The organism is Acinetobacter sp. 243_ASPC (assembly GCF_001054715.1).
Taxonomy (GTDB): Bacteria; Pseudomonadota; Gammaproteobacteria; order Pseudomonadales; family Moraxellaceae; genus Acinetobacter; species Acinetobacter soli.
Window position 1 is genome coordinate 45,484 of the sequence record NZ_JVOR01000088.1, and the last position, 45,620, is coordinate 91,103.

A 45,620-nucleotide genomic window follows, 5' to 3' on the forward strand; every position below is an offset into this window, starting at 1 on the left:
CCCGCCGTGAGTGCAGATGCTCCATCCATACGCTTCATGAGCAACAGTGCACCGGCATCATCGACAATAGCAATACTGACCTTAAACTGATGCTCTTGTGCATACTTGATTGCGGCATCGACCAGAATTTCGGCATCATCCAGTGTCAGGTAATGTTTCGTTTTCATCAGATTTACTCCAATAAAAAAGCCCGAAACCGGGCTTTTTAGATACATCAATTATTTCATTTCGGCAAAAGTTTCTCTGGCAGCCTGAAGCGTAAATTCGATATCTTCATCGCTATGCGCAGCAGAGATAAAGCCAGCCTCAAAAGCAGACGGCGCCAAATTTACACCACGCTCAAGCATACCGTGGAAAAATTGTTTGAATGCACCAATGTCGCAAGCCAGCATCGAATCGAAACTGGTGATATCTTCTTGATCTGTAAAATACAAACCAAACATACCACCGGCTTGCTGGGTTTTAAACGGAATGCCTGCCTCATCTGCCGCTGCCTGTAAACCACTTAACAGTTTCTCAAGCTTTTTAAACAGATTATTGTAAAAATCTGGCTGACGAAGATGCTTAAACATGGCAATTCCGGCACGCATGGCCAATGGATTACCAGACAAGGTACCCGCTTGGTACACACCACCAAGTGGTGCAATACATTCCATGATTTCACGCTTTCCGCCAAAAGCACCCACAGGCAAACCTGCACCGATGATTTTACCCAAAGTGGTTAAATCCGGTTTAACATTGTATGCAGCTTGGGCACCACCCAACGAAACACGAAAGCCCGTCATGACTTCATCGATAATAAATACTGCGCCATATTGATCGCAGACATCACGAATCGCCTGTAAGAAACCCTCAATTGGTGTCACCAGATTCATGTTACCAGCAACAGGCTCAACAATCACTCCAGCAATTTCATGGCCAAACTTAGCAAAACATTCTTTTAAGGCCTCAATATTATTATACGGAAGCGTTAGGGTATGCTTTGCAAAATCGACTGGCACACCTTTTGAGGTCGGTTCACCTTCACCGAGTGTGAGTAAACCAGAACCCGCCTTAACCAACAATGAATCGGAATGACCGTGGTAACAGCCTTCAAATTTAACAATCTTGTCACGCCCGGTGTAACCACGTGCCAGACGGATTGCCGTCATGGTCGCTTCTGTACCCGAGTTGGTCATACGAACCATCTCAATCGACGGCATGATATCGCAAATAATATCGGCTAAAGTAGTCTCATGTACAGTTGGTGCACCAAAGCTCAAACCATCTAATGCCGCAGTTTGTACGGCTTGAATAATATCTGGATGCGCGTGACCCAAGATCATTGGCCCCCACGAACCCACATAATCGACATAACGATTGTCGTCTTCATCCCAAAGATATGCACCTTGTGCTTTTTTAATAAACACAGGCGTTCCGCCAACGCCATTAAACGCACGAACTGGCGAGTTGACTCCACCTGGAATATGTTTACTGGCTTGCTCAAACAATTGCACTTGCTTTGGAGATAAACGCATGAATACTCTCGATGATTAATAAAATTTGACTATGAATTTACAGCAGATGACGGCGCTGCAAATAAAGCAGCCCATGCTTGAATACGCGCTGGAATATCCTGAACGGGTCGACCTAATATATCACTAATCACCGCACACAGGTCAGCCCCCTGCTCAATCACCACCTGCGCATTTTCAACCGTTAAGCCGCCAATGGCACAAATTGGCACATCAAACTGCTGGCGTGCCTGCCGAATCACTTCAATACCGACATTGCCGGCTTCAGGCTTGGTTGAGGTGGCGTAGATCGCACCGAATGCCACATAGGTTGCACCATCTTGAATGGCTTTTTCTGCAAGCGCCAAGGAGTTCAGACAAGTACGACCAATAATCACGCCTTGCGATAATTTCTGTGTAGCATCTGAAATTTCACCATCAGATTGCCCCAGATGTACGCCCAGACCATAGCGAACCGCCAGATCAAGATCATCGTTAATCACAAACGGTACATGATATGCTTCGCACAAGACTTTAATTTGTTCTACTTCAAAATATTGATCGGTTTTGGCAACCTTTTTTCGGCGGTATTGCAAAATAGCGATATGACCAGTCGATAATGCAATTTCCAGTTTATCCAATAACAACTCAAGCGGATCATCATTGGTAATAAGGTATAAACCGCGCATGAACTTCGTTCTCAACTGTACTGACCTGTAAAGTATAGCAAATTTGCTTTCATTGATTTTTTTTATACGTGTATTTTCGTAATAAAAAACCCCGAATGATTCGGGGTTTTTTTAAAGCCGTGATGACTTAGAAGCGGTAACCTAGACCAAGATAAGTCACAATCGGGTTAATTTCGATTTTGCTTGAACCTTGAACCAAAGTTGCGTTCGATGCATTGTTGACGATATCGAGATTTGCATGCGTGCTGAGGTGTACATAGCTGACAGAAGCCGTTGCAAACCAGTTAGGCGTAATATTGTAATCTGCGCCAACGAAAGCGACTGGTGCAACTGTGTCGTCAATATTTACACTGCGAATGCTACCACCAAGAAGCGCAATTTTAGCATTAACTTCAGGATTTAATTTAAAATCACGGAAGCTGGCATACATAAAGCCCGCACCCACATATGGACGGAACTTATTGTTGATATCGCCAAATGTGTATTTACCTGTCAATACTGGACTATAAACTTTTACATCACCGACTTTGCTAAAGCTCTCGAGGTCTAAACGATCACCCAACAGTTTCCCTTTACCTTGAATATCTACTTTAGGCGGCACACCCAAGATCAAACCAACGGTTACGTTGTCATTTACCAAATAATCAAGTTTGAATTCTGCTGTATCCGCATTGTCTAACTCAAAACCAGCACCGCTTGTAAAACCTGATGGAATTAATGGAAAGTTACTATTCGACTGGACACCTTGCTTAGTGCCTTGTGGCATAATGTGCGCCCAACCTGCCGAAACAGCATATGATTTACCATCTGAGGTTGCTGCGTGTGCGCCAAAACTTGTAACAATCAATGCAAGTGGTAAAAGTGCTGTTGTAAATTTTTTCATCAAAAAATGTCCTATTTTATTGAATCTAAAGGCCAAGGCATCCCAGCCCTACAGATAATCTTGATATTAGAAGAAATACATGAAAGATCAACTAGAAAACTCAAAATTTCGTAACTGCGTAGTCGTTTAATTCATCAAAAAATCTGTACAACACTTTTAACTGGGAATTTTGTCATGATCACGGTGTTTTAAGCTCAATTGCCCTCTGAGTACATCGGCAAACATTTTCCAGTCTGAAATAAAGCTATACAGTGGCTGTTTAAAGCTCGCCGGTTTATTCTTTTCAAATATAAAATGCCCGACCCATGCGCAGGCATAGCCTGAGAGCAAACCATAAAGTGCATAGCGCGGCTTGCGCTGACGAATCGCTTTAGCAAAGAAATACAATCCGATTGAACTCCCTGCCACATGCAGGCGTCGGCTAACCATATGACGGTGCTCGGTGAGATAAAAACGATAAAATTCGGAATAATTACGAATGGGAAAGTTGGGTTGCTGAGTCGTAGCTGGCGTGTGCATCTTCACTGGCGCATTCATGAGTAGTGTCCTGAGTTTTTTATTCAAGATACGCCTTTTCAAAACAAAAATGTAGAAAATCGGATGAAATTTATGCTGTTTTACGCCAACAGTGTAGTGCTAAGCGTGGCAGATCTAAGGTGAAAAGATACGAGCGAATTCAATACAAACATCAAGCGTAGATGGCCACGTTAATGCTATGCTTCATTTAAAGACATGATGAGAATGAACAAGGCGTTGGAGGTGTATCATGATTGAAGTCGAGTTAAAATTTCAGCTTCCAGAAAATAAGAAAAAAAGTGTTTTACAAGCCTTAAAGGCCAAGACCGCAGAGAAAATTCGGCTACAAGCGAAATACTACGATACTCCTGATCGTTTATTGGCACAGCAGCATGTAGCTTTAAGATTGCGCTTGGAAGGTCAGGAATGGGTACAAACCTTTAAAGCATCAGGTAAAACACATCTTGAACGCATTGAATGTGAAGTCAAAATAGGCAAGTCGAATGCTGAGCCAGAAATTGACCTAAGTTTGTTTCAAGCCTATCCAGAGGTGATGCAACGACTTCAAGCTGCACTGGGCGATCAGGCGAAAACGCTTTGCATGCAATTTAAAACAGATGTTCAGCGCACCTACCGCGTGGTTGAGGTTGATGGTACGCATATTGAAATTTGTCTGGATGATGGCGAAGTTTCGACACCAGAGCGAGCTGAAAAAATCTGTGAAGTCGAATTCGAACTTAAATCTGGCTCTGCCGAAACGTTGATCTTGTTTACACAAGAGTGGGTGAAAAAATATAAACTTTGGCTCGATGTGAGAAGCAAAGCTGAACGCGGCAATCTGCTCGCGACCAATCAGAAAACCTCGCCAGCCACCAAAGCGAAGGCACTGGTTTTAGATAAAAAAATGTCAAACGATATGGCACTGCGCCTAATGATTGGCAATGCACTGGCACAATTGCTCCCCAATGCTGCATTTATTGCTGAAGGTATCGCAGCACATGAACACATTCATCAGGCACGAGTCGCCATTCGTCGAATGCGAAGTGCCTTAAAAACATTTGGTCGCTGGTCGAGCGATGTAGATACCAGTTGGGAAGCTGCTCTTGGCGATCTTCAGCGCGAACTGGGTGTATCACGTGATCAAGATGTCCTTCGTGATGAGATTTTGCCAAAACTGGTTGAATCGGGTGCACCCTTTAAGAGCCTTCCGAAAGAAAAATACGGTCAGCTCAAGGCGTATCAAACATTTGAAAAACCTGAACATGTGTGTTTATTGCTACAATTGCTGGCGTTTAGTATTCATAATGACAAATCAAGCAAGAAGAAAAATCTGAAAAAGCAAGCATCAGATACACTCGATCGCTTACTCAAGAAAATTATTCAAGATGCCTCAAAGTTTGCTTCATTGAAAACCGAACAACGCCACCGCCTACGCAAGCGAGCCAAACGATTACGTTACAGCATTGAATTTGTTTCAGGTCTTTATAAGAGCAAAAGAGTTAGCCAGTACTTGAGTCAGCTGCAAAGCATTCAGGAAATTCTGGGGGATTATAATGATATGCATATGACTGAAACTTACTTTGAAGCGCTGACTACTGAGGACCCCACCTACTGGTTTGCTGTAGGCTGGAGCCGCGGACAACAATCTCAACTGATTAAAGACGCAAGTGAACAACTCGAGCGCTTTCGTCAGCAACCATCTTTTTGGAAGACCAAATAGAGCCAGATTGTTGAGCAAAACCTAACGATACTTTCCAAAAATTTTCCAGACACCATTGTCCGCAATGGGGTCTGAATAACTGTCATTGCGCTGTTTACGCGGCTTGTCTCTTGCATCGATCAGTTTAAAGTGCGGCTCTACACCGAGTACAATGCCATTCATATAAAATCGGGTTCGGGTATAGTCGCTTTGCGCGTGCTGAAACACATAGGTTCTAAGATCGATAAATTCTCGATGTGCCACCAATGCCGCAGTATCATCACTATTGATCCACTCCTGCATCGCCAGCACCTGATCCAGTTCAAAATGACCGCACTTTTGTTGCAAACTCGCTACACCACGAAAAGTTTTTGATTCTTTGGCACGGGTTTTATTGATCCGGATGCGATCTACATGAAAATAAAATAGCGGCAAATTCAAATGACTCGGTAAATGAATCGCATCGATTGTTTCATCTTCCATAAACGGCTGAAATAAACTTTGTGCACGCTCAATAAGTTCTTGCCAATGCTGATAATAACGCTCAACATCGGCTTGTAAGCCATAATAAATGGGTAAGCCGTCTACCACCTCAAGCGACTGAGGTGGCCAGATATGCTGACGTAACAGATGAATATCCTGTTTGAGATTTTGAACCGCTATAGCATCTTGCATTAATCATCTCGTGCTCTGCTTAGGCTATTTAAGACTATGACAAAGGTTTAGTTTCTGCAAGGGTTTCACGTATAATGTTTGCCTCATTTGTGTTGGAAAAAACCATGTCTCAAAAGATTAATGCCGCTGATATCACCGAAGAAGAGGCTTTAAATGCCGTATTTTTTGAGCGTGCGGATGAGTTCATTAAACTTGCCAATGAGTTCTGCCGCCCTAAAAAAGGTGAAAAGCCAGACCCTGCTGAGCTACGTGGCCAAGTCAGTGCCGCAATGTTATTTGCGACTGCGCGTTTTAATACTTGGGTTGCCGCAAATAACTTTAAAGATGGCGAAGAAATGCGTCAGGCCAAAGAGCAAATCATGACGTATCTGATGCAACAATTCCAAATGATGCTTGAAGATAACTTTGACGAATATTGTGAGCAGTTCGAAAATTACTTACGTTTTAGAAAAAATGAAGAGTTTCACGCACACAAACACAATCATTAAAAAAAGCCCCAGATGGGGCTTTTTTAATACCGTTTAAATTAAGAGCGTTTAACTGACTGTGCTTGGCCGTACTGGTCGGCCATCACTTCAACCAAATGATCGAGCTGGAAGTATTTTTTAATCACACGATCTACATCTGCTTTGGTGATAGTGGCATACTCTTGATCACGTTTCAGGCGATCTTTTAAGGTCTTTTTATATTCCAATTGCCCATTGAGCATTCGATGAATATTACGCTCATCCTCAAGTGAAGTGACGCGTTTTTTCATGATATTGGCTTTTGCTGCCGCAACTTCCTGATCTGTTACACCCTTTTGAATCATTTCTTGCAACACTTCATGAATTAGCGATGAAAGCTGATCGGCCTTGCCCGCTGTGTAGTTTGCGCTAATGCTCAATACGCCATTGTTCAGGTCTGGATCGAGATCCACATCACTTCCAAAGCCATATACCAAGGCATTTTTTTCACGTAAAGCAACGGCCAAGCGCGATGAAATTTGTGAATCACCCAATATCTGCGCTAAAACCAGCATTGCAGGTGCATCGGGGTGCTCTGTGCCCACAGGGAATGTTAACAGTGCTTGGTAGTTACCAAATTCACGTTGCTCAGAGAGAGCATGCACTTTTTGCGCTGGATAAGCCGTGTATTCAGACATCAGTTTTTTATAAGGCTCTTGGTTATTCCAGTTTGCAAAATTCTGATTTAGCGTCTGTTTCATGCGCACTGGATCGAAATCTCCAGTGACTGAAATACGTGCGTGATTCATAGCAAAAAAGCGATCATAAAGTGCTTTTACTTGTGCTTGAGTGGCTTTTGAAATTTCTGTTTTAGCCAATTCAGGTTCGAAATGGTAGCGTAAATCTCCAGGTTGATAGGTTTCAACCAAGCGCGCCATAGTGAGCGCAGCAACCGTTTCAGGCTCGGTATAAGGACGGTCAAGACTGGCCAAACTTTGCGATTTAATCAGATCAAATTGTGATTGTTCAAACGACGGCTTTTTCATCATTTCAATTATAAATTGAAAGAAATCATTAAATTGATCTTTATTGGCCTGAATATTAATCACCATACCATTATCCGACATGGCGGCTGACGCACTACCACCAGCCTCAATCGATTTGTCTGCTACTTGCTGCAAGTTGTATTGTTCAGAACCACGTAGCAATAAGTAAGACGTTAGATCAAGTATTGCACTTTTTCCAAAAAGAGATTGTTCTGTACCAAAATCGACCGACAATGTCGCGTAGGTTCGATCATCTCGGGTTTCAGTCGGAAACAGTGCGTACTGCATGCCGTTGCTGAGTTGACCCCGTACAATTTTCTTTTCGTTGCTTTCAATTTCTTGTTTTGAGCGCTGAGTAAACTGCTGAATTTCACGCTGATATTCTGAAATATCTTTGAGCGGTTCAGGTGCCTCGGTTTGCTGATCAAGCGTTTTTTTCACGCTTGAAGCGGCTTGCTGCGCCATCGCTTTTTTCTGGCTTTCAGGCGTAGGTTTGATGTCTCCCACCACACGATGTGAGGCTGTAAAAAACTCACGATATATCTGATTGACCGTGGTGGTATCCAGTTTTTTTACATCATCGACATCTCGGTAGTAGCGCCCCCAATCACCTCGCGTAGAAGCAATGTAGTCACTTAAACGCGACCCAAGTGCAATCGGATCTTTTTGAATCAGATCGATCTGGGTCTGCATCAGTTGCTTGACACGCTTGAGCTCAATATCATCAAATGGCTTAAACTGCTCCACTTGCTTGGCCAATGCCGACTCAACGGTCGTGGCATTTTGCGAAGGTGAATACACAGCACCTAAAAAGACCAAATTAAAATTTTGATCAAGCCATGTTGCAGCTTCCACATTGGTTGCGGTGCCCGTTTCGACAATACTTTTATAAAGACTGCCACTTGGCTGCATGGTATACAAAAGTGGTGCAAGGGCTAATGCAGGTTGTAATTTAGGCTCACTCTTGTTGCTATAAATATTATATTTAGCCAGATCACTGCCCTTCTCGACTAAAAATTGTCGCGGCTGGATTTTCGCTGGATCTAATGCTGGTACCTGAACAGGTGCGGGTACAGCCCGAGACGGTATTTGAGCAAAGTTTTTGTCGATGGTCTGAAGAATTGAAGATTTGTCAAACTTTCCCGAAATAACCATGACAGCATTATTCGGTGCATACCATGTACGATAGAACTGCTCAAGTTCCTGCATATTGATGGATTTTAATTCAGGTAAATCTCCAATCGGCAAACGGCCCAGATACCGATTGCCGTAAAATGCCTTAAACATCTGATCAATCAACACTGCAAAAGGTTGATCTAAACGCACTTCACGTTCGCGCTTTACAATTTCAATCTCGGAGGGAACATACTTGTCTTGCAGCACCAGTTTGTTCATACGCTGCGATTCCAAGTACAACACCTGATCCAGCGCCTGCTGATCTGCACGTACAATGTTGGTGTAACGTGTAGTGTAATACTCCGTACTCGCATTGGTAGAGAGCGTATACTGATCCAGACGGCGCTGAAAGGCTTCACCTTGGACATCTTGGGTGCCTTTAAATGCCAAATGCTCTAGCAGATGTGCCATCCCCCCTTTTCCTTTAGGATCATTCAACGAACCCGTTAAGTAAATGGTGTTGATAAATACTTTATTTGCTTTTTCGTTAGGTGCCAAAACAACACGTAAGCCGTTATCAAGTTTATATTCTTCAATATTGTGTTGTGACTTCACTAAAACAGCTTGAGACCAACTGAGGGTACTAAAACCCAGTAAAACAAAAGAAAAACTAAGCTGTTTAAAGCGCGTTAACATAATTGTTCCAAAAATATCGTAATAAGAATCATTAAAAATCGACTCTATACTAAAAAATGTCCCGCGCTATTCATAGTGATTTTTTGAAACAAAAGCCAGTGTATGGTTTAGTCATCGTGGAGCTTTAAATTAAGATGACGATACAAACCACAATTGCCTGAAAACAAATAGGCCAATAAGCAGGTAATCACGGCGTACTCGGCAATCGCAACACCAAAAAGCTCAATGGCTAAGATAATTGAAGTCAAGGGTGCTTTACTCGCCCCTGCAAATAAACTCACTAGCCCCAGCCCCGCCAAGAGCGAGATAGGTAGCGGTAAAAACTGCCCTAAAGCATTGCCCAATGTTGTGCCCACAAAAAACAACGGCGTGATTTCGCCACCTTTAAAACCAGAGCCCAAGGTGGTCGCGGTGAAAATCAGCTTGCCAATAAAATCGGTGACAGGCAACTCATGATAAAACGAAGCAATCATGCTATGCACGCCTAAACCGTTAAAGGTTTGCTGACCGACCATGAGCGTCATCAACATGATGAGAATTCCCCCCACCATGGGTCGAAATGGCATGAAGGTAATATGACGATTCAAACGCTGACTGACAAAATGAATCGAGGCAATAAAGATACGTGCAATAATGCCAAAAACCACACCTGCAACAATCAGGCTAATGATCACTTCGCTGGTGAGTTTTGGAAAACTCGCCACCACATAATACTGATGCGGGTGCACAATATGAAAAAACTCGGGCACCTGCGATGCAATCACTGCCGACACAAAACATGGAAAAACTGCCGAATATCGCAGTTTTCCAAGTGCGGTAATTTCAAGCCCATAAATGGCACCTGCCAATGGCAAGCCAAAAATTGCGGCAAAGCCAGAGCCAATACTGGCAATCAGAAAGATCTTTCGATTGTCATGTGGTACTTTAAAGACTTGGGTAAGATGATCGGTTAGTGCACCGGAAAGCTGAACAGCAGGCGCCTCACGCCCCGCCGATCCACCAAAAATCTGAGTGAGAATCGCACTGACAAATATCAGTGGACTCATGCGTTTTGGAATAAAGGCTTTAGGCTGATGAATTTCATCGATGAGCAAGTGTGTGCCCTTTTCGATGGGCGTACCATAGTAATAAAACAGATAGCCCAACATCAGGCCAATAAAGGGTAAAAAATAAATCAACCACGGATAAACACCGCGAACTTTATTGGCCAGATCAAAACACGCAAAAATCAGACTCGACGAAACCCCAGAGATGACCCCGATCAGGATCGAAACCACAATCCAATACCCGGTATATTGAATAATTTCACGATATTCCGACGATGGAAAAATTTTCATATCTCTCAGTGTGCAAGCCGATTTAAATACGCATAGTGAATGCTCAGGTTCTGGACAAAAGTGTAACATCTTTTGTAGCTTTCACGCTTAATCTGAACTTAAATGCAGGCGAAAACTTGTAAAGTGAAACGCTTAAGTGTGCTGAGCATCGTCGAGTGTAATGTCACTTTGCATGTACAGTACTGCGTATCCAGAAATTTCAATGCGCTGGTCATCTAAAATTCGGCAATACAATGTCCCACCACGTGTCGATGCCTGATAAGCAACCAATTCCTGTTTCCCCAGACGCTCGGCCCAAAGCGGCGCTACGGCGGTGTGAATCGAACCGGTGACCGGATCTTCATCTATTCCAATGGCTGGAGCAAAGTAGCGTGATACACAATCGTATTGCTGTGTATCTGGTGCAGTGATGAGTAAATCCAGTGCGGCATCAGACGCCGTAATGGCCGTTCTGATTTTCCCAAGCGTTTTTAACTTCGAAAAATCTGGCACTTCATCGAGTACATCTTACACGCTTTCATATTCCACAATATAAGCCTGTGCATTTTGATACACAGCCTTAAAAGGCTTTTGAAGCGCTTCATCTAAGATAGCCGGGTAATCGTCAAGTTTCTGCGCTGGTCGAACAGGAAAATTCATTTGAATCTTGCCATCTTGTGCTTGCGACACGATAAAAATGCCTAAATCTTTTACGTGAAACTGGAGCGTTTTGGCTGTGGTGTAATCTTTAAATAATACAAAAGCACTGGCCAGCGTGGCATGCCCACAAAATGCAACTTCGCTGATTGGAGAAAACCAACGAATTTCAAAATTCTGATGATCCAAAAATTTTACAAAAGCAGTTTCAGACAAATTGTTTTCAAGTGCGATAGATTGCATGAGGCTGTCTGAAAGCCAGTCTTCTCGAATAATGACCGCAGCAGGATTTCCTTTAAAAAGATGCTGTGTAAATGCATCGACTTGGTACATTTTCATGAATATCGTCTCTTGTTCGTTTTAGTCTATTTTCGCAATTAGGAAGAAAAATAACAGATACAGTATTTTAAAAAAAACCAGCACAGAAAAAAGCTCTAGAACAATCTAGAGCTTTTTGAATTGAATTTAAGACTGATCGAGCATGACATCATCACGATCAAATACATCTTTATCGGTCTGTTTTAAAATCTGACTGGTCACCATGCCGGCTGTCATTGAACCATTTACATTTAAGGCAGTACGCCCCATATCGATCAGCGGTTCAATCGAAACCAGCAGTGCCACCAGTGTTACAGGCAAGCCCATCGCTGGTAGTACAATTAAGGCAGCAAACGTTGCACCACCACCCACACCCGCCACTCCAATTGAACTGAGCGTGACTATACCCACCAAGGTTGCAATCCAAACTGGATCGAGCGTGTTAATGCCAACCGTTGGCGCCACCATAACTGCCAACATGGCTGGATACAAACCGGCACAACCATTTTGACCAATTGTGGCACCAAAAGAAGCAGAAAAACTTGCAATTGACTCTGGAACCCCCAAACGACGTGTCTGGGCTTCGATATTGAGCGGAATACTTGCAGCACTGGAACGGCTGGTAAAGGCAAAGGTTAAAACAGGTGCAACTTTCTTAAAGAATTTTGCTGGGGAAACACCCACAAACAATAACAAGATGGCATGCACCACAAACATGATGCCCAGCCCAAGATAAGAAGCAATTAAGAAACTACCTAAATTGAGGATATCCGCAATGTTCGAACTGGCAACGACTTTGGTGATTAAGGCAAATACACCATAAGGTGTTAGCATCATGACCAAACGTACCAGTTTCATCACCCATGATTGTAAGATCTGAATTGCATGCAAAACACGTTCGCCTTTGGCTTGGTCATCGCGAATTAAATGAATAGCCGCAATACCCAAGAAGACTGCAAAAATCACCACACTAATAATAGAGGTCGGATTTGCACCCGTCAGCTCTGCAAATGGATTACTCGGAATAAAAGACAGTACCATTTGTGGCACAGTCAAATCGGTCAGTTTGCCCACATAATCGGTTTGAATTGCACTTAAGCGAGCCGTTTCGGCTGCACCCTGAACCAATCCTTGCGCAGACAAGCCAAATAAATTGGTGACCCCAACACCCACCAGTGCTGCAATCAAGGTTGTAAACAGCAAGGTTCCAATACTATAAAAACTAATCTTGCCCAGTGCAGATGCTTCATGCAACTTGGTGACTGCACCTAAAATTGAAACAAATACCAGCGGCATTACCACCATTTGCAGCAATTTTACATAACCATTGCCCACAATATTGAACCAGCTAATCGAATCTTTAAGAATGACATTTCCACCGCCATAGATCAGATGCAAACCCAGACCGAATACGACACCCAGCAGCAAACCTGCCAGTACTTTTTTTGCCAAACTCCAGTTGGTTTTTCTGGTTTGTGCAAGCAGCAGCAAAGCGGCGATAAAAACAAGAATATTGACGATTAGAGGCCAATTCATTCCTCTACTCCTAATTTAATTTAAAACGTTTAACTTCAACTATTTGACCATAGCGTGAATCTACCACGCCAGTTTTTTTATTCAATCAAAGCCGCATAGTATGGAGAATATTTTCAATTATCTGATATAAATTATTATGTTATCTATATAATTTTTATTTAGATATTTAAACTCTACCCTGTTTAATTCTTCATCGAGATTATATTACGGATTGATCTTAAGACGTATACTATGTGGTTTTTTTACCCAATTCCATCTGTAAATCTTTAATGTTATGGCATCGATGTGGTTGCTAGATAGCAATTGCGTCAGGCACACGCTATAATCTTGGTCATGAAGCAAAACACCTACGCGCCAAGGATTGATCGCCTTATCATCCATGTATTGGTTTTGAGCTCACTACATCGGTTGGTTACTCTATGTCAGTTGAATCATCTAATACCCCGCAAAGGTTGAAGCCAGCGAACGGTCTCGATTAATATTTAAGCAAATCTAGGGTTATACGCAAATCATCAGTCGCGTATGCTCAACTCGATTTGTATTCTCCTCTGCCACAGGTCATACAAAAAGATCGACATGGGGCTGAGTTATTTAGATCACTCCCTTAAACGATGTCATGAAGCCATGGGCTGAGTGCTTAAATCATCCGCATCGAGCGATCCAGTTTAAGTCTCCCTCACCTTTTTCACATCAAAAGATTTAAGCAGTAAATTTTATGAAAATAGTTGTATTTAACAAACCATATGATGTGTTGTCGCAGTTTCGAGAAGACAGTAAGCATCCGACCGTATCAAGTTTTATCAATGATCCAGATTTACGAATTGCAGGACGTCTAGACCTCGATTCCGAAGGTCTGATGTTTTTGACCGATCATGGTGGTTTAAACCAATACATTACTCATCCAAACAATAAAAAGTACAAAACTTATTTGGTTCAGGTAGATGGTGATATTACCGAAGAAGCACTCGAACAGCTGCGCAAGGGTGTTGAACTAGCCGATGGCATGACCCTTCCGGCGAAAGCCATTAAAGTCTCTGAGCCTGAATGGCTCTGGGAACGTCACCCGCCAGTACGTTATCGTGCCAGTATTCCGACCTCTTGGGTAGAAATCCAGATTTGTGAAGGCCGCAACCGACAGGTTCGTCGCATGACCTCAACAGTAGGCTTCCCGACACTACGCCTCATTCGAACCAAAATTGGCTCAATTGATCTTGAGCGCTTGGGGCTACAACCGGGTGAGCAAAAGGAAATTGAACCGTTACTTTATCCAGACTTTAAAGATGTCCCTGAAGACAAGCCATTTCGCTCACGTTCTTATGTGAAAAAGCCGGGTGGCACAGGAGGCAAGCCGCTGCATCAAAAAAATAAAGAAGGCGACAAAAAAGATCCTGCGAAAAAGAAATCAGGCACCACTCGTATTTGGCAAATGGACGAAAGTGAAAAGCCACGTCGTAAGACCAACGGCACCACAAGACCCAACACCAAGAGTCGTGGCCGCCGAGCGCGTTAATCTGCTAAAAAAACAGGATGCTTCGGCATCCTTTTTTTATGATGTTACATTTTTTACTACACGAATTTATGCCGAATCGATACCATAACCATTTGAATATTGAGATCAATCAGATGATAAAAAAGCTGCTTCCTCTCATTGGACTTGGTTTTTCGGGATTTGTTTTTGCACAAAACCCATTAAGTGTGCATGTATTAAATTTAGATACCGGTCTACCATCGGCACACGTGAATGTAGTGCTAGAAGCACAGCAAAATGACAAATGGGTCGAAATCAACTCAGGCTCGACCGACGATAACGGTCGGATCGAGGCACTTTATCCGGAAAATAAAACCCTCGATAAAGGCGTGTATCGGGTCACCTTCAAAACAGGTGAATGGTTTCGCCAAAAAAATCAGCGTAGCTTTTTTCCAGAGGTGCCCGTGGTCTTTGTCATCGATGGTTCTTTGCCACATTATCACATTCCACTGTTAATCAGCCCTTACGGTTACTCGACGTATCGGGGTAACTGAGTACAAGAAAAGCAATCTTTTTAAAATTTGAACAGATAAAAAAACCGATGCCTAGGCATCGGTTTTTTTAGTTTTTAAGTGTTTTAAGCCACTGTTGAAAGCGCAGAATTAAAGGTCTCGCTTGGACGCATTAATGCATTCACTTTAGCTGGATCAATCGCGTAATAGCCACCAATATCTACTGACTTGCCTTGTACTTCTGAAAGCTCAGCCACGATTTTGTCTTCGTTTTCACTTAATAGTTTTGCAAGTGGTTCGAACTTGGCTTTGAGTTCAGCATCTTCGTCTTGTGCAGCAAGTGCTTGTGCCCAGTATAAAGATAAGTAGAAATGACTGCCACGGTTATCAATTTCACCTGTGCGGCGCGATGGAGACTTGCCGTTATCGAGTAATTTACCCGTTGCTTGGTCAAGTGTCTTGGCAAGAAGTTTAGCGCGCGCATTGTCTTCTTTAATGCCCAACTCTTCGAGTGAAACTGCCAACGCCAAGAACTCACCCAGTGAATCCCAACGCAAGTGGTTTTCTTCTACCAACTGCTGTACGTGTTTCGGTGCAGAACCACCAGCACCTGTTTCGTACATGCCACCACCGGCCATTAACGGCACAATTGAAAGCATTTTTGCAGAAGTACCCAATTCCATAATCGGGAACAAATCGGTGAGATAGTCACGCAAGATGTTACCAGTGACCGAAATAGTATCTAAACCGCGAACAACGCGCTCAAGCGTATAACGCATTGCACGCACTTGCGACATGATTTGGATATCCAAACCTTCTGTGTCGTGTTCTTTCAAATACTTTTGAACTTTTTTGATCAGCTCATTTTCGTGTGGACGGTACGGGTCGAGCCAGAAAATCGCAGGCATGCCTGAGTTGCGTGCACGTGTAACAGCAAGTTTTACCCAGTCACGAATCGGTTCATCTTTTACCTGACACATACGCCAGATATCGCCTTCTTCAACGTTTTGCGTCAACAATACTTCACCCGTATCAAGATCGGTAATGTTGGCAATACCCGCTTCAGGGATTTCAAAAGTTTTATCGTGCGAACCGTATTCTTCAGCTTTTTGAGCCATCAAACCAACGTTAGGAACTGTTCCCATGGTTTTCGGATCAAAATTACCATGCCATTTACAGAAATTAATCATTTCTTGGTAAATACGCGCAAATGTTGATTCAGGCATAACGGCTTTCGCATCGTATTGCTTGCCATCGGCACCCCACATTTTACCGCCTGCACGAATCATGGCTGGCATAGATGCATCGACAATGATGTCGTTTGGAGAATGGAAGTTGGTGATGCCTTTTGCAGAATCCACCATTGCCAATGCTGGACGGTGTTCTTGACATGCATGAAGATCTTCAATGATTTCTTCACGTAACGAGGTTGGCAATGTTTCGATTTTTTCGTAAAGACCTGCCATGCCGTTATTGACATTAATGCCAAGCTCATCGAACAGCTTGCCATGTTTTTCAAAAGCGTCTTTGTAGTAAATTTTCACACAGTGACCAAACACGATTGGGTGAGACACCTTCATCATGGTTGCTTTTACGTGTAAAGAGAACAAGATGCCTGCTTCGCGGCAATCATCGAGCTGCTTTTCATAGAAATCGCACAGCGCTTTTTTGCTCATAAACATTGAGTCGATGATTTCACCGTCTTTCAACGCTACTTTTGGTTTGAGTACAATCGTTTCGCCACGATTGGTGATCAACTCCATTTTAACGTTGCGCGCACGGTCAAGTGTCATCGATTTTTCGCCATGGTAGAAGTCACCTTCTTCCATATGCGAAACATGAGTTTGCGACCATTGCTTCCACTCACTCATTGAGTGTGGATGTTTTTTCGCATAATTTTTTACAGCTGCAGGTGCACGGCGGTCTGAGTTACCTTCACGAAGTACAGGATTTACTGCTGAACCTAAGCATTTGCCATAGCGTGCCTTGATTTCTTTTTCTTCTTCAGTTGTTGGATTCTCAGGATAGTTTGGAATCGCAAAACCTTTAGATTGAAGCTCTTTAATACATGCAGTGAGCTGTGCTACAGAGGCACTGATGTTTGGCAATTTGATGATATTGGTGTCTGGATCTTGAGTTAAACGACCCAACTCAGCCAAGTTGTTTGGAACTTTTTGCTCATCACTTAAATAATCAGAGAATTCTGCAAGAACGCGAGAAGCTACAGAAATATCACTTTTTGCAATTTCTATGCCTGCAGGCTTAGTAAAAGTCTCAATGATCGGCAGCAGTGAGTAAGTCGCTAATAGCGGCGCCTCGTCGGTCAGTGTGTAAATGATTGTTGACTTTCCACCAGCCATATATATCTCCTGCTTTGGATTGAGTTTTTTTAGGAGCGATGATCAAGATTCACTCCCTGAAACCGATTAGCTTAAATAAAAACCCTGAGAGTATCCGCTGTCACGACTGTTCAGTCAACGTCATATCTAGTGATATCCACATTTCGAAAAAAAATAGTGTTCGACTATCAGATTTTGGATCGGTTCAATTGCACATATTGAGAAATTTAACTGTTTGAAACTCTTATTTTTCATATTTTTTACGGGCTGTTGTCATGATATGCATATGCTCGCAACAAAAAACACACCCAAATAAAAACCAGTGATTGTCACCAGTTTTTATTTGTTTATCTTTTATAAGCTTATGGCGCAGTGAATTTTAACCATTTATCCAGTTTATTTTGATCTTCAACAGTTAACTGAACTTCCTGTAGTTCAAGCGCATCGGCACTTATTGTAAAAGTCATAAGCTCATCTCGACGAAACGCATGTACAACATATTCACCCGATGCCTTGGCATAACGTGCCAATAGCTTTTCAGTCGCTTTTAAACCATCAATCGCAACAATCACATCTTGCGCAGAAAGGCCTGCTTTGGCTGCACTAGCACTACGGTTCACCTGTTGTACCAACACACCTTCTGGTTTGTCAGCCAACTTCATACCAAATGGTAATTGTTTGTCGCGCTGAATGCTGTAGTTCAGACCAAATTCTGGTAAAAGCTGATCGAGTGGCAATTCATCTGTGGTATTGATTAAATGATTAATCTGCTCAAGCCAGTTATCACCAGTTAATTGTTCACACAATTCAAAAATGGTCCGCTCATTCACCTGAACACCATTTTGTGTATTGGCATACATTCTTTGTAGCAGTGCATCGAGGTTCGATCCACGTAAGCGCAGGCCTAAATCGAGACAAAGTGCAACCAAGCAGCCCTTGTTGTAATAGCTGGTACCGGCATTGTTGGAGTTTTCATCTGGACGATAAAACTTGATCCATGCATCAAAACTTGACTCTGCCACAGTCTGAACAAATCTTCCCGGATTTTGTAAATAGCGGTCGATCTGTGCTTTGAGTAATTTTAAATACGATGCCTGTGAAATGACGCCACTTCTGAGCAGGACCAAATCATCGTAATACGATGTAAAGCCTTCAAAAATCCAGAGCAACGACGTATAACCTTCCTGATGCAAATTATACTGGGCAAAAGTTTCTGGTCGGATAAATTTGACCAGCCACGAATGAAAATACTCATGACTGCACAAGCCCAAAAAGCGCTGGTAATCTTCAGACGGTTCTTCTGCTTCATTCGACTGTGGCAAATCGGTACGCGGAATAATTAAACTGGTACTGTTACAGTGCTCAAGACCACCATAACTATTGCCAGTGGCCATAGTCATAAAGGTGTAATCTTTAAAAGGTGCCGAGCCAAAAATTGCAATTTCAGTCTGACAGATTTTCTCTAAATCTGCTTTTAGGCGCTCGACATTGGTATTGTGTTGACCAGAAATCACCATTTTATGCTGAATTCCTGCTGCTTCAAATTCAAAGCGTGTCTGTTCAGCCAATTCAAACGGACTATCGATTAACTGATCATAATTTTCGGCTTTGAGTGTAAAGCGCCCTCTCACCAAGCTTTTTGCAGGTAAACCCGTAGCCAACTGAAAGTGTTTGAGCTCATCTGGAAGAAAAAGCTCAACTTCACATGGTTTTTCTTCTTGATTAGAAAGCCCCATACACACACAAGCTGGATTGACGTATAAACGGGTCTGATCAACATAGGCCCCACGCACCGACAGATCAAAAGCATAAACATCATATTCAACCGTAATGAGCTCGTGATCGTTGTTAAACAGTCTCCAGCGATTTTTTTGCTCTTTTTTAATTTGTAAAATACGACCTGCTTCATCGTATGCACGAACCGACTCAACATGTTTGGCAAACTCACGAATCAGGTAACTGCCGGGAATCCAGGTTGGAAGCCATAACTCCTGATTGGGGTCTGCAAGAAAACGTAAGGTGACATGAACGAGATGCTGACGATAGTCGTCAAATTCGATTTGATAATGCAACATAGTTCTACATAAGAATTAGCAAGATGATCTTAGCTTAGCATTTTTTTACAAAGTCTTGCGTAGTTGTCTTATTTGTCTGCAAAAGTCACTAGCCTTGAACCCAAAAAAGGCATAGCATGCGTGTGTTTTGGCATTTCCTGCTAGAGGATGGCAACCTAAGGTGAACACGTGCGACTGATACTGACCATTATTTCTTTATTTAGCCTTTTATGTGCATCTGTTGCACATGCAAATTTGCTTAATATTGCACCCGAGAGTGTTGAGGCAGAAGCATGGAGTATTGTGGATGCGCAATCTGGTCAAATCATTGCCGAGCACAACAGCCATGTACAACGGGCACCAGCATCCTTAACCAAAATGATGGTGGCTTACATTACTCTAAAAGAGCTAAAAGCAGGAAAGCTCCACAAAAATGACATTCTCACGGCAACACCTGTGGTCAATATGGTGATGTGGGATGAATCACAAATGTATCTCAAGCCGGGTGAGCAGATTTCAATCGATCAATTGCTTGCCGGTTTAATTGTGATGTCAGCCAACGATGCTGCAGTCAGTCTAGGTGAAAAAATTTCAGGTAACGTCCCCAACTTTGTGGCACGTATGAATCAAGAAGCACGCGCATTGGGAATGAAAGATACTCATTTTTCCAACCCGGCGGGTGTCACCATGACCGATCACTATTCTACATCGCATGATTTGAGCCTGCTTGCACAGGCAATTGTCAAAGAAACACCCGATTACTTAAATTACTCGAAACTTCCAAGTTTTCGCTATCAGCAGCGCTTTCATCGTGCGACCAATCTGGCGCTTAAAATGGACCCTACTGCTGACGGCCTAAAAACAGGTTACACCAAAGCTGCTGGATTTAACTTGGCGTTAACTGCAAAGCGCCCAACCATGAATGTCGATTTGCCTGAGCGTCGACTGATAGTGGTGGTACTCGGCACTAAAAATGCATTTAAACGTGCCGAAGTGGCCAACAAACTGATGAATTTGGCCTACGCCTATACTCGCGATGAAGAAGTGATCAAAAACAAGCAATTGATTGCAGAGCTTCCTGTTGTGAAATCCACCTTAAAAATGTTTAAGGTCGAAACACATACGCCAACCATTGTAACTACATCGCTTTACAATCTGGCACAGCCAATTGATCTCAACAACTTTGATAACATCTCTCAACGTTTGTTTACGCCAATGGCCAACGGTCAAAAGCAATGGATTGAACCCTTACAAACCACCAATACGCGTATTAATGTAGAACTGAATGAACAACAGTTGACCGCGCCTTTAATGAAAGCAATCAATTTGGCTACGGTTCAGATTTATCAAAACAACCAATTGATTCACAGCATTCAGATTAACGATACAGTGCATATCGAAGAAGCAAATTTCTTTGAACGTTTCTTTATGTGGGTAAAGGGTTTGTTTAATCTATTTGGGCATGACCAGCAAACAGCAAAGCTGTATCCGCTGCACTAAGTTGTAATCGTCAGATATATTCAGGCAGCTTCGGCTGCCTTTATTTTTGCAAAAACCTCAATAAAAATGCCATTTTCAACTTAAATTAAGACATTTTGAGCAGAAAACTCAATAAAATTTGATAAATCGCATTGAAAAGCTAAAAATCGTCTCCAACTAAGAAAAAATGAACGCTTAAATGTGAAATTTGTGAGATTTTGCGATTTTTAATCTACAAATCTGCTTTTTCACTTTATGATGTGAACTTAAATTGATTGAATGGATCAACAAACATGACTGCTATTGCAAATAACCACGTGGTTTCATTCCACTACAAATTAACGAATGCTGAAGGTGAAACCCTTGACCAATCTCAAGGCGAACCACTTGCCTATTTGCACGGTGCAGGTAACATCATCCCAGGTTTGGAAAATGCACTTGTAGGTAAAGCTGTTGGTGACAAATTTACAGTGAATGTTCCAGCTGCTGAAGGTTATGGCGAGTACAATCCTGATCTCGTTCAAGAAGTTCCAGCTCAAATGTTCCAAGGTGTTGAAAACATTCAACCGGGCATGCAGTTCCAAGCGCAAACTGATGACGGCGTTCAGATCGTTACAGTTAAAGCTGTTGAAGGCGACAACATTGTTGTTGATGCCAACTTCCCGCTTGCTGGTCAAGATTTAACGTTTGAAGTTGAAATCGTTGAAATTCGTGATGCAACTCAAGAAGAGTTAGATCACGGACACGTTCACGGTGTAGGTGGTCACCACCACTAAGCTGGAAATATCCAGTATAAAAGGTAAGGCTTCGGTCTTACCTTTTTTTATGCATCCAACACACAAAAAATGATAAAAATAGAGCATGAACTAAAATTAAACAGCATTTCACATCTCGCTCACTTTTTTACTTATAAGATTAAAGACAATTCGCTTTCACACACTTTATAAATTTAAACACTTTAAATAGGTCTACAGATGAATCAATTGATCTGGTTTCGAAATGATCTTCGGTTAAACGATCAATCTGCGCTATGGCATGCAACACAGGCCGGCACAACGCTTGCATTGGTTATTTTCTCTCCTGAGCAATGGCAAGGTCATGATGATGCGCCAATAAAAATCGATTTTTATTTACGTCAACTTGCACAGCTTAAAGACGATTTAACAGCACTCAATATTCCGCTGATTGTACGCACCATTCCATTATGGAAAGATATTCCAGACGAGCTAGTCAAGCTGGTAGAGCACTACAAGATTGAAAATGTTTATGCCAATGTCGAAGTAGGCATTAACGAACTTGAGCGGGATCATCAGGCTCAAACAGCACTCAATGCCATTCAAAAAGATTTAAAACTGTATCAAGATAAAACCCTATTCACTTTAGGCAGTATTCGTAATAAAAGTGATGCGCCTTATCAGGTGTATACACCATTTAAGAAAAACTGCTACGAACTGCTCAATATCAGTCTTCCTCAATGCTTCCCGCAACCCGAAGCTCAGTCGGATGTACCAAAAATCAAAGCAGATGACTCAAAACTTCCCTCCATGACGGACTTGGGTTATGACGAAATCGATAAAAAAACCCAAGCCCTCTGGCCTGTTGGTGAAAAAGCAGCGCATAAGCGTCTTGAAGTATTTATAAAAGATAAAATCAATCACTATCACGAGCTGCGTGAATATCCGGCCGCTGAAGGAACCAGTTGTATTTCACCGTATTTGACCATTGGTCTGGTGTCTATTCGTCAATGTGTACAGGCAATTTTTGCAAAACATCAGGGCCAGTTTTTATTAGAAAATAAAGGTCAGGAAGTTTGGCTGAATGAGTTACTCTGGCGCGAGTTTTATCAGCAACTCATGTTTGACTTTCCAAAGCTGTCGCGCCATCAGCCCTTTCAAGATCAAACCAAAACCATTCCATGGAAAGACAATGACGCGCATTTTGAAGCATGGACACAAGGTCAAACCGGCATTCCGATTGTCGATGCCGCCATGCGTCAGCTCAAGGCAACAGGCTGGATGCATAACCGTGTCCGTATGATTTGTGCCATGTTTCTGACCAAAAACCTACTGATCGATTGGCGTAAAGGCGAACAATGGTTTATGCAACATTTGATCGATGGTGATTTTGCGGCCAATAATGGCGGCTGGCAATGGAGTGCTTCGACGGGCACCGATGCCGCACCCTATTTCCGTATTTTTAATCCAGTCAGCCAATCGGAAAAATTCGATCCAGACGGGAAATTTCTTAGAGAATGGCTCCCCGAACTCAAACATTTGGATAACACTCAAATCCATGAGCCATACGCGAGTAAACAAATCTCGAAGCTCAACTATCCAAAACCGATTGTCGATTTAAAAGCCAGTCGTGCAGAGGCGATTGAAGTATTTAAAAATAATTAACTCATCTGTTGGCTTTCAGAAGGCTATTTATGTTTTTCTGGAAGCTTTACCCCATTCAAACCGGAACTCAAGTCATGCCATAAAATAAAATAGAAAAAACAGCTGACTTGCTATATTGTGATAACGTTTAATAAAAATATGCGTTTGTCTTATTTTGAATAAGTAAAAACTAAGAATAAACCGTTTTACTCATCTCATCGATTTATGTATTCAGGTAAGCCTATGACCTACTCGCATCATGCAGAAGATCACTATATTCATTGTACCGGTTGGCTACGTGCCTCTGTGCTAGGGGCGAACGACGGGATTATTTCAGTGACCAGCTTAGTCATGGGAATGGCCGCGAGTGGTGCAAGCTCGCATACCTTGTTTATTGCTTGTCTGGCCGGTTTGATATCGGGTGCAACGTCCATGGCCGCAGGTGAATATGTCTCGGTTCAGTCGCAAAAGGACATTGAGCATGCCGATTTGAAGTTTGAGGCAAGAGAGCTTGAAAAGAATCCTCATCTTGAATTAGAAGAGTTAACCATCATTTACATGCGCCGCGGCTTAAGCCCAGAACTGGCCAAAGAAGTTGCCATTCAGTTAACCGAGAAAGATGCACTTGAAGCACATGCGCGCGATGAAATTGGTATTATTGAGCAAACAGCGGCACGTCCTATTCAAGCCGCGTTTTCATCGGCTTTGTCTTTTTCATTGGGCGCACTTTGCCCGATGCTGGCTATTTTGCTGAGTCCTGAACATTTGGTGTCGATCGTGGTGTTGATTGTTGGTATATGTTCTTTGGCAATCATGGGGGCACTGTCGAGTTATTTTGCCGGTACAGCACTTTGGAAAGGCAGCTTACGGATTACACTTTGGGGCATTTTGGCGATGGCCTTTTCAAGCTGGGTTGGGTCATTTTTTCAGGTCGGACCTATTTAATCTTGAGCTGCAAATGATCAATCAGGCCTCAAACAACATTAGATGATCTTTTCATTCATATATCGCCAGTAACGCTTTGGCACATACTGAATATGCAATTTAATGTTTTTACGGGCCTGAATATTGACGCTGTTGAAGTAGTCTTTCCAGAGCTGGTCGTAGAGCATCTCCTGCTCATCCAGCTCAAGGTCAAAATTCTGACTAAAGCCATTGTCGATATTTTTATCGATGGTACTCGCATTGAGTTCGACTTGATGAATGGTATTTAAATCGTAATAAATACCGTAGTGGCGTTTTTCATCGTAAATCAGCCACTCTTGATCTTGGTAACGGGCCTTAAAATGTCGTTGAATCAACGGCAATACATTAAAATCTGGACGAACCAAACTGATAAAAAGTCCTTCTTTGGTTTTTTTAAACCGTACAAATGCTTCCATACGATGTTTTTCACGTCCCACTTGCTTGGTCCACTGTGCAACACCTAACACATCTGGATTGCCATAATTTTTTTCAATCGAAATATGGCTTTGAAAGACATAGACAGCAAAATTGAACAAATGCTGATAAGCCGGCAGTTGCTCAGACAAATAGCTGTAATAAAAGCGTTTCAGGCCTTCATTTGAGAGTTTTTGACTTAAACCTTCCCAAACGCGTTTGGCCTGTGCCTCATGGCTCGCAATCTCAATTGTTTCGGCAAGCAACGAATCTTGAGCCTGATGTTCAAGTGCCAACGTCACATCAAACTCTTTAAACTGAAATGCACGAAAGATACAGCATAAAAGCCCGGTCATTGTGCCATCAAACTGATATATCACCATCGCTAAAAGCCAAACCCCAACTGCGGTGATAATTGTTTGGTGTACTTAGATTGACCCGACTGCAGAATTTGCTGGCGAACCTGTGTCGGATGTAGCTCTTTTTTATAGGCTGGCGTGTCGATACAAAACATAAAATGCTGCGCGCGGCTATAGGCCACACCCATTTTTTTAAGTTGGTCGGTACGTAGTGGACCAAAACGACGCGCCTGAATAATTTTTTTGGCCGAACGTACCCCAATGCCTGGAATTCGTAGGATCATTTGATAGTCTGCTCGATTGATATCGACAGGAAAATATTCGGGATGTCGAAGTGCCCAGCTTAACTTTGGATCGACCTCCAAATCCAGATTAGGAAACTGCGGATTGACAATCTCATTGGCAGCAAAGCCATAAAAGCGCATCAGCCAATCAGACTGATACAAACGATTTTCACGTAATAACGGGGGTGCAGAACCAATCGCTGGCAAAGCCTTGTCTTGATCATTAATTGGGATATAACCTGAGTAGTAAACCCGTTTAAGCTTGTAATCTTTATAATGCTGATCGGCCATCATCATGACATCATAATCGGTCTCATTTGAGGCACCTACCACCATTTGTGTAGTTTGACCCGCAGGTACAAATTTTGGCACAGAGCGAATCAGCTTGCGTTCATCTTTAAACTGAATTAAGCGGTCTCGAACAATGCCTAAATCTTTTTGTACTTCGGCGTGGCTTTTCTCAGGTGCAAATTGTTTTAAACCTGCTTCAGTCGGCATTTCAAGATTAATACTCATACGGTCGGCATAAAGCCCCGCCTCGGTAATCAGCTCTGGTGAAGCACCCGGAATGGTTTTTAAATGAATATAGCCGTTGAAATTTTCTTCCAAACGTAATTTTTTGACCACTTGAAGCATTCGCTCCATGGTGTAATCGGCAGACTTGAAAATTCCTGAACTTAAAAATAACCCTTCTATATAATTACGACGATAAAAATTAATGGTCAGATCGACCACTTCTTGCACCGTAAATGCAGCTCGTTTGACATCATTTGAACGCCTAGATACGCAATAAGAGCAGTCATAAATACATACATTGCTAAATAGAATTTTAAGGAGCGAGACACAGCGGCCATCTTCGGTATAGCTATGGCAAATACCCGATCCGGTATTTCCCAACCCTTTGTCTTTGTTTTTTCGATCACTGCCGCTTGATGAACATGAAACGTCATACTTGGCTGCATCTGCAAGAATTTGCAGCTTTTCACGAATACGATCTGTCATGCATGTCTACCTGATCTGCGATTGCCCATAGCGCTATTATAAAAAATCGCCGTTCAGTGTAGACATGCATTTGATGTATTTACGACACCAGATGTCGCGTTAAATGTAAACAACTTTGCGTTGCAGCAAACCGCCTCAATCTGTCATGTACAGATAAATAATATACGCCGCAAGCTTCGCTGTCCGATGATCGAGATCAAAATTTGGATTACATTCTGCAACGTCCAAAACTTTTACTTTTCCGCTTGCCTTGATGCGTTGCAGCAGAGGTTCAAAAATAGCCAGATCGATCCCTTTAACAGCCGGTGCACTTACGCCCGGAGCGATGCTGGCATGAAAAACATCGAGATCAATCGTGATATAAAGCTCATCTACACGCGCTATAAAGGTATCTATTTTTCGCAATACCGCATCTAGATTGCTGCTATTTAGCTCATGATCGAACAAATAGTCGCAATGAAGCCGCTCGGCTGTTTCAAATAAGGCTTGAGTATTTGAATGTTTGGCAACGCCTAAGCATAAATAATGAAAATCTTGACCATGTTGTGCAGATAGCATTGCGGCATCGTAAAAAGGCGTACCTGATGTGACTTGAGTGGCTTCACGCAAATCAAAGTGAGCATCGAAGTTAATGACGCCAACTTTTTTATTTAAATCTTGATTTAAGACATGCCGAAATAACCCAGAAAAACTTCCAAAAGCCACCTCGTGACCGCCACCGAGTACCACAGGTTTACTGCCCTGTTGCAAACATGCATCTACTGCTGTCGCAAGTTGCTCCTGCGCAGCTTCAAGTGCAGCATCTTCACAGTAAATCGTGCCCCAATCTGAAATCGAAATACTTTGATGAACCGGCAAATTACTGAACTGAGTGCGAATTGCATCTGGCGCAAGCGACGCTCCCATCCGGCCATGATTTCGTCGTACACCTTCATCGGATGCAAACCCGATCAGCGTATACGTAGCCGTCGGGCTTTGCCCCACAAGATGGTGAAAGCGTAAATGCGCTGTGCCATCACCATCGTGACGCCCTTTCCACTGAAAGCTTGGGTGAATTGTCATTCCCTTTACCTCATGCATAAACTGAATATTCAATTTCCTGACCATGACGAATAATTCGCTTGGACAAATCTCCGCCCAGCCAGTAGGTCAGTTCTGAGGGGTGTTCGATCTCCCAGGCGACAAAATCGGCCACCTTACCCACTTCCAGACTACCGTGTGAATGTTGTAAACCCAAAGCCTGTGCGGCATATAGGGTTACACCAGCCAGTGTCTGTTCAGGTGTTAGTCGAAACAAGGTGCTGCCCATGTTCATCATCAGTCTTAAAGAAAGCGCAGGCGATGTTCCTGGGTTTAGATCACTCGACAAGGCAATTGGCACACCATGTTGCTGCAACAAAGCCACTGGTGGATATTTTGTTTCGCGTAAGAAATAAAAAGCACCAGGCAATAAAACCGCAACGGTGTTATTTTTTGCCATCGCAATCACATCTTGCTCAGTTAAATACTCCAGATGATCTGCTGAAAGTGCCTGATAACGTGCTGCCAGTGCGGCTCCCCCCAATGCAGAAAGCTGTTCTGCATGAAGCTTGACTGGCAGATTTAGCTGCTGCGCCGTTTGAAACACGCGCTCCACTTGTGCTGGCGTAAAAGCCAGATATTCACAAAATGCATCTACCGCATCGATCAGGCCTTCGGCATGTAGCTTAGGAAGCATCTCGTTACAGATATGATCGATATATGCATCTTGATCTGTGCTGCTGTATTCTGGTGGCATGGCGTGTGCCGCAAGACAGGTACTCTTCACGGTCATGGGGAGCTGCTTGGCAATTTGACGAATCACCCGCAGCATTTTACGTTCGTTTGTATAGTCCAGCCCATAGCCTGACTTAATCTCAATACTGGTCACACCGTCTCTTAACAGGGCACGAACGCGCTTGAGACCCGAAGCCAGTAATTCATCTTCAGTGGCGGCGCGGGTTGCACGCACAGTGCTGGCAATACCCCCTCCTTGTGCTGCAATTTCGGCGTAGCTCACCCCTTCAAGACGCTGCTCAAACTCTAAACTTCGATTGCCACCAAAAATACTGTGTGTATGGCAGTCAATTAGCCCCGGTGTCACCCAGCGTCCTTGCAAGTCACAGACATGCATATCTGTAATATCAGGCAAGTCCTGTTCTGGACCAATCCAGTTAATATGTGTACCTGAACTGATCAATGCCGCATTTTTTATGATTGAATATTGACCGTCACGCATAGTTGCCATGTGACAGTTTTTCCAAAGCGTTTTCATTGTTTTTTCCTGAAGCAGCATACGCACATGATACGGATGCTGCTTAAGTGTTATCGTTCCATTTCTGCACGGTGCTCAAGCGCTGTGGTGTCTTCTTCTACATGACCTTGCTTGGGTTTCACCCAAATCATGTAAGCAATCCAGAGTAAAATCAGCCAGCCGGCACCCACATAAATCGCAGGTCGGGAGTCTGGGAAATATCCCATCATCGCCAAAATAAACAGCATAAATATAATTGCGAAGGCTGGTGCAATTGGCCAGCCAATCACCGGAAAATCGAGCGCTTTAATTTCAGCCGCAGAGAGTTTGCGACGCATCGCGACTTGTGAAAGCAAAATCATCAACCATACCCACACCGTCGCGAAGGTGGCAATCGAGGCAATAATGATGAATACATTTTCAGGGATAAGATAATTTAAAATGACGCCAACCAGCAAAACACCCGCCATCACCACCACGGTCATCCATGGCACGCCGTTCTTAGAAAGCTTTTGAAAGATTTGAGGGGCTTGTCCGCGACTCGACATGCCATACAGCATACGCCCTGCACCAAATACATCACTGTTAATGGCCGAAATTGCAGCGGTGATCACCACAATATTTAAAATCGTGGCAGCAGAACCAATGCCCAAATTTTCAAAAATTTGTACAAAGGGACTACCCTGGCTGCCAATCTGGTTCCATGGAAAGATCGACATTAATACAAAAATAGTCAGCACATAAAATAGTAAAATACGTACCGGTACTGCATTAATAGCTTTCGGCAGGGTCTTTTTCGGATCTTGTGATTCACCTGCGGTAATCCCAATAATCTCGATGCCTCCAAAAGCAAACACTACCACCGACAAACAGGCAATCAGTCCTGCAATGCCGTTTGGCATAAAGCCATCATGAATCCAGAGATTTTGTAATCCCGGTGTAAAGCTCGAATGATCTGCATGAAAGCCGTAAAGCATCAGGCCCAAACCACCCACAATCATGGCGATAATGGCAGTGACCTTGACAATTGATAACCAGAACTCAAGCTCACCAAATACTTTAACGTGAATGAGGTTAATCCCGCCCAGAAACATGATTAATGACATGATCCAGATCCAGCGCGGTACATCGGGGTACCAAAACCCCATGTAAATCCCAAATGCGGTGACATCGGCAAGTGCCACGATCACCATTTCAAACACATAAGTCCAGCCGGTGGTAAAGCCGGCGAGCGGCCCGATGTACTGCGAGGCATAATGACTAAATGAACCCGATACTGGGTTATGTACCGCCATTTCGCCCAGCGCCCGCATTACAATATAAATTGCAATTCCGGCAATGATATACGCCAAGATGACCGAAGGGCCTGCCATTTTAATTGCTGTTGCTGAACCATAAAATAAACCCGTTCCAATGGCAGAGCCTAAGGCCAGAAAACGGATATGACGGGTATTCAACCCGCGCTGTAATGTGGAGTGTTGTGACATTTTAATCTCCAATCCTTGAGGAAATTCAGTTAGATTCGGCCACTCCATGTGACCGATTTATAGATCACACTTCAGACAAACTCGGCAATAATTTTGGAAGAATTAACGCATTTAGGCATCCGCTTGCGAGTAACGCGCTGGCCTGCTCGATATCAGGTGCAAAAAAGCGATCTTCGCTGTAATAAGGCACTTGATCACGCAATAAATGCCGCGCGCGCTCAAGTTTTGGTGAACTTTTCAATCCCTCACGGAAATCAAGTCCTTGGCATGCCCCGAGCCACTCTACCGCCAGAATGCCACGTACGTTGTCGGCCATATACCACAAGCGTTTTCCGGCATTTGGTGCCATGGATACGTGGTCTTCCTGATTGGCAGACGTCGGTAGACTATCGACACTGGCAGGATGTGCAAGTGCTTTATTGTCACTTGCCAATGCAGCTGCTGTCACCTGTGCAATCATAAAGCCAGAGTTGACACCACCATTGGCCACCAGAAAAGGCGGCAACTGCGACATATGGCGATCCATCATCATAGAAATACGACGCTCTGACAACGAGCCTATTTCCGCAATTGCAATTGCCAAATTATCTGCAGCCATCGCCACAGGCTCTGCATGGAAGTTTCCTCCCGAAATCACATCGTCCTCTGCCGCAAAGACTAGCGGATTGTCAGACACTGCATTTGCTTCAATTTCAAGAACTTCAGCTGCTTGACGAATTTGCGTCAGACACGCTCCCATTACTTGCGGCTGACAACGTAGTGAATACGGATCTTGAACTTTACTGCACTCTTCGTGCGACAACCCAATTTCACTCGACTCTGTCAGTAAGTCACGATACGCTGCTGCAACATCAATTTGCCCGCGCTGACCACGTACCTCATGAATTCGTGCATCAAACGGCGCGCGTGATCCGAGCATGGCTTCAACGCTTAAACCACCACATACGGTTGCTGCTGCAAAGAGATCTTCTGCTTCAAAGAGTCCACGCAAGGCATAGGCAGTAGAGGCCTGTGTTCCATTGAGCAGCGCCAGACCTTCTTTAGCTGCCAGTGAAATCGGCTCAAGGCCGGCTATTTTAAGGGCTTCAACTGCTGAAATCCACTGTCCTTGATAGCGCGCTTTACTTTCACCAAGTAATACCAGCGACATATGGGCCAGTGGCGCCAAATCGCCCGAAGCTCCCACAGAGCCTTTTAAGGGAATATGCGGGTAGACTTCGGCATTGATCAGCGCGAGCAGTGCATCAATCACTTTACGGCGAATACCCGAAAAACCGCGTGCTAAGCTATTGGCTTTAAGCAACATAATTAAGCGCACCATAGCATCATCGAGTGGTTCGCCCACCCCTGCTGCATGTGACAGCACCAATGAGCGTTGCAATTTTTCTAAATCTTCAGGTGCAATTTTGGTCGATGCGAGTAAGCCAAAACCTGTATTAATGCCATAGGCCGTGCGACCTTCGTTTACGATTTTTTCGACACAGGCCACACTCGCATTGATCGCCGCAGATGCGCTCTCATCGAGTTTTACCTTAATCGGCTGATGATAAGCTTGGCGTAAATCTGCGAGGGTGAGTTTGCCCGGTTGAAGTAAGAGTTCCATGTTTGGCGTCCTGTTTGCGCTATATTTATTTTAGATGCTGATTCGGTATCAGCATCTATCACCTCAATTTGAGCAAGTTATTGCGTGATCATTGGCAAGTTTAGTCCTTGCTCTTTGGCACAATCAATTGCGATTTCATAGCCTGCATCGGCATGACGCATTACACCAGTTGCAGGGTCATTCGTTAAAACTCGTGCAATACGTGCTGCTGCTTCGTCTGTGCCATCACAGACAATCACCACACCTGAATGCTGAGAAAAGCCCATTCCGACACCGCCACCATGATGCAATGATACCCATGTCGCACCACCTGCTGTGTTCAGTAGTGCATTTAAAAGTGGCCAGTCCGATACAGCATCAGAGCCATCTTTCATCGATTCGGTTTCACGGTTTGGACTTGCCACCGAGCCAGAATCGAGATGATCACGCCCAATGACCACTGGCGCTGACAACTCACCACTACGAACCATTTCGTTAAATGCCAATCCGAGTTTGGCACGCAGGCCCAACCCGACCCAGCAAATACGTGCAGGTAAACCTTGGAAGCTAATTCGCTCACGTGCCATATCTAACCAGCGATGTAAATGCGCATCGTCAGGAATTAACTCCTTCACTTTCGCATCAGTTTTATAGATATCTTCTGGATCTCCCGAAAGTGCAGCCCAGCGGAATGGCCCTATTCCACGACAGAAAAGTGGACGAATATAGGCCGGTACAAAACCTGGAAAATCGAATGCATTTTCTACACCCACTTCTTTGGCCATTTGGCGAATATTATTGCCATAGTCGAAGGTTGGAATGCCCATACTCTTAAAATCAAGCATGGCTTGAACGTGATGCGCCATCGATTTTTTAGCAGCTTGAACCACCTGCTCTGGCTCGGTTTTAGAGCGCTCACGGTATTCATTCCATGTCCAACCTACAGGTAAATAACCATTGAGCGGATCATGTGCACTGGTCTGATCTGTCACCATATCTGGACGTACTCCACGGCGCACCAGTTCAGGTAAAATCTCTGCTGCATTTCCATGCAAGGCAATAGAAACAGCTTGACCTTCTTGAGTGTATTTTTTAATACGCGCCAGTGCATCGTCTAAATCTGTTGCTTGCTCATCGACATAGCGTGTGCGTAAACGAAAATCGATACTCGCCTGCTGACACTCGATATTTAAAGAACAAGCACCTGCCAGCGTTGCAGCAAGTGGCTGAGCACCGCCCATTCCCCCCAAACCTGCGGTCAATACCCAGCGCCCTTTCAAATTGCCGTTGTAGTGCTGACGACCAGCTTCTACAAAAGTTTCATAGGTTCCCTGCACAATTCCTTGGCTACCAATGTAGATCCAAGAGCCTGCTGTCATTTGCCCGTACATTGCCAAGGCTTTGGCATCGAGATCATTAAAATGTTCCCAATTGGCCCAGTGCGGCACAAGGTTTGAATTTGCAATTAGGACGCGTGGCGCATCTTGATGGGTTTTAAACACGCCGACAGGCTTGCCCGATTGAACCAATAAAGTTTCATCAATTTCTAAATTTTTAAGGGTTTCGACAATTTTATCGAAACATTCCCAGTTTCGCGCAGCACGACCAATCCCTCCGTAAACCACCAGTTCTTTCGGATTTTCTGCCACATCTGGATCAAGATTGTTCATCAGCATGCGTAATGGTGCTTCGGTCAGCCAGCTTTTGGTGTTGAGCTTTGTACCGCGAGGTGCACGAATTTCAATATCACGGAATTTGGTTGTTGCTGTGGTCACAAGAGGACTCCTTCCTTTGAGTTTGAAGTGAAATTTAAGCTCACTTCACTGTATAGCGATGTATTAACTTGTATATACATCCATATACTACACAAATCCTTTTTAATGAAAAGATGCTTTTTTAAAAATTGTGGAAATTAATATATAAGACAATGTTTTTTATTGTTTTAATTTTTATACGCCATAAAAAAACACATACAACCTAGGGCTGTATGTGTTACTTTGATCCATTCAAAAATTTACTTTCTTAATTCAATTATGCACAAATTCTTAAAAATTCCAGAAATCGTCAGTATAGATTCTACCGCTTCTTGCCGATCTAAAAGTATACTTTCATAATGCAGAAGCAGGCAGGATTTTCCATTTATTTGTAGTACCTGAGGCTCGGTCGAGGCATTAAACAGAAAAATAAGATCTGCCGAAATATGACGAATTTGCGCCGACTTTGCAGCCAAGCGTACATGCTGCGCTTGCCAAAGATTTGGGTTATAAATCAGATTAAAGTCACGAATCGGCCCATTTAACAATTCGGCAAATACGTTACGCTCGCCAGAAAAGCAAATGCTTTGGCCCTTATTGAGTTGATGGACAATCCCCTCAATGTTCAAACAAAGCCCTGCACCCTCTAATACACTCAAGATGCGTTGCATTCCCAAAAAGTTGGAAAATGCACCAGATGCAGAAACATCCGCCATGGAAATTCGCCACTCAAAATGCGCCAGATCATCGCCAGCACTTCGAGCCAATTCCAGCGTATATCCCAAACCATTCTTCCAGCGCATTTTTTTATAATCTGAGGCCAGAAGATGTTTCATCATTGGGTAAATTTACCTTCCAGAAAATAGCGACTGCCCGGATAAATCAATCTTGCGCTTGAAACCAATTGTTTGTTCGACCATGTACGACGTCGAATCAGCAGGCACGGTTCAGTTTTATTAATTTTGAGCCATTTACATTCCTGTGCTGTTGCGAGAATGGCAGTGACCACGTGTTCACCTTCAGTTACCGGGGCCTTAGACATCAAATATGCATTAGGTGTAATGTTTTGAAAGTCTTGATCAAGATAATCAGGAATGATGACCGGATCGACTAGACGATCTTCAATTTGGACAGGTACATCATTTTCAAAATGTACAATAATCGAGTGGAACAGTGTCTGCCCTTCACGAATTTGCATTAACACACTTTGTTCGGCATTGGCCTGAATTTTCTCAAGCACCAGTACTTGGGCATGATGCTTATGATTTCGAGCCAATATTTCTTCGGCAATATTATTGACCTGAAATAACGCAGTTCGCCCTTGTCCTTCTGCAACAAATGACCCAACGCCCTGAATACGAACCAGTAAGCCTTCAGTGGTCAGCTCTCGAAGTGCTCGATTTACTGTCATCCGGCTACAGCCAAGCAAATTGACCAATTCACTTTCAGATGGAATCTTTTTGTTTACAGGCCAAGTCCCGTCATAAATACGCTGTGAAATCATGTGCTTTACACGCAGATATAACGGAACAGGGCTGTCTTGTGCCAGCGAGAGTTCCAGATCATTGTGTGTGGTAGGTCTTGACATCAGTTCCGGCTCATAGAATATTTACTCGTATATTTTAGCGTGATTTAGCTTTAATTGTATATACAAGACTATACATATGAATTTTTATTTGATTGTAGCTTTTTCATCGCTTTAAATTCATCTTTTTCCCTCTACATCGATTACATCGGCATAATGGCGAGGATTAAATTTATACACCAAAGTAGTGACCACAATCACCATGAACAACTGTAGCATCCAAGCGGTGGTATAGCTCGCTGTTATATCGTGCAAAATGGCAACCCACCATGGCGCAATTGCGGCAATTAAAAAACCGCCTCCTTGCATTAATGCAGAAAGCTGACCTGCCATGACTGGATCAGATAAGTGATCCAGCACAATAATCATCATCAGTGCAAAACAGCCTCCTAAACCTGCGCCAATCAGCATTACCCATACATAGGCAAACATCTGAGGAATAAAAACCAAGCCAGCAAAACCTACAATTTGCATCACCAGTGCCGCACTGAGCCATAGCCGACGATCTTGATTTTTCCGGGCCAAATAAGGCAAAACTAAAGCGGAAATGGCTTGGCAAAGCGTTAAAATCGCCATGAGGTTTCCGCTTGATTTAGCACTCCAGCCCAATTCTTGGTAAGCAGGTGCCAGCCATGCCACAATGCTGGTATAACCACTGTTAATTAGCCCAAAGCATACAATCAGCAACCACGTGCGCGGTTGTGATAAAAACAGCGAAATCGAAGCTGATTGAAGCTTATGCTGTGATGGCTGAGCTAAATAACGTGCCGCAAGAAGCAGCGCAACCAGTGCCGGAACACTAAAAATTGCAAGGCCAAACTGCCACGATCCATATTGTGCAGTGATCAGAGGCGTTAAAAATGCGCCAAGCGCGCCGCCTCCCATGAGCATGGCAGAATAAAGCCCCATCATGGGTCCCATCTGATCGGCAAACTCTCGTTTAATCAAGCTTGGAAATGTCACTTGCAACATCGCGACACCCAGCCCAATTGCGCCTGCCGTACCAATCAGTAATAAGCCATTCGGCGCGATAAATCGAGACGCACATCCTATACAAATCAGAGTTAAAGCTATCAGGCTGGCTTTTCGCTCACCCAAAGTGTTGTGTATCCACGGGCCCAGCAGCGCAATCACCCCCATGAGCAGCATAGGAACCAATGTCAGCAGTGCAATTCCTTGTAAACCAAGGCCCATATCGGCTTTAATCCGATTGACCACAGGGCCAATACTGGTCATAAAGGGCCGCAAATTTAACCCCACTAAAGCCACTGTTATCATCAATAAAGCTCGATTGGTCACCTGATTTACTCACTGTTGATTGGGTATGTTAATGGATTGCCAGTACGCATAGATCTCTGGGAGATGTTCTGGGCGAGTAGGAACATAACAAATTTGCATCGATTGCTTGGCAAATGGCGTAAAAACTCACGATCCACATTCACTCAAATGTTCCTCAAGTTTTTAGATATTCTTGTTTCTTATACTGCTCAGCAAAACCGTTCTGTACGTTCTCACTACTCAGCATAAACATGATCTTTTATATTTAGAAATTAAATTATTTAATCGAATACATTAAGATTATAAATACTTACTTTTAGGATCGTTGTAGCGATTTGGGAGCACCACATGTTTGATCCTCGTTTACTTCGGGCATTTGTGGCGATTGTTGAAACGGGAAGCTTTACCTTGGCGGCAGATCAACTGCATATGACCCAATCGACCATCAGTCAGCAACTGGCTCGGCTAGAACACGCTGTCGGTAAGCCTTTGATTGAGCGCCAGTCCCGTTCTTTACAACTGACCACAGCGGGCGAGTCGCTTTTAGGATACGCCAGACGTATTCTGGCCTTGCAACTTGAAGCACAAAATGTACTGAGCACCACCACAGGCAGTATTCCCATCCGTATTGGAGTACCAGAAGACATTATGAATACGGAAATGGCGAGATTACTGCATGGTTTTAGTGAAGCACACCGTTCAATCCGGCTTGATGTCACGGCGGGATTAAGTCGCGATTTAATGACACGCTATCGCGCAGGACAATTTGATATAGTGATTGTAAAGGAACCGATGGCCAGTGCAGATCATTTTGCAACATTTCCAGAAGCAATTGCCTGGTTTGAAAGTCAGCATTTTAGTCAAGTATGGCCCGATCCCATTCCTTTGGTAACCTTTCCGCAAGGTGGATTGTACCGCGACGAAATGTTTGATTTTATTGAACGTGAACGTAAACACTGGTATGTCGCTTTTTCAAGCAATAGCCTTGCCAGTGTTTTGGTCGGTATTGAAGCAGGATTAGGCATCTCGCTTTTGCCCGTGGCAGCCACACAAGGATACAATGTTCGCGAATACAGCGTCTTTGGGCGAGCACCCGCTATGGCGGTATCGCTTTATCGCTGGGAAAAAGATGGTGTTATCTCAGAACTAGCCACACAAATGGCACAAATATTACAAAATCGTTTGCATCAGTTTGCGCCATCCACATCGATAAGTGCTGAGTAAAAGGAAATGTGATCGCCACGCATTTTGAGCGATCACACTCAGTTCAATGATTCAGACTAGCCACGGCAACTGGTAAAAAATAATGTTCTGGTACATTTTGTTGGTGTCGCAGGCGCAGCTGCGCTGTTGTTCTGATCAAACGTTGCCGTGTTATTTTGCGTTGGAGTACCTGTTAAGCCACTTAATGCTCCGGCCAGATTGAGACGAGAAAAACGTAAACCATTTCGAGTATCGGTCACCAATGTTCCACTATTTTTGAGTCGATTGACGCTCTCGTCGAGGCTATCATTTGCAAAGGCATTATTGGCTCGAATAATGGCCAGTGCAGCCGCCACATGCGGTGTTGCTTGAGAAGTACCGCTCATAACAATGCCACCACCTGAAATTCGAACACCCGGTGCAAGTAATGTTAAATTTGCAGAACTGTTACTAAAACAAGCGACTTTATCTGCATAAGAGCTGCTATCGGTACATGAACTATACATGACACGGCCAATATTTGAGTCGTACACTGCCCCTACACTGACTGCTCCCTGTAAACAGGCCGGATATGAAATGGCATTGGATTTAGCCGAGTTTCCTGCCGCTACAACGGGTAATACACCTGCTTCACGTAGCGTTTGAAAGCTTTTTGATAATGAGCCTGTACAGGTCGAAGTATTTAAATCTCCCCCAAGACTCATGTTTGCAGTCTTGATATTGAGGGTTTTGGCATTGTTGGTCACCCAGTTTAATGCCGCTGCAATATCACTGTCATACGCCAGTTTGCCACGAAAAACATCCATGGCAATAATCTTGGTATCTGCCGCGACTGTGGCAGCAATCGCTGCAACATTGGTGCCGTGTTTTTCACTGTCATCAAGTTGATTATCTTCTGGCGCCATATCCATAGCATAGCTGACCCGACAACTGGCTGGTGTGCCGGCACGTGTGCAGTTTCCAAAATCATTTAAACGATAATCTACACCAGTATCTAAAATTGCCACCGATGTTCCCTGACCAGTATAACCTTTAGATTTTACTGCTGGTTGGCCAATCAGATTCAGATTTTCATTGGCCATGGTTTTAGACGCTATATTCGGATAAACCGCTTTGACCTCTGGATCATTGAGCAACTTTACCAAAGTATCACGCTGTTGAATTCGATAAAAAGTCAAAGGCAATGCATTGTAATCACGCATTAACTGCACACCGCCAAGTACGGATAGACGTTGTCTTAAATTCTGTTTTTGTTGATGCAGTTGTGTAATTAAGGATGTGCTTGTTAATGGCTGTGTATGATTCGTCTCGACAATCAAATCATTGGATGCATTATTCAATAGTGCATCCAGATTAATTTTACCTTGTGCAACTTTTTGTAGCGCCTGTGCAGACAGTTTCGCCCGAGCTTGTTCAGATGAAAGCTGAGCGTGCGCTGATGTTATTCCCAATCCAATACTTACAATGAATAGCATGTACTTATGCATGTGTTTAATTCCATTTTTGTTGGGTGAAGAAACGTTAGGGTTTAATAATTTGATTACCCGGGTCCTTTTCTGGATCTATGGGCTGAATGCTCAGATCACTTTTGGTATCGGCAAGTGGCGCGCTGTCGGATGCTTGCTGCTCTGCTTGAGTAAGTGAATGAGATGTCACGTCTTGAGTAGTGATATTATTTAGGTGAGATGGCTGATCAAGCTGCCCTGCTTGAGCTTGTGCAGTACTTTGCTTGATTGGGATAGCTGTCTCAGATGGTTGAAAATAAAAAAACAATAACGTCAGAAGCACAATAACTAATAGCAAAATAGAAGCAATTCGCATGTTTCATCCGTGTAGAATTGAGGTTGATGTGATGGGCTGATCTATCGATAAAACCAGATCATCCATGATCAAATTTCAAGCGAACATACCTGAGAATCATTATCAAAACTAGCTACAAACTGACGAAGAGTTCTTAAAAATACTGAGTTAAAATCCTCATATCTTTATAAAACAAAAAAACGCTTTAAATTCAATTATCTTGAAGTTATTTATGCTGTAATAAATGTGTCATTTAAATTTTTTGTTACACAAATAATCTTATCTTTGAAATTTACTTAAGGCCTGAAACCATTTGAGCATTTACAAATTATCCAAGTAAAAAACGCTGGTTTAAGCATCCATACACAATCTGTTATAGTCATCCAGACAAATCACATGACCATCATATGCAAAAATCCAAACAACTGGCACTGAGCTTAAAGCGGTTGATCGAAACAGGGACATGGAAAGCCCATGACAAACTTCCCTCGCTTAGACAGCAAGTCCAAATTTCTGGATTTAGCTTAATGACCGTTTTAAATGCCTATCAGGAGCTCGAAGCTCAAGGGTTAATTTATTCTAAATCAAAGCTTGGATACTTTGTTGCTGTCCCTCCAGTGCCTGCATCGGGCACACATAACATGGTTCAGAGTACCAATATCGAAATCAATTCACGGGTATTTCGTTATTTAAAGTCGATTCAGTCTGAGCATATTGTGCCATTTGGAAGTGCCTTTCCTGACAGCCGTTTACTTTATTCAGCGCAGCTGATGCATACATTGGCTCGACAAGCTAAACACAAAGCGGCTTATCAGCAAATGCCAAGCCTTCCACCAGGAAATTATGCATTACGCAAATACATAGCGCAGCGCTATTGCATGCAGGGTATTCCGACAGACCCAGAAGATATTGTGATCACTTCGGGTGGGTTAGATGCACTGAATCTTTCACTACGCGCGCTTACTCAGGCAGGCGACTATATTTTGCTACAAGAATCCATTTTTTATGGTGCTTGGCAAGCCGCAGAAAATCTGGGTTTAAATGTGATCATACTACCGGATCACCCTGAATACGGACTCGATCTAGAGGCTTTTAAGCAAGCACTGATCACCTACCCTATAAAAGTATGTTTATTGATGCTCAATAGCCAGAATCCGATTGGTTTTACCGTGTGTGATGAAATTAAGGCACAGCTTGCAGCATTACTATACGAGCATGATGTGTACTTGATTGAAGATGATGTCTATGAGGAATTGTATTACGGCGTACACAAACCACACTCGATGAAATTCTTTGATCGACATCATCGAGTGATACACTGTAGTTCATTTTCTAAAACATTAGGCGCAGGATTTCGTGTAGGTTGGGTGTATGCTGCACAATTCTCGGCGCAAATTCAGCATTTACAACTGATGAGCACCATCTCTGTGAATGCGCTGATTCAAAGTACATTGGTCGAATATCTGTCTCAACGCCATTACGACAAACATTTAAAGCAGTTGCGTAGCAGCTTAAAACGTCTTAAAGATCAATATTACGAAATACTGACACAGCGACTACCAGCGACTTGCCACATACATTATTATCCTTCTGGATATTTTTTGTGGATTGCTCTTCCAGAACAGCTAGACAGTCAACAGTTGTACCAAGATCTCCTACAGCACCAGATTGGAATTGCGCCAGGTTATTTATTTAATCAGCGCCCCGAACATGCGCATCATTTGCGCTTAAACTGTTCGTTTGAAATTGACGCCACCATTGAGCAGGCACTTCAACAACTCGCACAGTCGATTAAGCGACAATTTGCACTCAATTCAATGCATATTCCCAAATCAGATAACCCATAAAAAAGCCCAGAAATGAGTAAAACGTAATGATAAAAAAAACAAACCAGGCTTTATTTTTACGAAATAAAAAGTTCATGCTGTCCACTCCTGATTGAATATGACACTTTAGAGTTTGGCAGACCATAGGAAAACTGGTAGATACAATTTTTGATGAATACACTATAACAGACCATAACAGCGCACAAGAGGCGCTGAATGAGTCAAGCTTTAGGTTTAGCCGATCAAGAAGATTTAAGTGAAGATGCCACCGTGTCGGTAACTGGCTGATGATTTGGTCGGTACAGTAAAAACAGTACGGAGAGTGCAGCAATTAAAATCATGGGAATACTGGAGGCAATTACAAAGATTTCACTTTGGCCAACGCTCAGTAAATAGCCTGCGAAAAGTGGCCCGATAAATGCGCCAACTCGTCCTAACGCCACTGCGGCACCAACACCAGTCCCCCGCATTTTTGTAGGGTAATATGTTGCAGCCAATGTATACAAAATCGACTGACACCCAATAACAAACATACCACACCCTGCGGCGGAGAGCGTGAAGGCAACAGTCGTATGCGAATAGGCCAAACCAATCAATGACAGGAAGATTCCGGTATATGCGCACATCGCAATCATAATTTTATTGAAACGATCGAGCATCAGGCCCAGAAGTAACACCCCAACAGAACCTCCCAGATTAAATCCCATTTGAATATAACTTGCTTGATGCTTAGTTAATCCTAAACCGGCAATCAGTGTAGGAAGCCAGTTTTGTAGCAAGGCCAGCACCAGTAAGGTTCCAAAAAAACTGATCCATAAACTTGCGGTGGTGCGGGTTCGTCCTTGAGAAAATAGCACCTCAGACATACTGTATTTTGTACTTTGCCGTTGATGGCTTTTCAGATAAGCTTTTGATTCAGGCAAAAAATAATAAAGAACAACGGCTAAAAGAAGTGGCGCCCCGCCCCCCAGATAGAAAATATGTCGCCATTGATGATCTGCATCTAAGCCTAGTGCAACTACAGAAGTCAAAAAACCGCCAATTGGCATACCATAATACATCGAACTGACTGCTGTGGCCTTATATTTATCGGGAACCGCCTCAGATACCATGGTAATCACAATTGGCAGTGCGCCACCCATGCCGATACCAGTCAAAAAGCGAATCGCTAATAAAGCTGTATATTCCTGCATAAAAGGCGTAATGAGAGACATTGCACCAAAAATAATGACACAGGCAATTAACACTTTTTTGCGACCTATCACATCGGCAATACGTCCTGCAATTAATGCACCGGGTAAAGTCCCCAAAACAGCAGCACTGAAGATCCAACCCATCTCGGCGCTCGACAACAGCATTTCTGCTTTCATACGTGGGGCAGCAACACCCATAGACTGCAAGTCAAAACCTTCAATAATCGCAAAAATAAAACACAATACCAAAGTAATGATCATGACATGAGATGAATGAGGAGGCTGTTTAAGACCGGATTCAACCGTTTGCATGTTTATCTTCCTTTTTATTTTGTATAAATCAGCTTTCCGAGCTGTTTTTGATTTTTTTCAAACTAACAAAGATTATTTATTTACACAATAGTGAATTAAATTATGAATAGCATAATTACTTCAATTGATCTTGTTTGGATCACTCCTACGAGCGAGTTAAAACTTCATTCTAAATAACAAAAAGCACCCGAAGGTGCTCTTGTTTGGACAGATGTCCTTATTGCGGAGTGATGTTCACTGCGCTTGGGCCTTTTTTACCTTCAACGATGTTGAAAGAAACGCGTTGGCCTTCATGCAAAGTTTTGAAACCGTCAGTTGCGATTTCTTTGAAGTGAGCAAATACGTCTGGACCAGAATCTTGTTGAATAAAACCAAAACCTTTAGTTTCGTTGAACCATTTAACGGTACCAGTAGCTGTGTTAGACATAATCTATCCTATAAATTTTAAGGGTGGAGCGTCATGCGAGATGACTATTTAACTGTAAAAATTGAACAAATTGAGCTTAAGATCTATAAAACGAAGGATTAAGACTAAAACTACGATACTTAAAGAAGATTGAACTAACCGTCTAATTTTTCTAGTTGCAATTAGCATACAGCAAAAATGAAATTATTCAACCGTATCTTGGGTCTGTTTCGCAACTTCATTCGGGATTTTGTTGGTTACTCGCTCAAAGCTTTGTGAATCCAGCAATAGGGATTAGATGAGATCGTGTTCAAACTTAAAAAACAATAAATCACCAGCACGATCAAGACTGTTGATCTTACAAAAGGTAACTTATAAAGAATGCAATATGTTTGATTTCATTTGAGCTGAAATTCGTATAAAAAAGCGAGTATTATTTATTAGTCGCTTTTTCATTTATTTTTTCTGTGATGAGTGTGAAGCTATATCTCAGAGAAAGCTGGTTGAAGATAGATTGAATTATTAAATATCAATCAAATGTAAATATTTTAATAAACCATTAATCTTTTATAATTTTACCATGAACAATTGAACGAATAATTAATCTTAAAATCATCCACCATGCATAAATACTAGCTATAGACGTTGATTCATCATCATTTAATAAACCATGTGCTACATTATTTCTTAAATTATAGCCCAAGGCTTCTGTGAAAATACTTTTGATTTCAAAAGTTAAATCTTTTCCAAAAATCTGCTCAGCTTCAGGAAGTTCCATTAATGTACTTAATCCATTTTCATTTTCTATACCATCAATAGAAAGATTAGTTGTAATTGCACCCGCTTGCTTTAATAATGATCTAACGATATGTTCAACTTGTGGACAAAGAAGATGTATCGCAAGACCAAATTCATTTTCAAAACCTAACCATAAGGCATTACCCATTAAAATTTCTCTACCATCTTGAACAATAGGTGACTGCTTACAAACAGCAATCATTAGATCTTTAGAGAATCTATGTTCCAGTTGAAGCTGTTTTAATGATGGAAGAATTTGAGCTTGAACCGCAAAATCAATGTGGATAGAAAATTGGCTTTGAGCTTGACGAAGTAAAGCGGCTTGATTTGCAGGATCATCTTCTCCGGCTGTTAAATTTCTACCTGGCGTGATTGCTATCACACGCCCATCACTACTGAGATGACGTCCCCCAAATAAACTCCCAAAGATACTATTCTTTAGAATATCGTTAGCACTATTTAATAATTTTTCATATTTAATTGGATGACTCACACCTGTAAAAAATAATAAGGCTTCTTGAGGAGTAGCTTTTGCTTTCACATGGTTAATAGATGATTCTATTAAATCTGAAATATCTACATTAGGTAATGTAAAAGAAACCATTTCATCTAAAGAAGCTTGCCCTGAAGAAGTTATTTTCTGACGAATCTCAATTATCTTACTTTCGATATCATATTTACTTCGATCTCTAACAGGAATTCGGCGATACGCTTGAACAGCATTTTCATAAAAACCATTTGCCACCAAATTACTATCTAAACTTCTCTTTTTAGCTTCTGAAACGTAGCATTCAGCAATTGCCACTAAAGACTGTAAGTGTTTTTCAACTTCACCATCTTGCTTATTTTTTTTTGAAGATAGTTCGAAATATAAGATTGCGGAAAGAAAGTCACTATTATTCTTTAAGTCATTTGCTTTGTCATATAAGGTTTGTGCTATTCGAGACCTTAAATCATCGTCAATCTTCAATGTGTCTAGTAAATCAGCAATCCATAGCTGCATAAATTTACTATCTGAATACTCTTTAAGGAAAGCTGCAAAAAGCATACTTTTTATTTGTTCTAAACGTTCCCAATCCTTAATTTATATAGCTAAACGTGCTCCTCGTTCTAAACATTTATTTATATCTTTTTGCCAAGATTGGTCATCAATTTCATTTCCAATATAAGCATCAATAGCTAATCTTCCATGGTTAATATCTTTAGGCTTTTGCATTAACCACAAAATATCAGCAAGTCGCGCCTTTAAAAATGACTCACTTATGTCATCTAGAATCTGTTCAAAAAAAGACAATTCTTCTGCCGTGAAGTCTTCAGGAATTGTAGATCTTCTACCCATTTGAAAATCTTCAAATATAGGCTTAAACGGTTCATTTAAGCTACTTGGTATAAGTCTCATCGAAGCTGCTCTGGATAATAACTCGAGAACTTTATGTTCCTCAGTTCTTCCTGTATCCAACATACTTTTCGCTAATGTTTGTAGACTTTGCATAATGGTGGAATAACCATAATGATCATTTTCAGGAATATTTGTTTCCCAATTACATTCTAAAAATTTCTCACGTGCATGATCTAATGTATTTTCCATCTGACTCTCAATTTTTTATAAATTTAAAAATAATACTTATTAAATATACATAAATTTTAATACTTTAATTTTTTATTTTGCTTACTACAGGCTTATGTTGCATAAACCCCAAAAACAACAAAGCCCTGACATACTCAGGGCTTTGTATAAAATTTGGCGGAAGCGGTGAGATTCGAACTCACGGAGGACTCACAC

General features: G+C 42.6%; 38 protein-coding genes and 1 pseudogene. 10 read left to right on the plus strand and 29 right to left on the minus strand.

Annotated features, from left to right (window positions below; genetic code table 11):
* The 5 genes from ADA42_RS18775 to ADA42_RS10515 form a co-directional block, all read right to left on the minus strand.
* Window positions 1–167: GlcG/HbpS family heme-binding protein (locus tag ADA42_RS18775; protein WP_048765151.1), on the minus strand; the 167-nt coding region annotated here is incomplete at its 3' end.
* 51 nt (window positions 168–218) lie between these two features.
* Window positions 219–1,517, minus strand: a complete 1,299-nt coding sequence (gene hemL / locus ADA42_RS10500) for a glutamate-1-semialdehyde 2,1-aminomutase (RefSeq protein WP_048765100.1) — start codon at window positions 1,515–1,517, stop codon at window positions 219–221.
* Between the two features lie 29 nt (window positions 1,518–1,546).
* Window positions 1,547–2,182, minus strand: a complete 636-nt coding sequence (thiE, locus tag ADA42_RS10505) for a thiamine phosphate synthase (RefSeq protein ID WP_048765102.1) — start codon at window positions 2,180–2,182, stop codon at window positions 1,547–1,549.
* Window positions 2,183–2,309: 127 nt separating this feature from the next.
* Window positions 2,310–3,065 (minus strand): OmpW/AlkL family protein, encoded by a 756-nt coding sequence (locus ADA42_RS10510; RefSeq protein ID WP_048765104.1) that lies wholly within the window; start codon window positions 3,063–3,065, stop codon window positions 2,310–2,312.
* A gap of 156 nt (window positions 3,066–3,221) precedes the next feature.
* On the minus strand, window positions 3,222–3,602 hold the full coding sequence (locus ADA42_RS10515) for a DUF962 domain-containing protein (protein ID WP_048765105.1): 381 nt from the start codon (window positions 3,600–3,602) through the stop codon (window positions 3,222–3,224).
* 229 nt (window positions 3,603–3,831) lie between these two features.
* On the opposite strand from ADA42_RS10515, the gene ADA42_RS10520 reads away from it, so the two are divergent.
* Window positions 3,832–5,301, plus strand: coding sequence for a CYTH and CHAD domain-containing protein (locus ADA42_RS10520; RefSeq protein WP_048765107.1), 1,470 nt, complete (start codon window positions 3,832–3,834; stop codon window positions 5,299–5,301).
* 21 nt (window positions 5,302–5,322) lie between these two features.
* Here ADA42_RS10520 and ADA42_RS10525 read toward each other — a convergent pair whose 3' ends face one another.
* Complete coding sequence (locus ADA42_RS10525; RefSeq protein WP_048765109.1) at window positions 5,323–5,955, minus strand: hypothetical protein; 633 nt, start codon at window positions 5,953–5,955, stop codon at window positions 5,323–5,325.
* A 104-nt stretch (window positions 5,956–6,059) separates the two neighbouring features.
* Here ADA42_RS10525 and ADA42_RS10530 point away from each other — a divergent pair, with 104 nt between their 5' ends.
* The gene (locus ADA42_RS10530) at window positions 6,060–6,443 is read left to right on the plus strand and encodes a DUF3144 domain-containing protein (RefSeq protein WP_048765146.1); all 384 of its coding nucleotides are present in this window, start codon (window positions 6,060–6,062) and stop codon (window positions 6,441–6,443) included.
* Between the two features lie 38 nt (window positions 6,444–6,481).
* On the opposite strand, the gene ADA42_RS10535 is transcribed toward ADA42_RS10530, so the two are convergent.
* From ADA42_RS10535 to ADA42_RS10550, 4 genes and pseudogenes are all read right to left on the minus strand, one after another.
* A complete protein-coding gene (locus tag ADA42_RS10535) occupies window positions 6,482–9,259 on the minus strand; it encodes a M16 family metallopeptidase (RefSeq protein WP_048765111.1) in 2,778 nt (925 codons plus the stop codon).
* Between the two features lie 107 nt (window positions 9,260–9,366).
* Window positions 9,367–10,596 (minus strand): voltage-gated chloride channel family protein, encoded by a 1,230-nt coding sequence (locus ADA42_RS10540; protein ID WP_048765113.1) that lies wholly within the window; start codon window positions 10,594–10,596, stop codon window positions 9,367–9,369.
* Window positions 10,597–10,728: 132 nt separating this feature from the next.
* Window positions 10,729–11,571, minus strand: a pseudogene (locus tag ADA42_RS10545) (PhzF family phenazine biosynthesis protein).
* 126 nt (window positions 11,572–11,697) lie between these two features.
* Window positions 11,698–13,086: an L-cystine transporter gene (locus tag ADA42_RS10550; protein ID WP_004936381.1), complete on the minus strand. Its 1,389-nt coding sequence runs from the start codon at window positions 13,084–13,086 to the stop codon at window positions 11,698–11,700.
* A 715-nt stretch (window positions 13,087–13,801) separates the two neighbouring features.
* On the opposite strand from ADA42_RS10550, the gene ADA42_RS10555 reads away from it, so the two are divergent.
* Together ADA42_RS10555 and uraH are read left to right on the plus strand one after the other, a co-directional pair.
* Window positions 13,802–14,596 carry an rRNA large subunit pseudouridine synthase E gene (locus ADA42_RS10555; protein WP_048765115.1) on the plus strand — a complete coding sequence of 265 codons (795 nt, stop codon included), beginning with the start codon at window positions 13,802–13,804 and terminating at the stop codon, window positions 14,594–14,596.
* A gap of 113 nt (window positions 14,597–14,709) precedes the next feature.
* Window positions 14,710–15,108 (plus strand): hydroxyisourate hydrolase, encoded by a 399-nt coding sequence (gene uraH, locus ADA42_RS10560; protein WP_004936374.1) that lies wholly within the window; start codon window positions 14,710–14,712, stop codon window positions 15,106–15,108.
* Between the two features lie 83 nt (window positions 15,109–15,191).
* Here the strand turns inward: uraH and ADA42_RS10565 are convergent, their stop codons facing one another.
* Both ADA42_RS10565 and ADA42_RS10570 read right to left on the minus strand, forming a co-directional pair.
* Complete coding sequence (locus tag ADA42_RS10565) at window positions 15,192–17,426, minus strand: NADP-dependent isocitrate dehydrogenase (protein ID WP_048765119.1); 2,235 nt, start codon at window positions 17,424–17,426, stop codon at window positions 15,192–15,194.
* A 341-nt stretch (window positions 17,427–17,767) separates the two neighbouring features.
* Entirely contained in the window at window positions 17,768–19,480 is a 1,713-nt protein-coding gene (locus ADA42_RS10570; RefSeq protein ID WP_048765120.1) for a M61 family metallopeptidase, read from the minus strand.
* A gap of 168 nt (window positions 19,481–19,648) precedes the next feature.
* Here ADA42_RS10570 and ADA42_RS10575 point away from each other — a divergent pair, with 168 nt between their 5' ends.
* The 4 genes from ADA42_RS10575 to ADA42_RS10590 all read left to right on the plus strand — a co-directional run bounded on the left by ADA42_RS10575 (window position 19,649) and on the right by ADA42_RS10590 (window position 24,261).
* The gene (locus ADA42_RS10575) at window positions 19,649–20,959 is read left to right on the plus strand and encodes a D-alanyl-D-alanine carboxypeptidase PBP6B (RefSeq protein ID WP_004936366.1); all 1,311 of its coding nucleotides are present in this window, start codon (window positions 19,649–19,651) and stop codon (window positions 20,957–20,959) included.
* Window positions 20,960–21,231: 272 nt separating this feature from the next.
* Window positions 21,232–21,714 carry an FKBP-type peptidyl-prolyl cis-trans isomerase gene (locus ADA42_RS10580; protein WP_004936362.1) on the plus strand — a complete coding sequence of 161 codons (483 nt, stop codon included), beginning with the start codon at window positions 21,232–21,234 and terminating at the stop codon, window positions 21,712–21,714.
* Window positions 21,715–21,912: 198 nt separating this feature from the next.
* The gene (gene phrB / locus ADA42_RS10585; protein ID WP_048765122.1) at window positions 21,913–23,337 is read left to right on the plus strand and encodes a deoxyribodipyrimidine photo-lyase; all 1,425 of its coding nucleotides are present in this window, start codon (window positions 21,913–21,915) and stop codon (window positions 23,335–23,337) included.
* A 222-nt stretch (window positions 23,338–23,559) separates the two neighbouring features.
* Entirely contained in the window at window positions 23,560–24,261 is a 702-nt protein-coding gene (locus ADA42_RS10590) for a VIT1/CCC1 transporter family protein (RefSeq protein ID WP_048765124.1), read from the plus strand.
* A 38-nt stretch (window positions 24,262–24,299) separates the two neighbouring features.
* On the opposite strand, the gene ADA42_RS10595 is transcribed toward ADA42_RS10590, so the two are convergent.
* The 10 genes from ADA42_RS10595 to ADA42_RS10640 form a co-directional block, all read right to left on the minus strand.
* Window positions 24,300–25,079, minus strand: coding sequence for a TIGR03915 family putative DNA repair protein (locus ADA42_RS10595; protein WP_004946343.1), 780 nt, complete (start codon window positions 25,077–25,079; stop codon window positions 24,300–24,302).
* Between the two features lie 2 nt (window positions 25,080–25,081).
* On the minus strand, window positions 25,082–26,341 hold the full coding sequence (locus tag ADA42_RS10600; protein WP_004936346.1) for a putative DNA modification/repair radical SAM protein: 1,260 nt from the start codon (window positions 26,339–26,341) through the stop codon (window positions 25,082–25,084).
* 135 nt (window positions 26,342–26,476) lie between these two features.
* Window positions 26,477–27,397: a formimidoylglutamase gene (hutG, locus tag ADA42_RS10605; RefSeq protein WP_171249934.1), complete on the minus strand. Its 921-nt coding sequence runs from the start codon at window positions 27,395–27,397 to the stop codon at window positions 26,477–26,479.
* A 16-nt stretch (window positions 27,398–27,413) separates the two neighbouring features.
* Entirely contained in the window at window positions 27,414–28,634 is a 1,221-nt protein-coding gene (gene hutI / locus ADA42_RS10610) for an imidazolonepropionase (RefSeq protein WP_048765126.1), read from the minus strand.
* A gap of 50 nt (window positions 28,635–28,684) precedes the next feature.
* On the minus strand, window positions 28,685–30,100 hold the full coding sequence (locus tag ADA42_RS10615) for an amino acid permease (protein WP_048765129.1): 1,416 nt from the start codon (window positions 30,098–30,100) through the stop codon (window positions 28,685–28,687).
* 64 nt (window positions 30,101–30,164) lie between these two features.
* Window positions 30,165–31,703 carry a histidine ammonia-lyase gene (hutH, locus tag ADA42_RS10620; RefSeq protein WP_048765130.1) on the minus strand — a complete coding sequence of 513 codons (1,539 nt, stop codon included), beginning with the start codon at window positions 31,701–31,703 and terminating at the stop codon, window positions 30,165–30,167.
* Between the two features lie 77 nt (window positions 31,704–31,780).
* Window positions 31,781–33,457 (minus strand): urocanate hydratase, encoded by a 1,677-nt coding sequence (gene hutU, locus ADA42_RS10625; protein ID WP_048765132.1) that lies wholly within the window; start codon window positions 33,455–33,457, stop codon window positions 31,781–31,783.
* 239 nt (window positions 33,458–33,696) lie between these two features.
* The gene (locus tag ADA42_RS10630; RefSeq protein ID WP_048765133.1) at window positions 33,697–34,275 is read right to left on the minus strand and encodes a HutD family protein; all 579 of its coding nucleotides are present in this window, start codon (window positions 34,273–34,275) and stop codon (window positions 33,697–33,699) included.
* Entirely contained in the window at window positions 34,272–35,024 is a 753-nt protein-coding gene (hutC, locus tag ADA42_RS10635; RefSeq protein WP_004936319.1) for a histidine utilization repressor, read from the minus strand. Before hutC ends, ADA42_RS10630 begins: the two co-directional genes overlap by 4 nt.
* Before the next feature lie 117 nt (window positions 35,025–35,141).
* The gene (locus ADA42_RS10640) at window positions 35,142–36,299 is read right to left on the minus strand and encodes a cyanate transporter (RefSeq protein WP_048765150.1); all 1,158 of its coding nucleotides are present in this window, start codon (window positions 36,297–36,299) and stop codon (window positions 35,142–35,144) included.
* Window positions 36,300–36,647: 348 nt separating this feature from the next.
* Between ADA42_RS10640 and ADA42_RS10645 the strand changes: the two genes are divergently transcribed.
* Window positions 36,648–37,523, plus strand: a complete 876-nt coding sequence (locus tag ADA42_RS10645; RefSeq protein WP_048765135.1) for a LysR family transcriptional regulator — start codon at window positions 36,648–36,650, stop codon at window positions 37,521–37,523.
* 56 nt (window positions 37,524–37,579) lie between these two features.
* Here the strand turns inward: ADA42_RS10645 and ADA42_RS10650 are convergent, their stop codons facing one another.
* Window positions 37,580–38,989, minus strand: a complete 1,410-nt coding sequence (locus ADA42_RS10650; RefSeq protein WP_048765137.1) for a S8 family peptidase — start codon at window positions 38,987–38,989, stop codon at window positions 37,580–37,582.
* A gap of 34 nt (window positions 38,990–39,023) precedes the next feature.
* Window positions 39,024–39,323, minus strand: a complete 300-nt coding sequence (locus ADA42_RS10655) for a hypothetical protein (RefSeq protein WP_048765139.1) — start codon at window positions 39,321–39,323, stop codon at window positions 39,024–39,026.
* Window positions 39,324–39,709: 386 nt separating this feature from the next.
* Between ADA42_RS10655 and ADA42_RS10660 the strand changes: the two genes are divergently transcribed.
* Window positions 39,710–41,149: a PLP-dependent aminotransferase family protein gene (locus ADA42_RS10660; RefSeq protein WP_048765140.1), complete on the plus strand. Its 1,440-nt coding sequence runs from the start codon at window positions 39,710–39,712 to the stop codon at window positions 41,147–41,149.
* Here the strand turns inward: ADA42_RS10660 and ADA42_RS18980 are convergent.
* From ADA42_RS18980 to ADA42_RS18675, 5 genes are all read right to left on the minus strand, one after another.
* Entirely contained in the window at window positions 41,112–41,225 is a 114-nt protein-coding gene (locus ADA42_RS18980; protein ID WP_004936303.1) for a hypothetical protein, read from the minus strand. The genes ADA42_RS10660 and ADA42_RS18980 overlap by 38 nt on opposite strands.
* A gap of 145 nt (window positions 41,226–41,370) precedes the next feature.
* Window positions 41,371–42,633 (minus strand): 3-(3-hydroxy-phenyl)propionate transporter MhpT, encoded by a 1,263-nt coding sequence (mhpT, locus tag ADA42_RS10665; RefSeq protein ID WP_048765142.1) that lies wholly within the window; start codon window positions 42,631–42,633, stop codon window positions 41,371–41,373.
* 217 nt (window positions 42,634–42,850) lie between these two features.
* On the minus strand, window positions 42,851–43,060 hold the full coding sequence (locus tag ADA42_RS10670) for a cold-shock protein (protein ID WP_004936298.1): 210 nt from the start codon (window positions 43,058–43,060) through the stop codon (window positions 42,851–42,853).
* A 538-nt stretch (window positions 43,061–43,598) separates the two neighbouring features.
* Complete coding sequence (locus ADA42_RS10675) at window positions 43,599–44,885, minus strand: DUF4209 domain-containing protein (protein WP_206541108.1); 1,287 nt, start codon at window positions 44,883–44,885, stop codon at window positions 43,599–43,601.
* Between the two features lie 36 nt (window positions 44,886–44,921).
* Window positions 44,922–45,425, minus strand: a complete 504-nt coding sequence (locus tag ADA42_RS18675; protein ID WP_206541109.1) for a DUF7380 domain-containing protein — start codon at window positions 45,423–45,425, stop codon at window positions 44,922–44,924.
* Window positions 45,426–45,620 lie beyond the last annotated feature (195 nt).

Coding starts and splice junctions, on each gene's coding strand:
- hemL (WP_048765100.1), bottom strand. CDS start 1,517: ATGCGTTTATCTCCAAAGCAAGTGCAATTGTTTGAGCAAGCCAGTAAA.
- thiE (WP_048765102.1), bottom strand. CDS start 2,182: ATGCGCGGTTTATACCTTATTACCAATGATGATCCGCTTGAGTTGTTA.
- ADA42_RS10510 (WP_048765104.1), bottom strand. CDS start 3,065: ATGAAAAAATTTACAACAGCACTTTTACCACTTGCATTGATTGTTACA.
- ADA42_RS10515 (WP_048765105.1), bottom strand. CDS start 3,602: ATGAATGCGCCAGTGAAGATGCACACGCCAGCTACGACTCAGCAACCC.
- ADA42_RS10520 (WP_048765107.1), top strand. CDS start 3,832: ATGATTGAAGTCGAGTTAAAATTTCAGCTTCCAGAAAATAAGAAAAAA.
- ADA42_RS10525 (WP_048765109.1), bottom strand. CDS start 5,955: ATGCAAGATGCTATAGCGGTTCAAAATCTCAAACAGGATATTCATCTG.
- ADA42_RS10530 (WP_048765146.1), top strand. CDS start 6,060: ATGTCTCAAAAGATTAATGCCGCTGATATCACCGAAGAAGAGGCTTTA.
- ADA42_RS10535 (WP_048765111.1), bottom strand. CDS start 9,259: ATGTTAACGCGCTTTAAACAGCTTAGTTTTTCTTTTGTTTTACTGGGT.
- ADA42_RS10540 (WP_048765113.1), bottom strand. CDS start 10,596: ATGAAAATTTTTCCATCGTCGGAATATCGTGAAATTATTCAATATACC.
- ADA42_RS10550 (WP_004936381.1), bottom strand. CDS start 13,086: ATGAATTGGCCTCTAATCGTCAATATTCTTGTTTTTATCGCCGCTTTG.
- ADA42_RS10555 (WP_048765115.1), top strand. CDS start 13,802: ATGAAAATAGTTGTATTTAACAAACCATATGATGTGTTGTCGCAGTTT.
- uraH (WP_004936374.1), top strand. CDS start 14,710: ATGATAAAAAAGCTGCTTCCTCTCATTGGACTTGGTTTTTCGGGATTT.
- ADA42_RS10565 (WP_048765119.1), bottom strand. CDS start 17,426: ATGGCTGGTGGAAAGTCAACAATCATTTACACACTGACCGACGAGGCG.
- ADA42_RS10570 (WP_048765120.1), bottom strand. CDS start 19,480: ATGTTGCATTATCAAATCGAATTTGACGACTATCGTCAGCATCTCGTT.
- ADA42_RS10580 (WP_004936362.1), top strand. CDS start 21,232: ATGACTGCTATTGCAAATAACCACGTGGTTTCATTCCACTACAAATTA.
- phrB (WP_048765122.1), top strand. CDS start 21,913: ATGAATCAATTGATCTGGTTTCGAAATGATCTTCGGTTAAACGATCAA.
- ADA42_RS10590 (WP_048765124.1), top strand. CDS start 23,560: ATGACCTACTCGCATCATGCAGAAGATCACTATATTCATTGTACCGGT.
- ADA42_RS10595 (WP_004946343.1), bottom strand. CDS start 25,079: ATGGTGATATATCAGTTTGATGGCACAATGACCGGGCTTTTATGCTGT.
- ADA42_RS10600 (WP_004936346.1), bottom strand. CDS start 26,341: ATGACAGATCGTATTCGTGAAAAGCTGCAAATTCTTGCAGATGCAGCC.
- hutI (WP_048765126.1), bottom strand. CDS start 28,634: ATGAAAACGCTTTGGAAAAACTGTCACATGGCAACTATGCGTGACGGT.
- ADA42_RS10615 (WP_048765129.1), bottom strand. CDS start 30,100: ATGTCACAACACTCCACATTACAGCGCGGGTTGAATACCCGTCATATC.
- hutH (WP_048765130.1), bottom strand. CDS start 31,703: ATGGAACTCTTACTTCAACCGGGCAAACTCACCCTCGCAGATTTACGC.
- ADA42_RS10630 (WP_048765133.1), bottom strand. CDS start 34,275: ATGATGAAACATCTTCTGGCCTCAGATTATAAAAAAATGCGCTGGAAG.
- hutC (WP_004936319.1), bottom strand. CDS start 35,024: ATGTCAAGACCTACCACACACAATGATCTGGAACTCTCGCTGGCACAA.
- ADA42_RS10640 (WP_048765150.1), bottom strand. CDS start 36,299: ATGATAACAGTGGCTTTAGTGGGGTTAAATTTGCGGCCCTTTATGACC.
- ADA42_RS10645 (WP_048765135.1), top strand. CDS start 36,648: ATGTTTGATCCTCGTTTACTTCGGGCATTTGTGGCGATTGTTGAAACG.
- ADA42_RS10650 (WP_048765137.1), bottom strand. CDS start 38,989: ATGCATAAGTACATGCTATTCATTGTAAGTATTGGATTGGGAATAACA.
- ADA42_RS10655 (WP_048765139.1), bottom strand. CDS start 39,323: ATGCGAATTGCTTCTATTTTGCTATTAGTTATTGTGCTTCTGACGTTA.
- ADA42_RS10660 (WP_048765140.1), top strand. CDS start 39,710: ATGCAAAAATCCAAACAACTGGCACTGAGCTTAAAGCGGTTGATCGAA.
- ADA42_RS18980 (WP_004936303.1), bottom strand. CDS start 41,225: ATGAACTTTTTATTTCGTAAAAATAAAGCCTGGTTTGTTTTTTTTATC.
- mhpT (WP_048765142.1), bottom strand. CDS start 42,633: ATGCAAACGGTTGAATCCGGTCTTAAACAGCCTCCTCATTCATCTCAT.
- ADA42_RS10670 (WP_004936298.1), bottom strand. CDS start 43,060: ATGTCTAACACAGCTACTGGTACCGTTAAATGGTTCAACGAAACTAAA.
- ADA42_RS10675 (WP_206541108.1), bottom strand. CDS start 44,885: ATGCTTTTTGCAGCTTTCCTTAAAGAGTATTCAGATAGTAAATTTATG.
- ADA42_RS18675 (WP_206541109.1), bottom strand. CDS start 45,425: ATGGAAAATACATTAGATCATGCACGTGAGAAATTTTTAGAATGTAAT.